The organism is Clostridium sp. MCC328 (genome assembly GCF_018785465.1).
In the GTDB taxonomy this organism is placed as follows: Bacteria; Bacillota; Clostridia; order Lachnospirales; family Lachnospiraceae; genus Pilosibacter; species Pilosibacter fragilis.
On the sequence record NZ_WQPW01000037.1, the window covers coordinates 57672 to 115342 of the forward strand.

The following is a 57671-nucleotide window of genomic DNA, read 5'->3' on the forward strand; positions in this document are numbered from 1 at the left end:
GAAGATCTTCGCCAAACGGATCGCCGAGGTTCAGAAGAGGACGGACCACTTTCTGGAGCAGGACACGGCTGTCTATGAACGGCTTAGCCGCAGGAGCCGGAGAAATGCGAATCTCAGCCTTTATATGAAGAAAAGCGGCGGCTATCCTACCTGGGACCGCACGAACTTCAAATATTTTCCACTGGGAGATGAGTTCTATACGGATGTCCTTCAGGAGCTCCAAAAGGCCAGAAGATATATTTTTGTCGAATATTTCATTATTTCAAAAGGGATCCTGTGGGATTCGATCCTGAAGATCCTTGAGCAGAAGGCGAAAGAGGGCGTGGAGGTAAGAATCCTCTATGATGGCATGAACTCCTTTTCCAACCTGCCCCACGACTATTCGAAGGAGCTGGAGGCAAAGGGAATCCGCTGCCGGATCTTCAATCCGATCCGCCCGGCGATCTCTACAAGCCAGAATAACCGTGATCACAGAAAGATCCTTGTGATCGATGGTCATACCGCCTACACCGGCGGCGTGAACCTCGCGGATGAGTATATCAACCGGAAAGTCCGGTTTGGCCACTGGAAAGACAATGCGATCCGCCTGAAGGGAGAAGCCGTGAAGAACTTTACGGTGATGTTCCTCCAGATGTGGGATGTCTGCTCAAAAAAGCCGGATTCGGATTTTGATTACAGCCCGTATCTTGACACCGGGGACTATTTCCATTCTCCGGAGCTTGACATGGACGGATTTTCGATCCCGTTTTCTGACAGCCCGATCGACGGGGAACCGGTGGGACACCAGCTTTATCTGGATATTATCTATCAGGCAAAGAAATATGTGTACATTATGACCCCTTATCTGGTGCTCGATGATGATATGATCACAGCCCTGACCTATGCGGCAAAGCGCGGGGTGGACACGGTCATCATCATGCCTCATATTCCCGATAAAAAGTCAGCGTTCATGCTGGCCCACTCCTACTATACGGAGCTTATAGAGGCGGGGGTAAAAATTTACGAGTACCTGCCGGGGTTTGTCCACTCAAAGACGTTTGTCAGCGATGGGGAGAAAGCTGTGGTTGGATCCGTCAATATGGATTTCAGAAGCCAGTATCTGAATTTTGAGTGCGGCGTTTATATTTATGAGAATCCGGTGGTGGAGCAGATCAAAAAAGATTTTGATGAGACGCTGCCGAAATGCGTGCGTATGACAGAAGAGAGCGTTGAGGCGCTTCCGGCACTGCATAAGTTCTGTGGAAAGGCGATGCGTCTGATCGCACCGTTGATGTAGGGAGAATGCAGGAGAAGGACAGCCGTGCCGGGAGAAAATTCCCGGATGGCATCATACAGAAAAAGAAAAGGAAGCGGGAAGAGGATGATCCTCTACTCGCTTCCTTCTTTCTCGTTTAGCGGGTCGGCAGCGGCCGTGTTGACAGATGATTCTGCGCGTTCCCGTAAAGAGGTTGCGCCAATCTCCTTTTTGTAGGCTGCGATCGCGTCCGCGATCCGTTCTTTGATGTACTGGTCTTTTTCTAATTTTCTTTCCTGCTCATCCGGATTATCCAGAATGGGTACGAAGAGAAACCTGCGGACAGCGAAGAGGATCGCAACGGCAACACAGCCGATAAGAGCTTCTTTGATGGCAAGGTGGTCGATGACCATCTGTCTTGCCACGGAGAAGAGAAGGACTTCGACGATGGAGTCGATGTCATGGCGGCAGAACATTTTTAAAAGCTCTACGCCAATGACGAGATCGAAGCTTTTCTTCATGAAATCGGAAAGATCGAAGCCATTGTCGAGATACAGGCTGTACAGGTTTTGGGGAACCGGTATAAATGCGATACAGATCGCGACGATCAGGACCAGGGCACAGGCGATCTCCAGATAGGAGGAGACTTTCATAAGGAATAGCTGCGCTCTCTGGATGCGGGGACTTGTGTAGTGCTTCATGAGCTGGTACCTCCCGGGGTATAGAGAAGTCTTGATGACTTATGCAGAGGTGGACGGGTTGCTGCTTTGTCTTGAAACGTGCTGCAGGTGGTGGAAAACTACAGCAATATGGACAAATATTTAAAAATATTATACAGAAAACCGGCAATATTATCAATTATGAATTGAAATTGTGTTAAATAAAATACAAAATCGCCCCGGCTCTGTTCATACTTTTTTAATAGAAAAAATTTTGATTTTTTATTACAAATATGTTACACTATTGTTCGTATGTATCGTACAGGAAGACGGAAAACAGTAATGGAGATAAACACATGAATGATGATAAAGATACAGTAAACTATATGGATTCTATCAACAAGGCGAGCAGAAAGCGGAGAAGGAAACCGTCTTTCTGGGAACAGTACGGAATCCTTGTGATCGGAGCGGCTGTTCTTGCAGTGATCGTTGTGGCGGTGGTATTTGGCGGAAAGGCCGTGAACGCCGTCAAAGGAAAAATGGCGGCGGCGCAGGCTGCATCTGAGTCCGCCTCGGAGAGCGAGAGTGCGGAGGAAGCTTCCCTTCAGGCAGAGGAGGAGAGCCGTGCAGAGATCGAATCCGAGTCGGCGGAAACGGATGCAAAGATTAAAGAAGTGATCGATTCCTACTCGAATCTTGGTATCGCGAAGGTCACAGGCTACTTAAATATCCGGAAAGACCCGAATGAGGCAGCGAATGTGATCGGAACACTTTCCGATGGAAGTGCCTGCGAGATTCTGGAGACTCTGGAGGGCTGGTATAAGATCAGCTCCGGCGAGGTCGAGGGATATGCCAGCGCGGAATATATCCTGACCGGGGATGAAGCAAAGACCGCGGCGAAAGACCTTGTAAAGGAACGTGTATATATTACCGCAGACAATTTAAATATCCGTGAGACACCTTCTATGGACGGAAACATCGTTGGTAAATGCCTTCAGGGTGAACTTCATGAACTTCTCGGGGAGACAGATGGCTGGTATCAGATCTCCGGCGGCTATATCTCTGCGGATTACGCGGAAAAACGGTTTTGTATGAACGAGGCAAACAAGCTGGATATGAAGGAGATGGTCTTAAACTTCTATGACCATCCGGGCGTATCCAACGTTTCCAATTACTTAAATATCCGTGCGGGCGCAGGTGAGAGCGAAAAGATCATCGGAAAGCTCCCGAGCTATGCTGGATGTGAGATCTTAGAGGATGCCAACGGCTGGTATAAGATCAGTTCCGGTGGAATTACCGGATATGTAAAGAGCGAGTATATTCTTACCGGTGACGCTGCGAAAGAGGCGGCGATGAGTCATGCGGAGCTTATGGCGATCGTCCATGCGGACCGCTTAAACGCGAGAACAGAGCCGTCCACCGACGCGAAGATCTGGACCCAGATCTCCGAGAATGAGCGGTATCATGTCGCGGAGCAGCTCGACGGCTGGGTAAAGATCGAATTTGATGAAGGCGGAGAAGGCGATGGAAACGATGAAATTTCTTCCGCTTATGTCTCCTCAGAATTTGTGGAAGTACGATATGCCCTGTCTGAGGCGATCAAATTCTCACCGACGGAAGAAAGTGCTTCCTTAAGAAGCCGGATCGTAAACTACGCGATGAAGTTCCTGGGCAATCCATATGTCTGGGGTGGTACGAGCCTTACAAGAGGCGCTGACTGTTCCGGATTTACCATGTCGGTTATGAAAAACTTCGGAATTTCCCTTCCACATTACTCCGGTTCCCAGGCGAACAGCGGAAAACGGATCAAGTCGAGTCAGATGAAGCCGGGCGATCTGATCTTCTACGGAAGCAGCCGGGGAAGGATCAACCATGTTGCCATGTACATCGGCAATGGACAGATCATCCACGCAGCGAGCCGAAGAAGCGGAATCAAGATCTCTACCTGGAACTACAGAACTCCGGTGTGCATCGTGGATGTAATTGGAAACAGGTCCTGATCGGGTAAATTGTGATAAAAATGGATATGAGAACTCCTTTCTGGACATACTGGGTGTACCTGGCATGTCAGAAAGGAGTTTTTTTGTTATGAATGAAAAGGAACAGAAGGAGACAAAGGCGGAGGAGGAGCGGATCCGGGAGAACGGACAGGTGACGCTGGAAGAGAACGGTAAGAGGATCCATCTCTTATCTATCATCGGGGAGATTGAAGGGCATGACAATCTATCCGGGAGTACGAAGACTACAAAGTATGAACATATTCTGCCGGAACTTGCGAAGGTGGAGAGCGATGAGAAGATCGGAGGGGTCCTGATCCTTGTGAATACCATCGGAGGGGATGTGAGCTGCGGGCTTGCACTGGCGGAGATGATCGCCTCCCTCAGCAAGCCGACGGTTTCCTTAGTCATCGGGGACAGCCACTCCATCGGTGTGCCATTGGCGGTGGCGTCAGATTATTCCTTTATCGTGCCGACCGGGACCATGCTGGTGCACCCGGTGCGCATGAGCGGGATGGTGATCGGGACGGCACAGACCTACGAATATTTTGAAATGATCGAGGAACGGATCATAAGCTTTGTATCAGAGCACAGCAGGATCGATCGGGAAAAAATGAAACGGCTCATGCACAATACGAAGATGCTGACGAAGGATCTCGGGACGGTTCTGGTCGGAAAAGAGGCGGTGGAGTGCGGACTGATCGACGGAGAAGGCGGAATCAGGGACGCCATCGAAAAGCTGAATGTGCTGATAAAAAACGACTGACCGAAAATATGTTCGATTTATAATTTCTTACGGTTGCATTTTGGCATTTTTTTTTGTATACTATATTTTGGGGTACTTGCCCCGTAAAGTTAAATGTGCTGATCAGTTGAAAAATGTCGCTGTTGTCATAAAAAGTGTCAAAGATTCTAAGGAAACTTAGGGTCTTTTTTTATTATAAACTGCTGCTGCCACTGATCTGCCCATGAAAAGCCTCTGAAAGAGATTTGCGAGGATTTAGATTAAGAAATACAGAAACGGCCGCAGAGGCATTAAAACTCTTATAAAACGGAAAGCAGAAGCTGAAATAGCCAGAGAAGCTAAAGCAATGAAGATCAAAATAAGAATAGCTGCATGTCGCAGACATAACAGATGACAGAGCAAGCAGCAGAAGCAGAAGAGAGCATTCTGTAATTAATATCGGGATTGCATATGATATACATCAAAATTGCAAAAATGATTTTATTGAAAACCAGTTAATTATGGGTGAAATGAATTGATTTTCTATCTATAACTCATTAGAAAACCAAATCTATAACTGAATTTTTATAAAAATCCGTTTTATAGTTTTAGGATTGTAATGAAATATTTTTTCTTTATGATATAATCAGAAGCAGAAGTAAAATTATAGGTGCAAAGGAGATTATCTATGAAAAAAACATATTTCGTTACAGTTGAAGAAATTACAGATACTGTTAAAGACAAATCATATACTACAAAAGAAAGAATTGTAACAAAGATTATCTTGTGTATTTATTTGACAGCTTTAACAGTGGGTATACTTTTTTCAATAAAACAAGTTATATTAATAGCATCATTTGTTTCGTTCATTGCATCTATCGCTTTTGGGCCATTAAGCAGCATAGCATCAAGATCTGATTTGACTAAGATAATAACATGGTTTATTTCATTTGCTGGTGGATGTGCATTAACCGTTATGACTTACGAAAATTCATATTTAGAAAGAATAACCCAGCTTAATAATGAAAATATTGGAAATACGTTGACTCTCAGTGCCATAGGAATAACTCTTCTATACGATTTGTTGAAGGTAAAGTAAACGTTTAATTAGGTTTGGTTAGCGAGAGACCCAATGAGTAAATTAGAAATGGATCTATTATCAAGAACAATACTATCCATAGAGCTTTATTGGGAAAATAGGGATATATAAAAACAAACATGGGATTTATTATTAAAAATAAACCTAAAATTGAATAAAAAAGGACATTAGATGAATCTAAAATTTTTTTATATTTAATATTGAATTTATGAATAAAACTTTTCATGCAAAAACTCCTTTTTATTTATTATGTGAGTTTTACGAAAAATAGAGATGGAGATTAGAGATTTTTCTGCATCTGCCTCTGAATGCCACGGCCACTGATGGCAGTAGGACTAAAATCATGATTAAGAGCTGATCGGCAGCTCAGAAGAAGTGACAGCCGCAGAAGCAGCAGGAATGCCTACGATTTGACCAGACAGTTGCCTATTTCCGTTGAAATGTCTCTGCATATGAACTCTATGATTTAAAGCAATTGCAGTTAAAATCCAGCCGCATTCGCATCCTTAAATATTAAAATACTTGAAATAAGAGAGAAATACTGCTATGATTACCTATAAAACATGAAAATAGAAAAAGTTAAACATGCCAGAATACTAAATATAGTATATAAATAGATTTTATAGAAAAACAGGTTAAACAAGGAAACGAAAATGAATAAGAATACATAAATATGAATATTATACACAAATAATCGAGTTAAATATAGAAAAAATAGCTTAGAATCTTTTTTTTATTATAAACTGCTGCTGCACTGATCTGTCACTGAACTGCATCTGAAAGAGATAAAAAAAGGCAAATAAAAGCCGAAAAGAGAACGATAAAGTAGATTATGATGCAATATTGGGATTCGTGTATGTTTAAAATTAGATGCAGTTAATGACTGCGACAGTCGCAGAGGTTTATTGAAAGAGTAAATCTGCTTCTGGAACTGTCTCTGCTTCGCGACTGCTTTGACATTTTTTCAGATACATTGACATTTTTCGACAGATGCAGACATTAAAGGGGGAAAAGCACTTGGCTGGAACCAGAAAACAAAAAGAAACGACAAAACAATCACAGGTGTCTGCAAGAACAAAAACCACATCAAAGACAACGCAGAAATCTGCACAGACGCCTAAGAATAAGACAACAAGGACAGGGGCGAGAGCTTCCGAAAAGAGAAGAGAAACGAAACCGCAGTATGAGGAAGATACCGGATTCTTACAGTCTGAGGCAGTGATCCTCGGCACCTTCGCGGTATGTGTGCTGTTATTCTTGAGCAACTTCCATATCTGCGGATTCCTCGGTGACTTTTTCAGCCGGATCATGCTGGGCGTGTTCGGCTGTATCGGTTATCTGGCTCCGTTATTGTTGTTCGCAGAACTGTTATTCTACGCTTCGAATAAGGGAAATATCCGGGCAGTCTACAAGATGATCGCGGTGGAAGTCCTTCTGATCGTGCTCTGTGGTCTTGCGCAGCTTGTGTTCGGCGGCGGATACCGGGAAGGTCAGACGATCCTTGATATCTATAAGTCCGCCGGAGTAAGTGGACTTGGCGGCGGCGTGATCGGCGGTGTTCTTGTTATGGTTCTCCACACAGCGGTGGGAACCATCGGGGCCTATGTGGTCCTTCTCGTATTTATGATCATCTCACTGGTGTGCATCACGGAAAAATCCTTCGTGTCCGCGGTTAAGAGCGGAAGTGGAAAGGCATATCGGTATGCAAAGGAAGATTACAGCAGAAGAAAAGAACTCCACGAGGAACGTCAGGAGGAAAAACGCAGACTCCGGGAAGAGCAGCGCGTTCAGGGCGTGGATCTTGCTGCGACAGATCTCTCGAGAACTCCGGATTTCGGTGGAATTGCCGGTGGCTATATGGGCGTTGTGGATGCTGAGGCTGTGTCCGAGGCAGATGAGACGAAACAGGAAATAGATGTTTCCGATACATATAAAGAAGAAACGGCGGATCCGAAGGCGGAGACAGGAAGTATGCAGCCGGATCCTGCAGATATCTTTAAAGGAAAGATCACGATGGGAGGCAGGCCGGTAGAAAATCCGGAGTCTTCCAGTGAGGATCAGAGTAAGGAAGGCCGATCCGGAGAAGACGCGATGAAGGATGTGGAACGCGTTCCGTTTGAGGAAGATGCTGTCCCGGCCGGAATCCATGAGGATGAGGACGTGTTTATCAGTCATGGGGAAAGTGCCTTTGATGATGAGGATATGTTCCCGGACGAAAAGAAAAGGGAGACAAAGGCCTGGGAGAAAAAACCGAAGGTGTCCGTCTTATCCAATCTCCCGGATATCCCGTTAGATGAGCCCGCGGCGGACGATGACGAGATCTTTGCGTCCATGAGAAGGGACACGGAGAGAAGAGCGGACGGACTCCGTGCAGAGAATGCCAAACCAGACGAAATTGCAGAGACTTCGAAGACGGCAGAGGAGGAAAAAAACGAGTTCCCGGAGACGGAAGAAAATGAAAAGACGGCCGGAATTCCTGACTCCGGAGAAGAATCCATGAGCGTTCTTTCAGATGACGAATTTCTCGACACAGAGCCTTATGTGGAAAATGAGGACTACTGGATTCAGGCAGCAGAGCCGGGAAGCCGTGCATATGTGGCAGCACACGGCAGCAGCGAGAAATCCCCTGAACGCCCGGCCGCTAAGGAACCGTCCGAAGAACACCGTCAGGTCGTGACCGCGTCCGGAAAAGTCATTGAAACGGATACAGAAGAGATCATAAAGAAAAAGGCGGAAGTAAGAAAGCGGGAAGCAGCCGAGAGGGAAGAGGCAGGAAACGAGGTATTAAAGGAGATCCGGCAGACGGAAGAAAAACCAAAGAAACCTTATATGATCCCACCGCTTGACCTCTTAAAGAAAGGCGCTCCCGTGACGGGGCAGTCGGAACAGGAATTTAAGGATACGGCAATCAAGCTCCAGCAGACATTAAGAAACTTTGGTGTCGGAGTCACCGTGACGAATATCAGCTGTGGGCCGACCGTTACCCGGTACGAACTTCACCCGGAGCAGGGTGTAAAAGTGAGCCGGATCCTGTCGCTGGCGGACGATATCAAGTTAAACCTTGCGGCGGCAGATATCCGTATTGAGGCGCCGATCCCCGGAAAAGCAGCCGTGGGAATCGAGGTGCCGAACAAGGTCAACAGCATGGTCTATCTGCGTGACCTTTTAGAGAGCCCGGAATTTAAAAATCATAAATCGACACTGGCTTTTGCGGTGGGTAAGGACATCGGCGGACAGGTAGTCATTGCAGACCTCGCAAAGATGCCGCACCTTCTGATCGCTGGGCAGACTGGTTCCGGTAAATCAGTAGGAATCAACACGATGATCATGAGCCTGATCTACCGCTCATCCCCGGATGATGTGAAGCTCATTATGATCGATCCGAAGGTGGTTGAACTTTCCGTCTATAACGGAATCCCACATCTGCTGATCCCGGTAGTCACCGACCCGAAGAAGGCGGCCGGTGCCCTCAACTGGGCAGTTGCGGAGATGATGGAACGATACAATAAGTTCGCTTCCTCGAATGTCCGAGACCTGAAAGGGTATAACGCGAAGGTACAGACTCTGGCGGAGAGCGGGGATATCCCTGCAGACCAGATTCCGAAGAAACTGCCGCAGCTCGTGATCATTATCGACGAGCTGGCGGATCTCATGATGGTTGCCTCAAACGAGGTGGAGGACGCGATCTGCCGTCTGGCACAGCTTGCCCGGGCAGCGGGAATTCATCTTGTTATCGCGACCCAGCGTCCGTCCGTCAATGTCATCACAGGTGTGATCAAAGCGAACGTGCCGTCACGGATCGCGTTCTCTGTTGCGTCCGGCGTGGATTCGAGAACGATCCTCGACATGAACGGCGCAGAGAAACTGTTAGGAAACGGCGATATGCTGTTTTACCCGTCCGGTTATCCGAAGCCGCTCCGCGTGCAGGGCGCTTTTGTATCGGACGGCGAGGTGTCAAATGTAACCGAGTTCTTAAAAGAACAGAACGAGGATACAGGATATAACACGGAAATCGAGAAAAAACTGACCCAGTCCTCCTTAGCCGGAGGAGCGGGCGGACAGAATGAGCGGGACGCATTGTTTACCGATGCGGGCAAGTTCATTATCGAGAAGGATAAAGCGTCGATCGGCATGCTTCAGAGAATGTTCAAGATCGGCTTTAACCGTGCTGCCCGGATCATGGATCAGCTTGCCGAGGCCGGTGTTGTAGGGGAAGAGGAAGGAACGAAGCCAAGGAAGATCCTGATGTCCATGGAAGAGTTCGAAGAATTCCTGGAAGCGGGGTACTAAAGCCTGCGGCTGTTGAAATTGAAATGGCTGCCTGCTGCGGAAGCCGCAGATCCACAGAAATGATATGCTACTACAAAAGGAGGATACCGATTATGAAGACCGATATCGAGATTGCACAGGAGACGAAGATGCTCCCGATTACCACCGTTGCGTCCCAGTATGGAATTACTGAGGACGATCTGGAACTTTACGGAAAGTACAAGGCAAAGATCTCCAATGAGCTCTGGCAGGAGATCAAGGACAGACCGGATGGAAAACTCGTTCTGGTGACAGCGATCAACCCGACTCCGGCAGGAGAGGGAAAGACCACAACCAGTATCGGACTTGCACAGGCGATGACAAAGTGCGGAAAGAAAGCGATGCTTGCTCTCCGTGAGCCATCCCTCGGGCCGTGCTTTGGAATCAAGGGCGGAGCAGCCGGCGGCGGATATGCCCAGGTCGTTCCGATGGAGGACTTAAACCTTCATTTTACCGGTGATTTCCATGCGATCACGACAGCGAACAACCTGTTGGCAGCACTTCTTGACAACCATATTCAGCAGGGAAATACTCTTGGAATCGACCCGAGACAGATCCTCTGGAAGAGATGTCTTGACATGAACGACCGTGTGCTGAGAAACATTGTAGTGGGACTCGGCGCAAAGGCAGACGGTTTCGTCCGCGAAGACCATTTTGTGATCACGGTTGCCTCCGAGATCATGGCGATCCTCTGTCTGGCAACGGATATGAAAGACTTGAAGGAGCGCCTCGGAAGGATCATTGTAGCATATAATTTTGCGGGTGAGCCGGTGACAGCGAAGGATCTCAACGCGGTCGGTTCCATGGCAGCTCTCTTAAAGGATGCCATCAAACCGAATCTGGTACAGACCTTAGAGCACACGGGAGCTCTTGTACATGGCGGACCGTTTGCGAATATCGCCCACGGCTGCAACAGCGTTATGGCGACAAGAACCGCATTAAAGCTTGCGGATGTGGCGATCACAGAGGCAGGATTCGGCGCAGATCTCGGCGCAGAGAAATTCTTTGATATTAAGTGCCGCAAGGCGGGGATCCATCCGGATGCCGTTGTTCTCGTGGCTACTGTCCGCGCGTTAAAGTACAACGGCGGTGTTCCGAAGGACCAGCTCTCCGAGGAGAATCTTGAGGCATTGAAGAAAGGTATCGTAAACCTTGAGAAACACATCGAAAACATCCAGAAATACCATGTGCCGGTTGTCGTTACTTTAAACTCCTTCCTCACGGACACAGAGGCAGAGTATGAATTTATCCGGAACTTCTGCGAGGAGAGAGGCTGTGAGTTTGCGCTGTCCGAGGTATGGGCAAAAGGCGGAGACGGCGGAATTGAACTCGCAGAGAAGGTAATAAACACCCTGGAGAAAAAGACGAGTGATTTCGCTCCGTTATATCCGGATGAGATGGGAATCTCCGATAAGATCGAGACCATTGCGAAGGAGATCTACGGCGCGGGCAGCGTAAGCTACTCACCGGCGGCAAAAAAGGCGATCGCGAAGATCACAGAGATGGGCTTTGGCGATCTTCCGGTCTGCATGGCGAAGACCCAGTATTCCTTATCCGATGACCAGAAGAAGCTTGGCCGTCCGGAAGGATTTGACCTGACTGTGCGCGATGCGTATGTGTGCGCGGGCGCAGGCTTTGTGGTTGCGCTTACCGGTTCCATCATGACTATGCCGGGACTTCCGAAGAAACCGGCAGCGGACAATATTGACGTGGACGAGAACGGAAAGATCATAGGATTATTCTAAAAAAGCAGTAAGAAAACTCACAGGCGGGCGCATATGTTCCCGCCTGTGTGGGTTATGAGAAAGGATGACGACAGTGGTAATTGGAGATTGGTTAAAACGCATGAAATACGATCTGGTTTGCGGCAGTCTGGACCAGAACGTAGATGAAGTGATCTATGATTCGAGAAAGGCAAGACCGGATTCCGTATTCGTGTGCATTCAGGGCAGCACCAGGGATTCCCACGAGTTTATTCCGGACGTATTAAGGGCTGGCTGTAAAGTTCTTGTGGTAGAAAAAGAAGTGGAAGTACCGGCGGATGTGACTGTGATCCGGGTCGAGAGCGGACGACTCGCGCTGGCGGAGCTTTCTGCGGCGAGATTCGGTTATCCGGCAGAGAAACTGATCACCATCGGGATCACCGGCACGAAGGGAAAGACCACGACGAGCTATATGATCAAGGCGGTCCTTGAGGCAGCCGGAAAGAAGACAGGTCTCATCGGAACGAATGGCGCAGTCATCGGGGATGTGAAATTCCCGACCTCCAATACGACACCGGAATCCTATGTGGTGCAGGATTATTTCCATAAAATGGTGGAAGCTGGCTGTGAGTGCTGTGTGATGGAGGTCTCCTCTCAGGCCTTAATGCTTCACAGGGTCGGCGGGATCATGTTTGACTACGGTCTGTTCACAAATATTTCTCCGGACCATATCGGGCCGAAGGAACACAAGAGCTTTGAAGAGTATCTTTTTTATAAGTCAAGGCTTCTTACTGTCTGCAAAACGGGGATCGTGAATCGTCTGACAGACCACTACGATGAGGTCGTAAAGGATGCGACCTGCAGACTTCTTACATATGCCCTGAACGGAAACGCGGATTTCATGGGTGATGACATTCACTATGCATCAAATCACGATTTTGTGGGAATTGAATTCTCAATCCACGGCATGCTTGACGGAAGAGTCCGCGTAGGGATGCCGGGAAAATTCAACGCGGATAATGCTCTGGCGGCGTTGGCGGTCTGCACTCTGGCGCTTTCCGGTGGAAGCGGGGTGCTTGATGATCATACAAAACAGGCAATCCTTGGATCCCTCGTGAAGGTCCGCGTGGATGGTCGCATGGAGATCGCGCACGTATCGAAAAAGTGCAGTGTGATCGTGGATTATGCCCACAATGCGGTCAGCATGGAAAGTCTTCTGACAACACTCCGGGATTATCATCCGAAGCGTCTCGTATGTGTATTCGGCTGTGGTGGAAACCGCGCCAGAGATCGCAGATATTCAATGGGGGAGATCGGTGGAAAGATGGCGGATCTCTGCATCATTACGGCCGACAATCCGCGTTTTGAGAAAAACGAGGACATCATCAAGGACATCGAGGTGGGCCTTGCGAAGACGGACGGAACATATCTTGTGATCCCGGACAGACGGGAAGCAATCTTTTACGCGATCAGGAACGCCGAGGAGGGTGACATGATCGCCATTATCGGAAAAGGCCATGAGGATTATCAGGAGATCGAAGGTGTGAAACATCATTTCCTGGATCGGGAAGTCGTGGAAGAGGCGGTAAAAGGATAATGTATGATCGTCCGCAGAGGGACGCAGACTGCAGCAGTAAAGGAGATTGGAAAGGAATGGAGAACGTAAGCGTTCAGGATATCGTCCTTGCCACCGGAGGCGTACTGCTCTCCGGAGATGACGGTGTCATGTTAAACAAGATCCGCCTGGATTCCAGACAGGTTGAGACCGGAGATCTTTTCGTGCCGATCATCGGCGAGAAAGTAGATGCACATAAATTTCTGGAACAGGTTGCTGAAAAAGGAGCCGGTGCGGTGCTTACAAGTGAGCATAAGGAAAAAACGGAAGAAATGGCGGAGACCTCCTGTGCCTGGATCGCTGTGGATGACACGAAAAAGGCACTTCAGGCCGTAGGCCGTTACCTCAGAAAACGTCTGACACTGCCCATTGTCGGTGTCACAGGGAGCGTCGGAAAGACCACAACGCGGGAAATGATCGCGGCGGCACTCTCCGCGCGGTTTCATGTATACAAGACTCCGGGCAACAGCAATAGTCAGGTAGGAGTTCCGATTACCGTGTCCGAGATCACAAAAGAAGATGAAGTGGGTGTTCTGGAGCTTGGAATGAGCGAGCCGGGTGAACTTACCGTGATCGCACGGATCGCGAAGCCGGATGTGGCAGTGATCACAAACATCGGGATCACCCACATCGAGCAGCTTGGATCCCGCGAGAATATTTACAGAGAGAAGCTGACGATCCAGGACGGACTTTCCGATGGCGGCATCCTCATCTTAAACGGCGACGATGATATGCTTTGCAGGACCAGAGGAAAGGCCGGTGTGAAGACAGTCTACTATGGCGCCGGGGAAACCTGTGATTACCGCGCGGTGGACATCGTCCTCATGGACGGAAAGACGGAGTTTACGGCTGTTCATGCGGGAAAAACCCAGAAAGTCCTCTTGAACGTCATGGGCACACACAATGTGATGAACGCTCTGGCAGCTATTGCGGTCTGCTGTGAACGCGGTATGACGATGGAAGAAGCCGCGGAGGGTCTTCTGACTTTCCACGGGTTCAAACACCGCCAGCAGGTCTATGCCGACGGAAGATTTACGGTGATGGATGACTCTTACAACGCGAGTCCGGCATCCATGAAGGCGGCTCTCGATGTGTTTCAGGGACTCACGGGAAAACGCCATATTGCTGTCCTTGCGGATATGAAGGAGCTTGGCGGGAATTATCTGGCCTACCACAGGGAGGTGGGCGAGTACGCGGCAAATTCCGGCGTGGATCTTGTTGTTACATTGGGCGAGGCATGCAGGAGTCTGGCAGAAGGCGTTCGTGCGGTGAAGGAGATTCCGGTGGTGGAATTTTCAGACTGCGGGGAGATGGTGAAATATCTGGAAGCGGAGATCCGGGACGGAGACTGCGTTCTCTTTAAGGGATCCAACTCCATGGGACTGTCTGCTGTGGCAGATCAATTCGTGGAGATGGCCGGAAGGTAGGAATGGCCGGAAGTTTTGAGAAGGGAGGGATCCGAAATGGAACCGTATGCGGATGTCATCATTGATCTTTCCGTAAAAAATGTGGACCGGATCTTCCAATACCGGATCCCTGACCATCTGAAAGAGCTTGTAAAGCCCGGAGTTCAGGTGAACATCCCTTTCGGAAAGGGAAATACCGAACGGAAAGGGATCGTGGTAGGTCTCTCAAAAGAGACAGATTATGACCCTGAAAAAATGAAAGAGCTCCTGGATGTGGAGACAGGCGCTGTCCCGATCCGTACTCAGATGATCTGCCTCGCCTTCTGGATGAAGGACCGCTATTCCACCACGATGAATCAGGCACTGAAGACGGTTCTTCCCGTAAAGGCGAAGGTGATGCCGAGGGAAGAACGTGTGATCGTTTCCTTAAAACCGAAGAATGAGATCGAAACGCTGCTTATAGAAGCGGAAAAGAAGAAATACCGGGCACGGATAAGGCTTTACCGGGCACTTCTTGAAAACGGGGAGCTGCCTTTGAAGCTGACTTCCGAAAAGCTCGGCATCACGGCTGCGATGCTGAAACCGTTAGTAGAAAAAGAGATCGTGGACCTGAAAACAGTCAAAAAAGAACCGGGAGCAGGAAACAGATTTCCAGAGACCGGACCTGTTGCCCTGAATCAGGAACAGAAGAACGCGGCGGAGACCGTGATCCGGGACTATGATTCCGGACAGCGTAATACCTATCTGCTCTACGGAATCACGGGAAGCGGTAAGACGGAGGTCTACATGGAGCTCATCGACTACGTCCTTCGGAAAGGCCGACAGGCCATCGTCCTGATCCCGGAGATCTCCCTGACTTACCAGACCGTGATGCGTTTTTACCGGCGATTTGGAAACCGGGTTGGTATCATGAATTCCAGACTTTCGGCGGGGGAGCGCTATGAGCAGTCGGAGAGGGCGGCAAACGGGGAGATCGATATTATGATCGGTCCGCGTTCCGCTCTTTTCACACCGTTTCCGGATCTGGGGCTTATCATCATCGACGAGGAACATGAGGGAGCTTACAAGAGTGAGACAGCACCGCGGTACGATGCCAGGGAGGTTGCAAAGGTCCGGGCAGATATGAGCCGGGCAGCCGTAGTCTTAGGCTCTGCGACACCGTCCGTGGAGAGCTATTATCTGGCAGAACAGGGCGAGTATAAGCTTTTGACCCTCACAAAGAGGGCAAAGGAGAACAGCCGTCTGGCGGGGGTCCATATTGTGGATCTTAGAGAAGAACTCGCAGAGGGAAACCGCTCGATCTTCAGCCGGAGATTAAAATGGCTGATCGAGGACCGGCTGGCGAACAGGCAGCAGGTGATGCTGTTCATGAACCGGCGGGGATATGCGGGCTTTGTGTCCTGCCGCTCCTGCGGAAAGGCTATGAAATGCCCACACTGTGATGTGAGTCTTACATACCACAAAAACGGACGGTTAAAATGCCACTACTGCGGATTTGAACGGCCGCTGCCGGATCGATGTCCGGCCTGCGGTTCCCCGTTTATCGCGCCCTTTGGGACGGGGACCCAGAAACTGGAAGAATTTACAAAGAGGGAATTTCCAAAGGCCCGGATCTTAAGGATGGATGCGGACACCACGGCAAAAAAAGGAGCTCATGAAGAGATCCTCGCCACCTTCGCAGAGGGCGGGGCGGATATTCTCATTGGGACCCAGATGATCGTAAAGGGTCATGACTTCGCGAATGTGACCCTTGTGGGTGTCATGGCAGCGGATCTCTCCCTCTATGCACCGGACTATAAGAGCGCAGAGCGTACCTTTGAGCTCCTGACTCAGGCATCCGGGCGGGCCGGGCGCGGGGAGCTTCAGGGAGATGTGGTGATCCAGACATATGCGCCGGACCATTATGCGGTATCCTCCGCGGCAGAGCAGGACTATCTGCAGTTTTACCGGCAGGAGCTTCTGTACCGGAAGATGATGGGATATCCGCCCCTTGTAAGACTTTTGACCATCGGACTTTCCTCAAAGAGGGAGGCGGATGTGATCCGTGCGTCAGAGGATATGAAACGGGTCATTCTGAGGGAATATGCACTGGATGGACTGAAGGTCATCGGTCCGGTGGAGGATTCCCCCTACAAACTTAATGATAATTACAGAAAAATTTTATATATGAAACATGAAAGTTATGATATACTATTAAAAGTCAGAAATTGCGCCCGGAAGCGGGAGAACATCCCGGATCTTTTCCGGAATGTGTTCGTCCAGTACGATCTGACTTAGTAGTTTTCGATAAAAAATTGAGAGGAAATAAGATAAAATGGCAATCAGACAGATCAGAACCATCGGAGATGAGATCCTTACAAAAGAGTGTAAGCCGGTAAAGGAAATGAATGAGAGGACCCTTGAGCTCATCGAAGATATGTTTGAGACAATGTATGAGAATAACGGCGTCGGCCTTGCCGCACCGCAGGTGGGTGTCCGCAAGCGCGTCGTGGTTATCGATGTGGAGGACGGAAACCAGTATGTGCTGATCAATCCGGAGATCCTCGAGACGAGCGGAAGTCAGACCGGTCAGGAAGGCTGCTTAAGTGTTCCGGGAAAATGCGGACAGGTGACCCGCGCGGATCATGTAAAGGCAAAAGCTCTCAATGAGAATATGGAAGAGTATGTGATCGAGGCAGACGGACTTCTCGCGAGATGCATTCTCCACGAGTGCGACCATCTGGATGGAAAACTTTACGTCGATCTCGTAGAGGGCGAACTTCAGGATACAGCCGGAGAGGATGAGGAATAGTATGCGTATTGTTTTTATGGGAACGCCGGACTTTGCGGTTCCGACGCTGACTGCTCTCATTGAGGGCGGACATGAAGTTGTGGCTGTGGTGACACAGCCGGATAAGCCGAAGGGGCGCGGAAAAGCCGTCCTTATGACTCCTGTAAAGGAAAAAGCGATCGAGTATGAAATCCCGGTATACCAGCCGGTAAAGGTGCGGGATCCGGAATTTGTGGAGCTTTTAAAAACGATGGCACTGGATGCCATCGTTGTCGTCGCATTTGGCCAGATCCTCCCGAAGTCCATTCTGGATCTTCCGAAATACGGCTGCGTGAATGTACACGCGTCCCTGCTTCCGAAATACCGCGGGGCTGCCCCGATCCAGTGGGCGGTCATTGACGGTGAGAAGGAGAGCGGAGTGACGACCATGATGATGGATGTGGGGCTGGATACCGGCGATATGCTGGAACAGAAAGCGATCCCGTTAGATGAGAAAGAGACTGGCGGAAGCCTGTTTGACAAGCTCTCTGCCCTCGGTGGATCCATGATCTTATCCACTTTAAAGGGACTGGAAAACGGAACGATCACGAGAACTCCACAGGGAGAGTCCGGTACTTCCTACGCGAAGATGCTCACGAAAGAAATGGGACATATCGACTGGACGAAGGACGCGGTGTCCATTGAGCGTCTTGTCCGCGGTTTAAATCCGTGGCCAAGCGCATATACATTATATGCCGGAAAGACGATGAAAATCTGGTCAGCAGAGGTTACGGATCTTCCGGGAGAAAGAACTCCGGGAAAGATTCATGTGACAAAGGACCGGCTTTTTTTGGAGACCGGAGAGGGTGTCCTTGATGTAAAGGAACTTCAGCTTGAGGGAAAGAAGCGGATGGATACAGCTTCCTTCCTGCGCGGTTTCCAGATGGAAGACGGAAGTTTCTGCGGGTAAGCTTCGCGGGTGATGCCGCGGGCGGTCCTGAAAATTCCGGCTGAAAAGCCGGCTGCCGGGACGACAGAAACGAGATCGAAAGGAGAGATGTTTTATGTACGGAATGTATGGTTACGGTTATGGTTATGGCCTTGATCCGACGATCATCCTTGTATTGATCGGAGTTGCCCTTTCTCTCTGGGCTCAGGGACGTGTAAATTCCACGTTCTCGAGATATTCCAGAGTCCGCAGCATGACTGGCATGACAGGGGCAGAGGCGGCGAGACGCCTTTTAAATGCGCAGGGAATTTACGATGTGACGGTCCAGCAGATCGCCGGTGAACTTACCGACCACTATGATCCGCGGACGAAGACCGTAAACCTGTCCCAGTCCGTATACGGAGCGACTTCCGTTGCGGCTATCGGTGTTGCTGCCCACGAATGTGGCCACGCGATGCAGGACAATGAGGGATATGCACCGTTACGGTTCAGAAGCGCTCTCGTTCCTGTGGCAAACTTCGGATCGAGACTTTCCTGGCCGCTGATCCTTTTGGGACTTGTGTTCGGCGGACTTGGTTCTCCGTTAGTGGAGATCGGAATCTTAATGTTCTCTCTGGCGGTGCTGTTCCAGCTTGTGACACTTCCGGTAGAGTATAATGCGTCTGCCCGTGCAGTAAGACTTCTGGATGCTCAGGGCATTCTCGCAGGAGAGGAAGTAAACGGGACGAGAAAAGTACTGAACGCGGCGGCACTGACCTATGTGGCGGCAGCAGCGACTTCGATCCTGCAGCTTCTCCGTCTCATAATTCTCTTTGGAGGAAGAAACAGACGTGACAGATAATACGACAAATATCCGGGAGGTCGTCCTTGACGTCCTTCTGGAAGTCCTTGAAAACCATAATTTGAGCCATATTGTTTTAAAACAGTCACTGGAAAAGTACCTGTTTCTGGAGCGTCAGGACCGCGCGTTTATCACAAGATGCGTGGAGGGAACTCTGGAGTACCGGATCCAGATCGATGCGGTGCTTGACCGTTTTTCGAAGGTGAAGACCGCGAAAATGAAACCGGTGATCCGGGAGATCCTCAGAATGTCGGTCTACCAGATTCTGTATATGGAGCGTGTGCCGGATTCTGCAGTCTGCAATGAGGCGGTAAAGCTCGCAAAGAAACGAAAATTCCAGAGGCTTTCCGGCTTTGTGAACGGTGTCCTGCGGACGGTCTCCAGAGAAAAAGGGAAACTCGTCTGGAAGGACGCTTCGGAGCGCTATTCGATCCCCCGGTGGATGTTATCCATGTGGGAGGAAATGTATGGAAAAGAGACTTCTGAAGCCATTGCCGCGTCATTTTTAGAGGAACGCCCCCTTACGGTGCGCTTTAACGAGAGCATTTCCCCGGCGGAGAAAACGATCGGAGAGTTGAGAGATCAGGGCATTACGGTGGAGGAGTCCGGGATATTTCCGGGGATCGCTTCGATCCGTGGTTTCGATTACTTAGACCGGGTGCGCGCGTTCTCGGAGGGAAAGATCACAGTTCAGGATCCAAGTTCCTCCCTTGCGGCACAGACGGCATCCATTGCCCCGGGAGATTTCGTTCTTGACGTGTGCGGCGCTCCGGGAGGAAAGGCCATGCATGCGGCAGATCTTTTAAAAGGTACCGGCATGGTGGAAGCGAGAGATGTGAGCGGGAGAAAGACGGATCTTATTGAGGAGAATATCATGCGCTGCGGCTTCCGGAACATTCGCACGAACGTCTGGGACGCAACAGTTCTGGATCCGTCTATGGTGGAGCAGGCAGATGTGGTTCTGGCGGATCTCCCATGTTCCGGTCTTGGAATTATCGGAAAGAAGCCGGATATCAAAGAGCGGATGACGAGAGATGAAATCAAAAATCTCGCGAAGCTGCAGAGAGAGATCCTTTCTGTGGTGAACCAGTATGTAAAACCTGGCGGAACGCTTGTTTACAGTACCTGTACGATCACAGAGGAAGAGAATAATGAGAACGCGGACTGGATCGAGAAGCATCTGCCGTTTGAAAAGAAGAGGATCGCGGATCTCCTGCCGGAGGCTCTTAAGAGTTCCTGCAGGGAGAACAGGATCCAGCTTCTTCCGGGACTCCATCCCTGCGACGGCTTCTTTATCTCTGTGTTCAAAAAGAAGAAATAATACTGCGCAGGTTCTGAATCCGCGGACATGACTGCCTGCGGATCCGTTAAAAACGGATTTATGTGGAAACATGACAGAACCGGGGCTTTTGGAGAATCGAGAATGGAAAAGAAAGACCTGAAATCAATGACACTGGAGGAACTGACAGAGTTCGTGAAGGAGATTGGTGAAAAACCGTTCCGGGCAAAACAGTTATACCAGTGGATGCATGTAAAATTAGCCGAGTCTTTAGACGAATGCACGAACCTCCCGAAGGCACTTAGGGAAAAGCTTTCGGAATACAGTACATACACGTCCCTTAAGACCGTGAAAATGCTGGAATCGGGAATCGACGGGACAAGAAAGTATCTGTTCGGTCTCGATGACGGAAACGTGATCGAGAGCGTCCTGATGAAATACCACCACGGGAATTCTGTGTGTATTTCCTCTCAGGTTGGCTGCCGCATGGGCTGCCGGTTCTGTGCGTCCACTCTGGACGGACTCACAAGAAATTTACGTCCTTCGGAGATGCTGGATCAGATATACCGGATCCAGAGATCCATGGGAGAGCGTGTCTCCAACGTGGTGGTCATGGGAAGTGGTGAGCCGATGGATAACTACGACAACCTGATCCGGTTTATCAGGCTCCTTTCCGATGAAAACGGTCTGAATATCAGCCAGAGAAACATCACAGTATCCACCTGCGGGATCGTACCAAAGATCTTAAAGCTTGCGGAGGAAGGTCTTTCCATTACTCTGGCACTCTCCCTTCATGCGCCGGATGATGAGACGAGAAAGACTCTGATGCCCATCGCCAACAGCTACTCCTTATCGGAGGTGCTTCCGGCATGTAAGGAATATTATAAAAAGACAGGAAGACGCCTGACCTTTGAGTACAGTCTGGTACAGGGCGTCAACGATAACCTTGATGAGGCAAAGCGTCTGACTGCACTTTTAAAGGATATGCAGGGACATGTGAACCTGATCCCGGTAAACCCAATCAAGGAACGTGACTTCAAACAGTCCAATCGGGATGCCATTGATGCGTTCAGGGGTTATCTTGAAAAACACGGGATCAATGTTACGATCCGCAGGGAGATGGGCCGCGATATCGGCGGTGCCTGCGGACAGCTTAGAAAGAGCTACCTGAGTGAGGAGGAACTGTCATGATCTCTTACGCGAAGACAGACACCGGTCTTGTGAGAAGATCCAATCAGGATTTCCTGTTTGCAGCGGATCAGCCGGTGGGACCGCTTCCGAACCTGTTCATCGTGGCAGACGGAATGGGCGGACATAAGGCAGGGGATTTCGCATCCCGGTATGTCGTGGAACATATGAAAGAATATATTGAAAATTCTGATCCGGCCAGTCCTGTGATGATCCTCAGAAAAGCTCTGGAGAAGACGAATCAGGGGCTTTTTGAGGAGGCTCAGGGAAACCCGGACCGGGAAGGGATGGGGTCCACTCTGGTTGCCGCTACGATCGAGGACGATATGATGTACGTGGCAAATGTGGGAGACAGCAGACTTTATCTTCTGCGGGACAGTCTGGCGCAGATCACGAGAGATCATTCCCTTGTGGAAGAGATGGTCGCGAGAGGAAAAATGGAGCGGGACAGCGAATCCTACCGGAGTCAGAAGAACATCATTACCCGCGCCATGGGAATCGGGAACCGGGTGGAAGCGGATTTCTTTGAAGTGCCGCTTCTCGAGTGTGACTGTGTCCTGCTCTGCTCTGACGGCTTGACGAACATGGTGGATGATGCCGAGATCAGCCGGGTCTTAAAGACAACGGACACGCTGAAGGAGAAGACGGAAGCGCTGGTTGATGAGGCAAACCGGAACGGAGGAAAGGACAACATTGCGATTGTCCTTGTAGAACCTCAGATAAGTGAGGTGAAGCTATGATTTTATACCCTGGAACGATGCTGCAGGACCGATATGAGATTCTGGAAAAGATAGGTTCCGGCGGAATGTCAGAGGTCTATAAAGCAAAATGCCATAAATTAAACCGTCTGGTCGCGATCAAGGTACTGAAATCGGAGTTTACTTCCGACGCGACCTTTGTCAGTAAATTTAAGATGGAAGCTCAGGCAGCGGCCGGACTTTCACACCCGAATATTGTCAATATATATGATGTCGTGGATGAGGGAGATATCCACTTTATCGTTATGGAGCTCGTAGAGGGAATCACCTTAAAGAGCTATATCACGAAAAAAGGTCATCTGGATGTAAAGGAAGCCATCGGGATCGCGATCCAGGTAGCGTCCGGAATTGAAGCAGCCCATGAACAGCATATCATTCACCGGGATATCAAGCCCCAGAATATGCTGATCTCCATGGACGGAAAGGTGAAGGTGGCGGACTTCGGGATCGCGAGAGCCGTGTCTTCCCAGACCATGAATGCGGCAACAGTTGTGGGATCTGTCCACTATATCTCCCCCGAACAGGCGAGAGGCGGATACAGCGATGAGCGGAGCGATCTCTATTCCTTAGGTATCACCATGTTTGAGATGGTCACCGGCCATGTTCCGTTTGAGGGGGACAACACGGTGACGGTCGCGCTGGCACATCTGGAAGAACCGATGCCGGATCCCAGAACGTTGAATCCGGATGTGTCCCCGAGTCTTGCGAGGATCATCTTAAAATGTACGGAAAAGAGACCGGAGCGCCGATACCCGAACGCGGCGGCCGTGATCAGTGACCTGAGAAGAGCACTCTTAAATGATGATGACCCGGCTATCGGCGCCGTTAAAGAGGAAGACCACAGCTCCGATACCATCGTCATCAGCCCAAAAGAACTGAATCTGATCAAGACGAGAAGTGGGGAACGGATCCGGGAGTCAAAGCCGGTAAAAGAGATCCGTGAGCGCAGGGAACGGCGGGATCTGGAAAAGCGGTATGATCAGACGGACAACGCGAAGAAGGAACCGAAAAAGAATAAAGTGGATGATGAAGCCACAGGACTGGAAAAGATCCTGACAGGCCTGGGCGTGGCGGCAGCCATCGTCATTGTCGCGGTTGTGATCGTGTTTGTCCTGAAGCTTGGCGGTCTGTTCAGAAGCAGCACTCCGGAGGATCCGACAAAAACCGTTTCTGAGGAAGCTATGACGGAAGAAGCGAAGACAACTGCGGCATCGGAGACTGTTATCAGCCAGAAGGAAGTCTATATGCCGAAGCTTGTGGGCCACTCCGAGGAGGAAGCCGAGAAGATCTTACAGGGACTCGATCTCACCATGCAGGTAGAGCAGAAAAACTCGGATGAAGTGGAAAAAGGCATAGTCATCTCACAGAAGGAAGAGCCCGATACCGTGATTCCGCGTTTCTCCAAGGTAACTGTTGTCATCAGCGCGGGTTCTGATAAGGTTGATCTCTCAGAACTTGGCCTTTCCGGAATGACACTGGAAACGGCGGTCCGCCTGTTGGAGGGAAAGAATTTAAAAGCAGATGTTCGGGAGGAAGCCAGCGAGGAGGTGACTTCCGGAACGATCATCCGCTATGAACCGGAAGAAAAAGTGGCCCTCGGAAGTACCGTAACTTTATATGTGAGTACGGGACCGGAGGAGGAATTCGTTCCTGTACCGAATCTTTATGGAAAGACGGACGCAGAGGCGGCAGCGCTTCTTTCCGCGGCAGGTCTTGTGACCGGAGAGGTCTCAAAGGAGTACGACAGTACGATCTCGGCCGGTCACGTCATCAGCCAGGGCGTTGAGGCAGGAACTCAGGTAGCACCCGGAGACACCGTGGATTACACCCTGAGTCTTGGGCCGGAAGCTCCGAAAAAACAGTTTATTGCGTCTCTGGATGCAAGCTACCCGCTTCAGGTCTCCTATGGACCGGGGGCAGCGTCCTCCGAGATCCAGATTCTGATCCGGTTAAAACAGACGGTGAACGGCAAAGTGACCTACACGAAGCTTGCGGAGCCGAAGTCTTACAGCGCGGACACAACCCTGAATATCAAGTTAGACAGGATTCGCGGCGCGGACGGCGTGCAGACCGGTGAGGTGGAGATCGTGGATCTCACGAACAACGTGGTACTGACATCCTACAATGTGACATTTACGGAGGTTGACGGTTGACTGGAAAGATCATAAAGGGAATTGCCGGATTCTATTACGTGCATGACGGCGTTTCCAAAGTATACGAGTGTAAGGCAAAGGGCGTATTCCGGAATCGGAAGATCAAGCCCCTTGTGGGCGACAATGTGGAGTTCGACGTGCTTTCTGAGGAGGAGAGCCTCGGAAATATCGTGGAGATCCTTCCGAGGGAGAATTCCCTGATCCGTCCGGCGGTGGCGAACATCGATCAGGCAATGATCGTGTTTGCCGTTGCTGACCCGGAACCGAATTTGAACCTTCTGGACCGCTTTCTGGTCACGATGGAAGCCCAGAATGTTCCGGTGGTGATCTGCTTTAATAAGACAGACCTCGGAAAAGAGGGTGAGGCAGAACGGCTTGCGGGAATCTATCGGGACGCCGGATATGAAGTCCATCTGTCCTGTGCCCTGGCGGGGGAAGGGATCGAGGCGATCCATGACCTCTTAAGGGGAAAGACAACGGCACTTGCCGGGCCGTCCGGTGTCGGGAAATCATCTCTGACGAACCGGATCCAGCCGGAGGCGGAGATGGAGACGGGGGCTGTCAGCGAGAAGATCCGCAGGGGACGCCATACCACAAGACATTCGGAGCTGTTCTTCGTTGAGAAGGAGACCTTCGTGATGGACACGCCGGGCTTCAGCTCCATCTTTGTCGACAATATGAAGCCGGAAGAGTTAAAGGATTTCTTTCCGGAATTTGAAACCTACGAGCCGGAATGCCGGTTTTTGGGCTGTGTCCATGTGGGAGAACGGGAGTGCGGCGTCAAGGAGGCCGTAAAAGCAGGAAAGATCGCGGATTCCCGGTATGAAAACTACCGGTTGATCTATGAAGAACTGAAGAGTAAAAGGAGATATTAAGATCATGTATATGTTAGCGCCATCGATTCTTTCAGCAGACTTTTCAAAACTTGGTGAAGATGTAAAGACAGTTTCTGACGCGGGAGCGCAGTACATCCATCTCGATGTGATGGACGGAGCGTTTGTCCCGAGCATTTCCTTCGGTATGCCGGTGATCTCATCCCTCAGAAAGACAACAGACCGAGTGTTTGATGTCCATATGATGGTGGAGGAGCCGGGAAGATATGTAAATGATGTCAGAAAGGCCGGCGCGGATATCATCTGTGTCCATCAGGAAGCCTGTCTCCATCTGGATCGCACCATCAACCAGATCAAGGAGACCGGTGCCAGAGCAGCTGTCGCGTTAAACCCGGCAACTCCGGTGGAGACACTTTCCTGCATCTTAAAAGAGGCAGATATGTTTCTGATCATGTCCGTAAATCCGGGATTCGGAGGACAGAAGTTTATCCCGTATACCTTAGAGAAGATCAAAAAGCTCCGTGGCATGTTGAATGAGGCCGGACTCAGCACAGATATCGAGGTGGACGGCGGCGTGAATGCGGCAAATGTCAGAGAGGTTCTCGATGCAGGCGCGAACGTGATCGTTGCGGGTTCCGCGGTGTTTAAGAACGATGCGGCAGCGAATACGAAGGAGTTCCTGAAGATCTTTGATGAGTTTGGTATCAAATAGAAAGAATATGCTTATAGCAGAGGGACGAAGGGAAATTTCGTTTTCGAGACCAGTAATTTCTGCGTTCCAGGTTATTAAAAATGAAAGTAAATAGAGTAGATAATTTTTTAATGATATAATAAGTTGATATATTATAATGCAACATATAGATTGTGTACATAAAGAGTTGTACTCTCAGAATTATGTGTTTAGGCTTTATTAAAATTATTGTGCGGAATATAAAAACAGATAGATATTGAGTATTCCAACGAAAGGAGAGCAGAATGATGGCTCGAAAGTACGTTGATCTTTCTGATGCTCCTTGGACAATGCATGAATTTTTTGCAGGGAGCGGTCTTGTAGGATACGGATTGAAAGGTATGTTTGCTCCTATTTGGGCTAATGACATTAGCGTGCAAAAAGCGGCCGTGTATATTGCCAATTTTGGAAAAGAACATTTCTTGCTTAATGATATTAGAAATATACATGGTGCAGAGCTCCCCTATGCCAATATGTCTTGGGCAAGCTTTCCATGTCAGGACTTGTCGTTAGCGGGTCCTTTAGGTGGAATTCATGCCTCACGCAGTGGACTTGTGTGGGAATGGCTTCGCGTTTTAGATGAAATGGTTGAGAAACCTAAAATACTTGTACTAGAAAATGTTACGGGGTTGTTATCTACGAATAATGGAGAAAATTATAAGGTACTTCATTATTCTTTAGTAGAGCGCAATTATAGATGTGGAGCAATTGTAATTAATGCTTCACATTTTGTTCCACAATCTCGACCTAGAGTGTTTATAATAGCAGTAAAAAATGACTGTGTAATACCGAATTCGTTGATTGGTCTCGGTCCATGTTGGCTTCATAATAAAGCGGCTACTGAGTTGGGCAGGCAGTTACCTGATTGGATTTGGTGGAATACGGATAAGCCGCCCCATTGCCGTCAAACAATAAAAGATATTGTTGAGAAAAATGTCCCATTTGATAAAGACGATATTTTGAGGCTTGTACCGGAGCGACATAAGGAAAAGCTTAACACTCATGAAACAGTTTATGCTACAGGTTATCGCCGAACAAGACATGGAGAGCAGCGGTTAGAACTACGTTGTGATGGCATTGCTGGATGTTTAAGGACGCCAGAAGGCGGTAGCAGTAAACAGTATTTAGTTATTAAGGAAGCTGGGGCAACTCATGCAAGACTTTTAACAGTACGAGAAGCCGCAAGATTGATGGGAGCACCGGATACATTCAAGTTGCCTGGAAGCTATAATGATGGATATAAAGCGATGGGTGATGCTGTAGCAATGCCAGTAGCTCAATTTATAGGCGAACGGTTTTTAACGAAAATTGCGGAGGCGATTTATAATGGATAATTCAGAAGCTCGCTTGAAAGTTTTTCAAGCTGAGAACAATATTTATACAAAGGGACCACTTTCACTTGTAATTCAAGTTACTCGATTGGTACGGAATAAAACTTTCCCACTCAATCCGAATGATCTTCAGACTAGCGGAAAGGGGCAAGTTATCGGACTGGGTGGAGGAAATTTAAAAAAAATTTTGAAGGAACATGGTATTACCCAGCAGCTTTCTGCCGAAGGTGGACGTACTAGCCGTGGCAGTATGGGATTGATGATAAAGTATGTTGAGTTTTTGAACGTGTGGAACACCGAAGAAAGTTTCGATTTAATAGTAGTAGAAGACTTTTGGGCAGAGCAAGTTCGCGAATATTTTAGAAATCAACCTTTTGTTCTTACTGCAGATACATCTAAGACAATTGGTGCAAATTTGAATGAACTTTTTGAGCAGGCAAAAAAACGCCAAAAGCAAAATCCTGGAACGCAGTATTTAGGGATAGTTTTACAACATCTTGTTGCTGCTAAATTGTGCATGATTATGCCTCATAATTCATTTGAAATTCATGGAGCCTCAGTTGCTGATGCTCCTACGGATCGTAATGGTGATTTTGTTATAAATAACATGATCATTCATTGTACTACCATGCCAGGTGCGCTATTAATTGAAAAATGCAAAGCTAACTTACGCAATGGAACATACCCAGTAATTATTACAATTTATGATCGAGTACACACTGCACTCAACTTAGCTGAAGATGCTGGACTTGCTGGACGTGTTGAGGTTTGGGATATTCAACAATTTCTCTCAGCGAATGTATATGAGCATAGTCTGTTTGATGAGACAAAACGTAATGCTACACTGTCAGACATCATCAGCAGATACAATGATATTGTGCTGCGTACTGAAACCGATCCTAGCCTACGAATAGAATTTGAGGCGAAATAAAGGATTGTAACTAACATTTTTAATATAAAAAATGCAATAGAGGTTGATAGTGGAATTATACTGTAAGATGAGTTCAACTGTGTATTTTCGAAAAATAGTCTGTATTTGCTACCGAATGTTCATGATATGAATGTAGGTCTCTCGTATGTACGATTAGATAATTGAATAAATGCGAACGCAGTATTAAACACACCCATAGAGAAAAGCAGATCTCCTAACCGACTGGATGATTTATACAACGAATATGGGAGTGTAAACTAGAAATGTAGTATGCCATTGAGAGAATCCTAAATGATACTAAATAATAAACGGCTTTCGAAAACAAACTTATAGCAGTTTGGGAGAGCTTAACAAGGAGGTTAATAGCATGCCCTATGCTGCTATAGATTTATTTTGTGGTGTTGGTGGACTAACCAAAGGGCTTGAACAAGCAGGGATTAATGTTGTTGCGGGACTTGATTTTGAGCCAAGTTGCCAATATGCATATGAAAAAAATAATAACGCAAAGTTTATTCAGCGTGACATAACGACTGTAACACCTGAAGAACTAAGTGCATTATATCCTGATAATCTTGATATACATATTTTAGCTGGTTGTGCGCCATGCCAACCATTTTCTAAATATACCCAAAGATATCGCAAAGCTGGATATAAAGATGAAAAATGGCGTTTGTTATACTCGTTTGGAGGACTTGCACAAGCGATACATCCTGAAATAATTGCGATGGAGAATGTTCCTGAACTTGAAAAAACAGCGGTTTTTAGCGATTTTGAAAATGGACTAAAAGACCATGGATACCATATTTTCCATAAAATAGTATACTGTCCAGACTATGGTATCCCCCAGAGCAGAAAACGGTTGGTGTTGTTGGCATCGTCGTTAGATGAAATTAGCCTACTTCCAGCCACACATTCGCATAGCAATTATGTTACAGTAAAAGATGCTATTGGAAATTTACCACCATTAATTGCTGGATCGACTGATCCTGATGATTTAATGCATTCAGCAACAGCTTTGTCAGAAAAAAATCTGAAACGTATTCGACAGTCTGTGCCAGGCGGGACATGGCGCGATTGGGATAAAGAACTTCAATTAAAATGTCATAAAAAGAGTTCTGGAAAAACATACCCATCTGTTTATGGACGGATGTTATGGGATGCACCATCACCTACTATTACAACGCAATTTTATGGTTATGGAAATGGTCGCTTTGGTCATCCTAGTCAGGATCGAGCGTTATCTCTTCGGGAAGGAGCCATTCTTCAATCATTTCCTAGAGATTATAAATTTATTAGCTCGACGGATATTCTTAACAAACATAAATTAGGTCTACAAATAGGGAATGCAGTTCCTGTTCGTCTAGGAGAAGTAATAGGGTTAAGTATTTTAGAACATATCCGGAGGTATAATGATGGCAAAGAAAAAAGTAACGCCTGAGCGAATTGAGGCGGCGGAACGTCAACTAAAGGACTTACAACGTCAAGTAGAATATGATACGAAAGATTATACCCTTGAATTGTTATTAGACAAGTTTGAAAAGGGAGATTTTTATATTCCGGATTATCAGCGCCAGTTTGTCTGGAAAGCTAACAACCGTTCTTTATTTATAGAGTCGGTATTACTTGGCTTACCGATTCCGTTTATGTTTTTTGCAGGGTGTGAAGATGGACGTCTTGAAATTATAGATGGTGCACAAAGAATGCAAACCTTGCGTGAATTTGTTAAATACAAAATGAAACTTAATAAGCTTGCAAAGCTTACTGAATTGGATGGATTCAGCTTTGATGATTTATCTACGGCTACGCGAAGAAAATTTCTTAATAGAACTTTTAGAGTAGTTGTGTTGGATGAAAAAACTACAACAGATATTCGCCAGGATCTCTTCAATCGTATTAATACATCTGGTGTTAAAGCATCCGATTCTGAAGTGCGTAGAGGTTCATATCCAGGAAAGTTAACAGACTATATTGAAAAATGTTGTAAAAACGAATTGTTTATTTCGCTTTGTCCAATTTCAAAGAGTAAAGCTGTGCGTCAAGAAAGATTTGAACTTGTGCTTAGATTTTTTGCTTACTTAAATGATTACAAGCATTTCGGACATGAAGTTAATCCATTTTTAAATGATTTTTTAGCGAAAAATATAGACAGTTTTGATGAGCAACAATATGAAGTTGATTTTGAAGGAATGCTTAATTTTGTTAAGAAACATTTTCAATTTGGATTCGCTAAAACTCAAAATGCCACAACTACACCGAGGGTACGTTTTGAGGCGATTTCTGTGGGAGTAGCTTTAGCATTACGTGAATACCCGGATTTAGAGGTGGAAAATGTTGATTGGCTTAATTCGAATGATTTTAAAGTATTGACAACATCTGATGCTAGTAACAATGAGGGAAAACTTGTTGCACGAGTTGAATATGTTAGGGATAAACTTATTGGGGCGAAAGTAAATGATTGCGATACATGATGTTCTTGATGACAGAAAAAGTGAAATAGAATTCTATTATTCGGTTATGGTAGATTTTGATAACAATACTAACGTTCTGCAAACGGTTGACAATCAGCGCTTTTTTCGTATTATGAAGTCTAATTTTTTGTTGATGCTCTATAATCTTGTTGAAGCAACCTTTACGACAGGAATGCTAGAAATATATGACCAACTAAAATCTGATGAATGCTCCTATGCTAATGTTATTGATGAGATTCAAAACATTTGGAGAGATTATAAGATTAAAGAAGTGTACAAGGCAGAGTCAGGTTTATCGACATACACAAATCGTGTTCACAAGGTTGTGCTTGATATTACGCAAAATACGCCATTAGTTCTTTCTAAAAGTATGATGGGAATTAATGGCAATCTTAACGCGAAGCAAATTAAGGCTATCTGTGATAAACATAGAATTCGTTACTGTGTATCGGATGATAGTTTAGTTTTGGAGAAAGTTAAGAAAAAGCGTAATTCTTTAGCACATGGAGATGAAAGCTTTAGTGTGTGTGCACGGGATTTGACTATTTCAGATTTGGAAACTATCAAAGATACAGTTATACAGTTTATTTCGGAGATTGTGGTAGGAATGGAAACGTATTGTGATGAAAAGCAATACTTAAGAATACAATAAGTATGTTGGTCATAATATCTACCGCCTTTATTGGATAGGGGGAAATGATGGACATAAATTGTTGTGGGATGGACATTATTTTTGATATATTATTATAGTTAGAATGAATGATATTTGTGAGAATACATGCTAGCTTGAAAGGCTCACAAAAGTTACATTATATAGTTGAACAACAGCCATATAATCCCTACCTATTATCTGGAAATGTAAAGAACATGTAGCTAGTATTCCATAGCAGAGGATGAAAAACCAATATGAGTTCAGATGAAAGAGAAATGGCAGATACCTGCCTGATCATATCGGGTGGACCGACGGACAGGAATTTTGCGTCGGAATTCGTGAAAGAACGGAAGTATCCCTATGTGGTCGCTGTGGACGCGGGTCTCGCCGTCTGCGAGGACCTGGGGCTCGTGCCGGACCTTGCGGTGGGAGATTTCGATACCTTTGGACTGGAGCGGATGGAAGAACTCCGAAAGAAAGAGGGCTGGGCGACGGATGTCCACAAGCCGGAAAAGGACGAAACTGACACGGATCTTGCGGTCCGCTCGGCGCTCCGTGCCGGTTTTCATACCGCCCATGTGCTGGGAGCCACCGGGGGGAGACTGGATCATGAGCTTTCCAATATCCACCTGATGCGGGCGGCGAAGAACGCCGGACTTTTTATGGAGATCTATGATGCGAAGAACAGAATATTCCTTCTGACGCCGGGTGATAGGGAACATTCCGTCTTTTTGAAGGATCATATCTACGGAAAATATGTTTCTTTTCTTCCACTGACGGAGAAGGTTCTTGGAATCACGCTGGATGGATTTAAGTATCCGCTGCATAATAAGGATATCTCGATTTTAGAGAACCCGAGCCTCTGCGTCAGCAATGAGGTTCCGGGGGAACGGGCAAAGATCTCGTTCCGGGAAGGAATTTTAATCTGCGTGGAGTCGAGAGATTAAAGGGGACGCTGTAGGAAAATGTTAACGTGAAAAAGCAAAAAGAGGGCTAAAATACGGTACAGTCTGCAATTCCACGGCAAGAAAACTAACTGGACTGTATAAAAAAAACAAAACTGGACATTTCATGCAATCCACATGCGTGTTACCATGGATGACAAGACAGAGGAGGCAATTTCTTGATGATGAGTCAGATACTTTCTGATGCGTCATGAAAAGCTCCAACTGTCAGTAACACATGAGGGGAGATCTTACTTATGAGAGAAAAGAATGGACAGTTAATGAAAATTGCGCAGGCTGGCCTGATGGCGGCACTCTGCTATATCGGATATGCCGTGTTCCCGGCAATCTCAGCCAGCGGAACGAAGATCCATATCGGAAACGCATTTGTTGTGCTTTCCGCATATCTTCTTGGCGGCGTTTACGGTGGACTTTCCGGAGCTGTCGGCTTATCCATCGCTGATATTGTCGGCGGCTATGCGGCATCCGCACCGAGAACCTTTATCACGAAGCTTGTGATCGGTCTTATCGCCGGTTTTGTTGCACATAAGATCGCAAAGCTTTCCGATGAGCATGACCACGCCTATGTGATCCGCTGGTCCGCGATCGCGGCTGTCTGCGGTCTCGGTTTCAACTGCTTCTTTGAGCCGGCATTAAAGTATGTATGGTATACCTTATTATTCCCGAATGCTGATAAGGCAGCATCCGCGATCAAAGCGCTGTTAGCGATCACAACCTACACCACGATCATCAACGCGGTGATCAACTCCGTGATTGCAGTCGTTCTTTATGCGGCGCTTCGTCCGGCGTTAAAAAAGGCAGGTTTTATCACTGCGGAGAGAGCTTAATTAAAAAGATTGGAAGATAAATTTATGCAGAAGAAAATTGCTGTGATCAATGATCTTTCAGGTTATGGCCGCTGTTCATTAACAGTGGCTATTCCTGTTTTATCCGCGATGGGTCATCAGTGCTGTCCGATACCGACGGCGATCCTTTCAAACCATACGGAATTTCCGGTTTACTTTTTCGATGACTATACGGAAAAAATGACCACATATACGGACAAATGGAAAGAACTTGGACTTTCCTTTGACGCGATCGCAACGGGATTTCTTGGGTCGGAGGCCCAGATCGGGATCGTCATGGAGATCGTTCAGAAATTAAAGGCAGAGAAAACGTTTGTTGTTGTGGATCCGGTGATGGGAGACCATGGACATGCCTATGAGACTTATACACCGGAGATGTGCGAGCAGATGAAGGAGCTTGTCTGCATGGCGGACGTTGTTCTCCCAAACGTGACGGAGTGCTGTATCCTCACAGATACACCGTATAAAGAAGAAAACTGGACGCGAAAAGAACTCCTGAATATGGCGATGATGCTGCGGCTCATGGGCGCAAAGTCCGTTGTCATCACAGGAGTGCGGGAGGGAAGCTGCTACACCAATGTGGTTCTGGAGCAGGGACAGTACGATGCAAAATTTATCCGGACAAGGTCCTCCGGTGTAGAGCGTCCGGGAACCGGAGATGTATTTTCCTCTGTTGTGGCGGGCGCGTTATTAAACGGGAAGTCCCTCCCGGAGGCGGTGAGCCAGGCAGCAGGATTCGTAAAAGAGTGCATAAAAGTCTCCGATGAGGAGCAGATCCCTCACGCGAACGGTGTTTGTTTTGAGAAGATTCTTGGTAAACTGATAAAAAAGTAGGAGAAATACCCTTCCTTTTCTCAGCAAAATATGATATATTTTTACCAAAGCGTGTTTTTACACGGCAATAAGGAGAAAAGCTCATGTTAGATTTAAGATTTGTAAGAGAAAATCCGGAAATCGTAAAGCAGAATATCCGGAATAAATTTCAGGACGCAAAGCTTCCGTTAGTAGACGAAGTGATCGAACTGGACGAGGAGAACAGAAAAGTAAAGAAGGAGGCTGATGACCTCCGCGCAAGCAGAAATAAGATCTCCAAGCAGATCGGCGCATTGATGGGACAGGGCAAGAAGGAAGAAGCTGAGGAAGTTAAGAAGCAGGTTACAGCAGCTTCCGACCACCTTGCTGAGCTGGAGGAGAAAGAAAAAGATCTCGAGGAGCGCATCAAGAAGATCATGATGACGATCCCGAATATCATCGACCCGTCCGTACCGATCGGTAAAGATGACAGCGAGAACGTAGAAGTTCAGAAGTACGGTGATCCGGTCGTTCCGGATTTTGAGATCCCGTACCACACAGAGATCATGGAGAAATTTAACGGCATCGATCTTGATTCCGCAAGAAGAGTTGCCGGCAATGGTTTCTACTATTTAATGGGTGATATCGCGAGACTTCACTCCGCAGTGATCGCATACGCGAGAGATTTCATGATCGAGCGTGGATTCACGTACTGTGTACCGCCGTTTATGATCCGCAGCGACGTTGTCACAGGCGTTATGAGCTTCGCTGAGATGGACGCTATGATGTACAAGATTGAGGGCGAGGATCTCTACCTCATCGGTACAAGTGAGCATTCCATGATCGGCAAATTCATCGACCAGATCATTCCGGAAGAGGAGCTTCCGAAGACCTTAACAAGCTATTCTCCGTGCTTCCGTAAGGAGAAAGGCGCACACGGCATCGAGGAGCGCGGCGTATACCGTATCCATCAGTTCGAGAAGCAGGAGATGATCGTTGTCTGCAAGCCGGAAGAATCCAAGATGTGGTTCGACAAGTTATGGCAGAACACGGTAGATCTGTTCCGTTCCATGGATATCCCGGTTCGTACCTTAGAGTGCTGCTCCGGTGACCTTGCTGACCTGAAGGTAAAATCTGTTGACGTTGAGGCCTGGTCTCCGAGACAGAAAAAATACTTTGAGGTAGGAAGCTGCTCCAACCTTGGTGACGCTCAGGCAAGACGTTTAAGAATCCGTGTAAACGGACCGGATGGAAAGAAATATTTCGCACATACCTTAAATAACACAGTTGTAGCCCCGCCGAGAATGTTAATCGCTTTCCTTGAGAACAACTTACAGGCAGACGGTTCTGTAAGAATTCCGGAAGTATTAAGACCGTATATGGGCGGAAAGACAGAGATCAAATAAATAAGGATTTGTAAAGCTGTGGCGATTCATTTTGTCACAGCTTTTTCAGTTGCAGGACAGATCCGGAAACTGACAGAATAACCGGGATTTTTGTCACGCAGAGCATATTACGAAGGAGATGAGATCCATGCCGGCAGCATTTGCGCATGATCTATACGGGAGAAAAGTATATATGGAGGCCGATCCGGTCGTCAAACGGATCATAAAGAAGGAACGGTACTGTTTCCTTTTAGGAGTCCACGGGCCGGATATCCTGTTTTTTTACAAAGCACTTGGAAAAAACAAGGTGAACCAGAAAGGCGTGCGGATGCACGGCGAACCCGCTGCAAAGCTCATGGAACGTGGCCGGATGCTGGTACGTGAGGCTGAGACAAGGGACGAGAGGGATGAGATGATCGCGTACCTCATGGGGGTCGCCTGCCATTTCAGCCTCGACAACCGCGTCCACGCTTACGTGAATGCAGAGGAGAAACGGACCGGGATCACCCACGCGGAGATCGAGACGGAACTGGAACGAAGACTTTTGGAGCGGGAACATATGCGCCCGCTGCACTCGAACCTCACCTGTCATTTAAAGATCACAGCCCAGACCGTGCGGGCATCATCGAGGCTTTTCGATGAAGATCCCATCAAGGTGGCAAAGGCGATCATGAGTTTTCGGACCATGAACCGTCTGTTTATCAACTCGAGTGAGAGGACGAAAAGGCTCTGCTGCTTCCTGCTGCGTTTTACAGGAAGCTATGGGGTCATTCACGGCATGTTTATGAGGAAACAGCCAACGCCGGGCTGTGAGGCCATCACAGACCACCTGGAGCGTGAATTTAATGAGGCAGTCCCTAAAGGAGCAGAACTTTTAAGCGATCTGCTTACATACCTGAGAGGAAAAGGACCGATGCCGGAAATCTTTCAGGGGAATTTTAACGGAGAATAGAGATGTGGCAGAAATTGAAGGCAGATTGCATGTCAGCCGGAAAGACTGTAAAGGTTGCACAAAATTGAAGAAATAAAACATAAAGGAGAAGAACATGCAGGGAATGATCTATGGGATCGGAGTGGGACCGGGGGACCCGGAGCTCATGACATTAAAGGCGGTGCGTCTGCTCCGGGAGGCGGACGTGATCGCGATTCCGGGGAAAGAAAAAGAGACATGTACCGCGTATCAGATCGCTCTGGGGGCGGTCCCTGAGATCGATGAAAAGGAGATCATCCCTGTGGTATTCCCGATGACGAAGAACGAGTCGGTGCTGAAGGAGAGCCATGAGGCGGCGGTGAAGAGCCTGTCAGCCCTCATGGATCAGGGAAAGACCGTGGCGTTTTTGACACTGGGGGATGTGACGGTCTATTCCACATATGGCTATGTCCATAAAAAGCTTCTGGCTCTGGGATACGAGTCTGTCCTGATTAACGGAGTCCCGTCTTTCTGCGCGGCGGCGGCAAAGCTCGGGATCTCCCTGGGGGAGAAGGCGGAGTCCATCCATATCCTGCCGGGCTCCTATCCGGTGAAGGATGGGCTGAAGCTTTCAGGGACAAAGATCTTGATGAAATCCGGGAAAAAGATCGCGGATGTGAAGCGGGAGCTTCTTCTCACGGAGTGTCCTGCCTGGATGGTGGAAAACTGCGGGATGGAGGGTGAGCGGCTGATACGAAGTGCAGCCGACATCCCGGAAGACGCGGGATATTATTCCCTTATTATCGCAAAAGACAGGGAGGAACAGTAAAGGATGGGAGCAATAAAACGCCGGACGGTCCGGATCGGAACGCGAAAGAGCAGGCTGGCGCTTGTGCAGACAAACATGGTGGCGGAGGCAATCGAGGCCGCATGCCCGGAGGTAAAATGTGAGTTGGTTCCCCTGATGACAAAGGGCGATAAGATCTTAAAGACCTCTCTTGTTGCTTTTGGAGGAAAAGGGGCCTTTGTGGAGGAGTTTGAGCAGTCCATTTTAAACGGGGATATTGATCTTGCGGTCCACAGCGCGAAGGACATGCCGATGGATCTGAGCGACGGGCTCTGTATCGGTGCCGTCTTAAAGCGGGAAGATCCGAGGGATGTCTTTGTGACGGTAAAGGGTCGTACTCCGGAGCGGAGTCCCAGGATCATCGGAACGGGAAGTCCGAGACGTCAGGTGCAGATCATGGAGCACGGGGATGTGGAATGCCGCCTGCTCCGCGGAAACGTTGATACGAGACTGGAAAAGCTGTATCAGGGAGAGTACGACGGGATCATTCTGGCTGCGGCGGGACTTTCAAGGCTGGGACTTTTTGAGGATCCGAGATTTTCCTTTGAGTTTCTTGAAACGGAGAACTTTATTCCAGCGGGAGGACAGGGAATCATCGCCGTGGAGACGAAAAAGGGAAGCGACGTCTTAAAAATCCTGGAAAAATTAAATGACAAAAAGGCAGAACGGGCACTGTTTGCGGAAAGAAAAGTACTGCGCCTTTTAGGTGCCGGCTGTACCGCGGCGGTGGGCGTTTACGCGAAGGAAGAGAACGGGACGTTCCGGATGGACCTTATGCGGGAGACAAAGGGCGGAGTGATCCGCACAAAGGTCTCTGGAGCGTCGGAGAATTCCATGAAGCTTGCGGAACTTCTGGTGAAACAGGGAACCGCGGGGGATATTCCTGCTGGAAAAGCATACCTTGTGGGAGCCGGTCCTGGAAACGGCGGTCTCATCACGGTGAAGGGACAGCAGACATTAAAGGCTGCGGAGGTCCTTGTCTACGACCGTCTTGGCTCCGAGGAACTGCTGACTCTGGTGCCGGAGGACTGTGAGCGGATCTATGTTGGAAAAGAGGCCGGGCACCACATCAAAAAGCAGTCGGAGATCAACCGGATCCTGGTGGAGAAGGCACTGGAAGGAAAGCGCGTCATCCGGTTAAAGGGTGGAGATCCCTTTGTGTTCGGGCGCGGCGGAGAGGAGATCCAGGCGCTCACAGAAGCAGGAATCCCCTATGAAGTGATCCCCGGCGTTACCTCAGCCATCGGGGCACTGGAGGCGGCTGGAATCCCTGTCACCCACCGGAATATCGCGAGAGATTTCCATGTCTTTACGGGACATATCTCCCACGAAGGCGGTGAGGGACTCTCCGGGGATTACAGCCTGTACGCGAAGCTTCCGGGAACCCTGATCTTCCTTATGGGACTCTCGAACCTTGAGGAGATCGTGAAACGTCTTATAGATGGCGGAAAAGACGGGGAGACGCCTGCAGCCGTTGTGACGGACGGAACACTGTCCCGAATGCGCGTTGTCCGGGCATCCTTAAAGGATCTGCCTGAGGCTGTAAGAAAAGCGGGACTTACGCCTCCCGGAATCATCGCTGTGGGTGAGGTCTGTGCCTTCCACTTTACATCCATGGTGCCGGGCGTGCTTACCGGAATCACGGTGGGAGTCACCGGAACAGAGGCCGTTAGAGGACGGATCATAAGCCGCCTGTCCGATGAGGGTGCGAAGACGGTCCGCGCGGGGGAATCCCTTGTGGTACGGGAGTCCATGGAACGGCTGGATCAGGCGTTTGCGGACCTTTCCCGTTACAGATGGGTGATTTTTACGAGCCGGAATGCAGTCCGGATCTTCTTTGACCGGATGCGGGAGAAACATATAGATATCAGAAAACTTGGCGGATTAAAATTTGCGGTTGTTGGGCGCGGAACAGGGGAGTATCTGGAGAGCGTCGGAATCACGCCGGACTTTATCCCGGAGGAATATACAACGAAGGCGCTGGCAGATGGACTTGTCAAATACCTGAAGGAGAATGGAGAGACTTCTGGGGCAAAAACTGCTGCCGCCAATATAGCCTACAGCATTTCCAGTTCAGAAAATGTCTGTCCGTGTGCTGAGTCAGAAAAATTTCTGATCCCGCGGGCAAAGCAGGGCTCGAAGGTCCTCACGGAGACACTGGCGGAACAGGGATATGCGTTTGATGATATTCCAATCTATGATATCCTGGTGGAGCAGACGGAGCTTGCGAGACTTAAAACTGCCGACTATATCACGTTTGAGAGCGGCTCCGGCGTCCGAGGATTCTTCGCGGGACGTGAGGCGGAAGCGGCATCTCTGTTTGAGACGGTGAGACCAGTCTGCATCGGAAAGGTGACAGCGGCAGTCCTTGCGGAATACGGAGTGAAGAATGCCCTGACAGCTTCCGACTATACAGCGGACGGAATTTTAGAGGTGCTGCTGACGGACAGAAACGAGATCACGAGGTAAACATGGATACCTTTGTATACAAAGACCATAAAAAGTTAAGATGCGGATACACCACAGGGACCTGTGCGGCCATAGCGGCCCAGGGGGCGGTGCGATTTCTGCTCACAGGGTCCTGGAAAGAGACGGAGGAGATCATGACCCCGAAGGGGATTCTGGTGTGTGTTCCTTTGGAAGAGAAAACATCAGGGGCAGACTGGGCGGAGTGCGCGGTCAGGAAGGACGCAGGGGACGATTATGATGTGACGAACGGGATCCTGGTGTATGCGCGGGCGGAGTTTGTGAAAGATAAAAGTTTTTGTGAAAAAGCTCATATGCCGCGCCCGGAAAATTCTGTTTCCGGGTCTGTTCGAGAAAGATCAGAAAACTGTTTGAAGTTGAATGTGGGAAAGAGGCAGGAAACAGAACGGCCTGTTCAGCGCAACGTGGAATCCCGGGAAGATCTCATCAGAATCGACGGCGGTATCGGTATTGGCCGCGTCACAAAACCCGGTCTCGACCAGCCGGTAGGCGCGGCAGCGATCAACTCTGTGCCGAGAAAGATGATCCGGGATGCCGTCTACGCCCTTTTGGAGGAAGCCGGGGAGCTTTTTCCGGTATCGATCACCATATCGATCCCTGCAGGCGTGGAAGCTGCAAAGAAGACCTTCAATCCTGTTCTCGGCATCGAGGGCGGGATCTCCGTTCTCGGGACCAGCGGGATTGTGGAGCCCATGAGTGAGGAAGCGCTTGTCGAGACGATCCGTACCCATCTAAATGTCTTAAAGGCAGAGGGCAGAAAATGGGTGATCGCAGTGCCTGGAAATATGGGCGCGGGATTTTTAGAGAGGTATCTCGTAGAACATGGTAAATTCTGTACCGATGCTCATCAAGGGAGTAACGCGGCGGACACGGATGCTGCTGTTGAAGCAGAACAGATGGCTTATGGAGAATTATCAACGGGAACAGAACCATCACTTCTGGAAGGATTTATGAATTCCCTCGTCACCATGAGCAACTTCGTCGGCAAGACCATTGACCTTGCCGCGGAACTGGGCTTTTCAGGTATCCTGATCGCCGGTCACATGGGAAAACTCGTGAAGATCGGAAACGGGATCATGAACACCCACTCCAGGGAGGCGGATGGTCGCATGGACACGATGCTGTCCTGCGCGTTATCTGCCGGAACCGAGGACCTGGAACTCCTTAGAAAGATCCAGAGATCCAACACGACGGATGAGGCGATGGATCACTTAAAACAGGCGGGAATCATAGAGGACACGATAAACGTATTCTTAAAGCGTGCCGATTGGCACCTTACCCATCGATCCAGGGACGAGGTGAGGACGGGAATGATCGTCTTCGGGACAAAGGGGGAGTATCTGGGAGAGACGGAAGGCGCGGACGCGATTCTGCGGTCAGCGTTGAAAGAGCTGGATCAATAAGCTTCCACTTAGCGCTGAAAGAACTGAAACAATAAGTTTTGGAACAACGCATGAAAGTCACGGTCTCTGATCATTCATCGAAATTAAAGGAAACACTATGGAAAACAGGCAGAAAAATTACGGGAGCGTCCATGACACAAAGGCATCCATGATGTATAACCGCTTCCTGAAACAATACAACGAGTGGCTTTCCGGCGGACCGATCCCGGATACCGGAAATCAGGATATAAAGTATTTTCTGGGCCAACAGCGGAAGCGGTTGGAAAAACGCGGACTTCACAGAGATTCATCCATAGAACTCCGGGGTCTTCTGGCCTCAGCCGGCGCGATCCCGCCGAAGGTCGGAAAGAAATATACGAATGTGACAGAATTCCGCACGGCGCAGAGAAATACGACATATTCCAGGGGTGGACGGATCATCGGAAAATTCCGGAAGAAAGAGATCTTATACCAGACGATCACCTTCGCGAATGAGGCGACGGTAGACGGAACGGAGCCATGTACCTGCCCGTCCTGCGGAGCGGTGAGCCAGATCAAGGCGCTGTTTGAAGGCTGCCCATACTGCCACACAAGATTTCTGATGCAGGAGCTGTATCCGAAGGTCGCGAATTTTTATTCCATTGAAGACCTCAGCTATTCCAAGGAAGAGATCAAAAGAACATTAACTCCCTGGTGCGGCGGAGGGGCAGTCATCTTCACGGTGTTCATGCTGGCATACCTGGCATGGGAGAGGGCAAAGACCGGTGATCCTCTGACACTATATTCCATGATCTGCCCGCTGATCGGGTATCCAGTAATCGGAGCCTTCGGCGGATATATGCTGTTTGCCTTAAAAACACTTGGGTATATTTTCTGGCGGGCGATGCAGAGCCTTGGACTTCTGTTTGCCACTTCTGGCAGCAAAAACAGGCTGATCCGGTTCATGAAGAATTACGAGCCGGATTTTGGCTATGAAAACTTTGCAAACCAGGTCATTGCTCTGGCAAAAAATATTATCTTTTCCGAGCCGGGAGAGGACCTTTCTATTATCCGCGGTCCCTGGGATGGGGAAAGTTTCCAGAACATCACGGACATTGTATACAGGGGAGCTATGTCGGTGGGGAACTGCTGGCAGGAAGGCCCGTATGTGTATGTGGATATCGATCTGTACTTCTGCGATACATATGACAGGGGAAGTTCGATGAAGGAGAAAAACGACAGGATCCGGATGATCGTCGGAAAGAATATCCAGATCCCGCAGGACCCGGGATACTCGATCCATCAGGTCTCCTGTGAAAGCTGCGGGGCAAGCTTTGACGCGATGAAGATCCGTCACTGCCCGTACTGCAAGCGGGAGTGTGACATGAGAGACCATGCATGGACGGTCATGAAGATTCGAAAAACAGGAGGAAAACCATCATGATACATTTTGTGGGAGCCGGAAGCGGAGCGCCGGACTTGATCACGGTCCGGGGACAGAAATTCCTTCGGGAGGCGGACGTGGTGATCTATGCGGGATCCCTTGTGAATCCGGAGCTTTTAAAGGAGACGAAGTCGGGGTGTGAGATCTTAAACAGTGCCTACATGACTCTTGACGAGGTGATCCGTGCCATGGAGAAAGCGGAGCGTGAGGGAAAAATGACGGTGCGGCTTCATACCGGTGATCCGGCGATCTACGGCGCGATCCGGGAGCAGATGGACCAGCTGGATGAGAAAAAGATTGCTTACGATGTATGCCCGGGGGTCAGCTCCTTCTGCGGCGCTGCATCGAGTCTCCATGCGGAACTCACGCTGCCTGGCGTGTCCCAGTCCGTGATCATCACGAGAATGGCGGGGCGGACCGGAGTCCCGGAGCGGGAGAGTTTCCGTTCCCTGGCGGCTCACCATGCGACCATGGCGGTGTTCTTAAGCACGGGACTGTTGTCACAGATGGAAAAGGAACTTGCGGAAGCCGGATATGAGTCGGACACTCCGGCGGTGATCATCTACAAGGCGACATGGCCGGAGGAGAAGATTGTCCGCTGCACCGTCTCTACGCTGGCGAAGTCCGCAGAGGAGAACGGAATTAAGAAGACGGCAATGATCTTTATCGGTGACGTATTCGGCACGAGAGAGGCAAACGGCTACGAGGAGTCAAGACTCTATGCGCCGGACTTCTCCACGGAATTCAGAAAGGGGACGGACACATGAAGAAACTGACAGTGGTCGGCATGGGACCTGGAGAGTATGAATCCATGACGCTCCGCGCCGTAAAGGCGCTTAATACCTGCGATGTGATCGTGGGATACACGGTCTATGTGGATCTCGCGAAGCCGTACTTTCCAGATAAGGAATTTCTGACGACCCCCATGAAACGGGAGATCGAGCGCTGCGAGATGGCTTTTGCGGAGGCGGAAAAAGGAAGATCTGTCGTGATGATCTGCAGCGGGGACGCAGGAATCTACGGAATGGCGGGACCGATCCTGGAACTCGGGGAGAAGCACCCGGAGGTGGAGATCGAGGTGATCCCGGGGATCACGGCGGCTCTCTCCGGCGGCGCTGTCCTCGGGGCACCGCTGATGCATGATTTTGCGGTGATCAGTTTAAGTGATCTTTTAACACCCTGGGAAACCATTGAGAATCGCCTGGACGCGGCGGCGAAGACTGATTTTTCCATCTGCCTCTATAATCCGTCCAGCAGGAAGCGGGCGGACTATTTAAAGCGTGCGTGTGAGATCTTTTTACGGTACAAGAGCGCGGATACCGTCTGCGGCATTGTAAAGAACATCGGAAGAGATGGGGAGACGAAGAAGGTCATGACGTTAGCGGAATTAAAAGATTACGAGGCGGACATGTTCACCACCGTGTTTATTGGAAACAGCCGGACCGAAAAGTCCGTCCTTGGCGGACAGAACTGGATGGTCACACCGAGAGGATACCGGATATGAAGATAGCGGAAGGGAAAATTGCGGTTTTTGCGGGGACAACGGAAGGACGGGTTCTGGCATCCCGCCTCGCCGGGAGTCGGGTAGCGGTCGATGTGTTTGTTGCGACGGAATATGGAAAAGAGGAGATCCCGAAGGCTGAGAATCTTCAGGTTCATGACGGGCGTGTCGATGAGATCCAGATGGAGAAACTGTTTCAGGAAAAGAAGTATGACTTGATCCTTGATGCAACCCATCCTTTTGCGGTGGTGGTCACGGCAAATATCAGGGAGGCGGCAGAAAAGACAGGAACCCCGATTTTAAGGATCCTGCGGGATAAAAACGGTGAGAGAACAAATGTTTTCACTGCTGAAAACGGACCCCGGACTTTTGAAGATGACAACCAGAAAAAAAAGATCACAGAAGCAGATATGGAAATGCCCGGAGAAAGTGCTTGGACAGAAACGGAAGGCATTTCAGACGGTTCAGACTGCCGGATCATCACGGTGGAGAATATTCAGTCGGCAGTGGACTTTTTAAAGACCACGGAAGGTCCGGTATTCGTCACGACGGGAAGTAAGGAGCTCTCCGCATTTTTAGCTCTCCCGGACTGGGAGACGAGAATCTACGCGAGAGTCCTTTCCATGCCGGAGGTGGTAAAGACCTGCGCCGATATGGGTTTTTACGGCAGCCATCTGATCGCAATGCAGGGACCCTTTGCGGAAGACTTAAATGTGGCGATGATGAAAGCGGTCCATGCGAAGTGGATGGTGACGAAGGAGTCCGGGAAGGCGGGCGGATTCGAGGAAAAGGTCAGTGCGGCGAAAAAAGCAGGTGTCGGTCTTGTCGTGATCGGCAGACCGGTGGAAGAGGGGATTTCGCTGGCGGAGGGAATCGCTTATCTGGAGGAGCATTTTGCTCTGGGAAGGTCTGCTGAAAATTCTGGGAAACGCCAGGTATTCCTTATCGGCACAGGACCCGGAAGCGAATCCTATCTCACCGGTGAGGCAAAAAAACGCCTCGACAAATGTGATCTGATCGTCGGCGCAAGCCGCTGTGTGAGACAGCTGGAAAGTTTCCACAAACCTGTTTTTGAGGCATACCAGCCGGAAAAAATTGCGGACTATCTGGATGCCCACCCGGAGGTACAGGTGATCTGTGGAGCCATGTCCGGTGATACCGGATTTTACAGCGCAGCGGAAAAACTCGGTGCAGTGCTGGAACGCCGCGGAAACTATACCGTGGAAGTAATTCCGGGGATATCCTCGGTTGGATACTTTTTTGCAAAGATCAGACGCCCTTGGGATCACGCGAGACTTTTCAGCATGCACGGGCAGGCGGCAAACTTCGCTTTGGAATTAAAGCGCTCCGGCAGCGCCTTTATCCTCGGCGGCGGCGCGGATTTCTATGAAACGATCTGCGGGCAGCTCATCGATCTTGGGATGCAGGAGACAAAGCTCTTTGCAGGGGAAAATCTGACTCTCAAGGACGAACAAATTTTCGAGGCGACCCCAGAAAGCCTGACAGACCGAAAGGCCCCGTCTTTAGCAGTCCTCTATGCGGAATGGACCGGGCCCCGAAGACCTTTATCCCACGGTATTTCCGATGAGGCGTTCACCCGCGGGAAGGTTCCGATGACGAAGATGGAAGTCCGCACCGTGTCCGTGGCAAAGCTGGAACTCACGGAACACTCAGTCCTCTACGATGTCGGAGCCGGAACAGGATCCGTCTCTGTGGAGTGCGCAGGTCTTTCCGATTCCGTGAAGGTCTACGCTATCGAAAAGAACCCGGAGGCCGTGGAACTTCTCTATGAAAACTGCAAAAAATTCGCCCTCACAAATGTGAAGATCATAGCGGGAACAGCCCCGGAGGCGTTAGAAGATCTTCCGTCTCCAACCCATGTCTTCATCGGAGGAAGCAGCGGAAAGATGGAGGAGGTCATTGCGCTATGCCTTAAGAAAAATCCTGAAACACGGTTTGTTGTAAACCTCATCACTCCCGAGTCTTTGGCGGCGGTCCTTGAAGCCGTGAAAACGCTTCCGGTGACAGAACCGGATCTTCTTACGCTGACTGCCGCAAGGTCTAAAAAAGTCGGCTCCAGTCACCTCATGATGGGGCAGAATCCGGTATGGATCGTGACGTTTGAAGGAAATAACCAGGGAAAAAAATAAATGCAGACGGATAATATCATGTATGATGCGATGGAAAAATATTATAACCAGACAGATAAAAATGCGTCATCCGGAAGCTGAGAGATCAGTTTAAAAATTTGAGAATACAGAGAAACAGTCATCTAATAGCGGATGGCTGTTTTTGTTTTCTACAGCAGCCGAAACAGCTCATCAATCATTGTAACTCTATTTTAGTATAAAAAGTATTGATAGCAGTATAATGGATTAGCATTGTACATTCTGAGCAAAACAATGTAAAATCCTATCTTGAAAAGAGAGATGGCTTTATTGATTTCATCAAAGCAAATTATAGCATAAACAATAATTTGTTTTATTGAACATGTTGATCATGCATTTGTAAAGTTTATCCTTAATTATTAATAAAAGACGGAGGTAAGCAGATATGAGAAAAGATTTAGGTGTACAGCCGGCCATTTTTCCAATGCCGGTATTGATGGTAGCAGCATATGATGAGAATGGAACTGTCAATGTTATGAATGCGGCATGGGGCATGATTTGCGGTCATGACAAGATTGCGCTGTTTATCGATGAAAGACATAAAACCACGAAAAACATCCGGACGTCAAAGGCTTTTACTATAAGTCTCGCGGATAAAGACCATATGGATGCTGCAGATTTCTATGGCATTGCGACCGGAAATAAAATGCCGGACAAGTTTGTGAAGTCTGGTTATCATGCAGAAAAGAGTGCACATGTCAATGCTCCGATTATCACTGAATTTCCGGTTGCGTTAGAGTGTGAACTTGCAGAAGTCGTAGAAAATGAGAACCTGCACGCAGTCGTGGGAAAGATCGTGAATGTCAGTGCGGATGAAAAAGTAATCTCCGACAATGGCAAGATTGATCCGATGAAATTAAACGCACTGATTTTTGACCAGTTTCAGGCAGGATATTACGTGGCAACCGAAAAGGTAGGTCAGGCATGGAGTGCTGGAAAAACACTGATGGAGACTGCAGAGGCAGAAAAGTAGATTCCTGCTGCATGACATGTGGGCAGAACTCACACCTTTGGGTTAGGATTATCATAGCTTATTTGTCGTTCCATCGGTGAAAATGCAGTTGTAATTTCACCATTCAGGAGGTGCCGGTTGCATCATCCCGTTACTGGAATATGGTGTATGGTGCGGTGCCGGAGCGTGAACCGGCTATTTTTACGAATTTTGTGAGATAAAAACGATAGAGTACTGGGCAACAACGTAGAGAAGGAGAAACTTCGATGATGCGACGGCTGTGGAAAATAATGGTGTCAGTTTTTGTGTTATCTGTCCTGATGGGCATGACTGCTTTCGCGGCAGGCTGGACGACCGGACAGGGAAGAAACAGTTCCAGATGGTGGTATGATCTTGGAAACGGACAGTATTACGGAAATCCAGAAGAAATTGTAGAATGGCAGTGGCTGGATGGAAACGGAGATGGCGTTGCAGAATATTATGCCTTTGACCAGGCTGGCTGGATGTACGCCGGAACCCTGACACCAGATGGCTACCGCGTAAATTTCGATGGCGCATGGGTTGTGGATGGAAAGATCCAGACCAGAAATGTAGAAGCAGGATATGCAGGAACCAGAGCGCAGACTAGTCAGAACGATGCTGCCGGTAAAAGAATTCTGATTGCGTATTTCTCCCATACCGGCACGACTCAGAATGTAGCCAGACGAATTCAGGATATCACCGGAGCGGATATGTTTGAAATTACGGTGGCATCTCCGTATCCAGACAGTTATCAGAGTACGGTAGACAGGGCCAGACGGGAACTGGATCAGAATGCCAGACCGGAACTTGCCTCCAGCATCAGCAATATGAGTGACTACGATGTGATCCTGGTAGGCTATCCGATCTGGTGGCATACCGCTCCAATGGCTATTGATACCTTCCTGGAGTCCTATGACCTGACCGGAAAGAAGGTCATCCCGTTCTGCACCAGCGCAGAAAGTACGATAGAAGAAAGCATGCCGGACATCCGCAGACTGGGAGCCAGCCGTGGAGCAGAAGTCGGCAGTGGACTGACTGTAAACTCCAGCAGTAGGAGCGAGATCGAGAACTGGTTACAGCAAAATGGAGTTTTATAGAAAAATATAAAGCATCACTGGCCGTCGGAATTCTTCCGGCGGCTGAGTAATCTCCATTTTCTACAGCAGTCGAAACAGCTCATCAAACTCCTTTTCCCGGTTTTTTTTGCACACCAGATAGTAACTTACGGTTGCCTCTGCGTCTGAGATAGGAATGTAGATTCGACTAGGCGGCATACCCCTGTATTTCCCGGACAGATTTGTGATAAAGGAGGGCAGAGATGAGGCCTGGACCAGTTCATCAAAGCTGAATCGGTCGCTTTGGGTCAGAAAGTGGGAATTCGGCATTTTATCCATAACAAAAGCCCAGAAGCCTATATCCGGCATGAGGAGCATATTTTCCCCATTCATTTCCGCGAAGGTCAGGCTTTTCCGTTTTGCGTATTTGTGATCTTTCGGAAGGGCAAACATCAGGCTTTCTGTCCCACATTTTTTACAGAAAAATTCAGCGCCATCAGGCGATTCGTGGAGAGCGATCAATTGGTAGGAATCATCCATGAGATGTTTCAGAAGCAGTTCTTCGCTCTCTAATTCTGTCTGCAGGGGCAGGTACGGATATACCTGAGAAATAAATGGTGTGACAGTCCAAAGAAGTGCAGGAGCACAGATCCCCAGTCGAATCGTCCGGTTTTTCCGGTCAAAATCCTGTGCCTTTTTTGCTAGGGCGTCTGCGTTTTCCAGGAGAGTCCTGGTCAGATCCAGAACATAAAATCCATTCTGATTCAGTTCTAATTTATTCTTTTTTCGTTCGAAAAGAATTACACCCAGATCTTCCTCCAGCTTTTTCATATTCCGGCTTAAGGCCGGCTGGGATAAATGCAGAACCTCAGCGGCTTCCGACAGGGTCCCGGCCTCCGCGAATGCTGCAAATTGCCTCAACACATATAATTCGATCATTGCGAGCTCCTTTTAGTATAAAAAATAATAATAGCAGTATGATTGATTGGCATTGTACATTTAAAGAAATACACCGTAAAATCCATATTGAAAAGAGAAACAGGTTAATTAATTTCATCAAAACAAATTATAGCATAAATGATGATTTTTTCAATCTGCCAGTAAGGAGGTGAATGACACATGGTATTTTATTTCACAGCGACAGGAAACAGCCTGTATGCAGCAAAGCAGCTGGAGAAAGCACCGGTAAGTATCGCGCAGGCGGTTCATGACCTGGAAAATGTGTATGAGGCGGAGAAGATCGGCATCGTCTGCCCAGTATATGGTCATGAGGTTCCGGCTCTGGTGAGGGAGTTTCTGGAGAGATCGGTATTTAAAACACCGTATTTCTACATGATCCTAACATACGGAAAAAGGCACGGAGGCGCTGCGGAGCTGGCAGAACAGATGTTAACTCAGATCGGGATCCAGCCTTCTTACTTGAATGTCCTTTTGATGGTGGACAATTTTCTTCCGGGATTTGACATGGACAAAGAGCGAATGATCGATAAAAAAGTTGACGAACATTTAAAAATGATCCTGGAAGACATCGAAAGCGAAAAGAAATTCATCGTGCCGGTGACAAATGCCGACCGGGCAGATCATCAGGTATATCTGACCAAAATAGCCAGGGAACTGGAGCAAGCGTATTCAAATCTGTATCGGATCACGGAAAAGTGTATCGGATGCGAGATCTGTACGAAGGTATGTCCAAAAAACTGCTTTACCGTGAACGAGCAAAAGAGTACCTGGCATCCGGAGGGCTGTATTACCTGTATGGCATGCATCCACGCCTGTCCGATGATGGCGATCCAGATGAACATGCCGGAGCCGAATCCGAAGGCGAGATACAGGAATGAACATATCAGTATCTGCGAGATTGTCGAAGCGAACAACCAGGTAAAAAAGTGATCTGCCCGCCTGATCTGCGCAGTTCTGTGCAGAGTACAAAAATAAGAGGCAGCAGAGAAATCATTAAATCAAGGAGGAAATCATTATGGAATTCATTACATTAAACACAGGAGCAAAAATGCCGTTAGAGGGATTCGGCGTATTCCAGATCCCGGATACCGTAGAGTGCGAGAGAGTCGTATACGATGCGATCAAGACAGGATACCGCCTGATCGACACAGCAACCGCTTATGGAAATGAGGCAGCTGTCGGAAAGGCTGTCGCAAGAGCCATCGCCGATGGAATCACCACAAGAGAAGAATTATTTATCACAACAAAGATCTGGGTCACAGACATGAAAACGGAAGAAACTGCCTATGAGGCAGTTAAAGCTTCCCTCAAGAGACTGAACATGGACTACGCGGACCTGATCCTCTTACATCAGCCAATGAGCGATTATTTTGCTGCGTACCGTGGACTCACAAAAGCTTGCAAAGAGGGACTCACAAAGGCTATCGGCGTAGCAAACTTTTACCCGGCGATCCTCACAAACCTCTGCGAGACCGTGGACGTCATCCCGGCTGTCAACCAGGTAGAACTTCACCCGTTTTTCGTACAGCAGGGTGCCATTGAGAATATGAAGTTCTACGGTGTCGTTCCGCAGGCATGGGGACCGTTAGCGGAAGGAAAACACGGCATCTTCACAGATCCGGAACTCACCGCCATCGGCAAAAAGTACGGAAAGACAGCAGCCCAGGTGGCTCTCAGATGGAATGCTGAGCGCGGCGTTTCCATCATCCCGAAATCCGTCCATATAGAGAGAATGGAACAGAATCTCGACATCTGGGATTTCAAGCTCACAGAGGATGAGATGAAGACCATCGCAACGAAGGACCTTGGACACAGCGGGATCGTAAACCACGATGATCCGGCGTTTGTTAAATACATTTATAAACTTCATTAACTACAGAGGAAGATGATGACAGGAATGCAAAAGATACGATATTGCGCGCTGGGTGCAGTATTGCTGCTGTCTGTGAGCTCCGTTTCTGTTCTGGCTGCCTGCGGAAGAAGAAGCTTCGCGGCGGTCACATCGGAGACGGCCACTCATCCGTTTGCGGAGACAGAAAGGGAAACGGTGCAGACTGAGGCAGCGCGAGAGAAAAAGAACGATGAGCGCATGGAAGAAGGAAACGAAGGCTACAGAGGATTCACGCTGGATGATGTACTCCACTCAGAGGAAGGTGATGTCCATTTTAACCTGTATATTCCGGAAAGTTATGATGGGAATACCCCATATGCGTTGTACCTGACACTTCCGGGCTATGAAGGACTTTATTTTCAGGGAGTCGGAATCAACATCCAAAGCGAGGACTTTGCCTTTGAAGCGCAGAAATATAATGAAAAGATGATCATAGCAGCCCCGCAGCTGGAAGACTGGGGCGAGATATCTGCGCGAAAGACGGTCTCTCTTACAGAGTATCTGCTGGATCATTACAGCATCGACCGGACGAAGGTTTATATCAACGGATATTCCGGCGGCGGAGAAACACTTTCCATGGTACTCGACATGCATCCGGAGCTCTATACGGCTGCCCTTATGTGCAGTTCCAGATGGGACGGCGGATACGATACGGTGACTGCAGCGAAAATATCGGTCTATTTTGTGATCGGCGATTCAGACGAATACTACAGCGCGGATCCATTTCGTAAAGCTTATCAGGAGATCCGAAAGCGTTACGAAGCCGAAGGACTGACGGAGGATGAGATCTCGGAACTTGTCCAGTTAGATGTAAAACCGGAGTCTTATTTCCGGGCAGGAGGCGTAAACAACCAGCACGGAGGCGGAGGAATGCTTTTCCCCAGGGATGAGTCGGTCATGGGATGGCTGTTTGGAGAGCATTAAAACAATACAATGATAAAAAAGAAAATTTTCACAAGTTTACTGGTGACCGTTATGTTTTTTTCACTTATGTCCTGCGGAAGGAAAGCTTCCGCGGTTTCAGAAAATAAAAATCCCGCAGAGAGCGCCGTAGCGGCAGCGAAAGCAGACTCGTTTACCGATGTGACGAGAAAGACCCAGGTGTGGGATGTGATAAATGATCCGGTCTTTGGCGATTATGGAAGACTGATCTTTCCGGTGGACCGGCCGTTGAGAGAAGATCTGACACTGGAAGACATGGACGAAGTCCTGATGTGGTACAACGATATCAAACCGGATAAAACGGTGGAGATCGTCAATTATCTCGGGCAGCAGGCGGCAGCCGGGACCCAGGTGTTTTATGACATTTATACAGAAGAAGAAAAGTCGGAAGATCCCTGGAAAGAGGACACTGGCCTGTTCTTCTTCCACGGCGGGCCAGGCGCAAAAACAGCAATCTGCAACGCAGGCGGCGGCATGGTGTATGTCGGTGCCATGCAGGACAGTTTTCCGCATGCGCTGGAGCTGTCAAAGAAAGGTTACAACGCCTTTGCCCTGATCTACCGCCCTGGTGCCCAGACCGCCTGTGAGGATCTTGCGAGAGCAATCGCGTTCCTTCATGAACATACGGATGAACTGCAGATCGACATGTCGGATTATTCCCTGTGGGGCGGTTCTGCCGGGGCAAGAATGGTGGCATGGCTCGGCTCCTACGGGACGGCGGCTTTTGGCGAAAAGCAATACCCGCAGTCCGCGGCGGTGATCATGCAGTACACCGGGCTTTCCGATGTGACGGGAAATGAGCCTCCGACCTACAATTGTGTCGGAACGGCGGACGGCATCGCCAGCTATAGGACCATGGCAAGCCGAATTCAAAAAATCAGGAGAAACGGCACGGACGCCGAGATCGATGTGTTTGAGGGGCTTCCCCATGGATTTGGACTTGGGGAAGGAACCGCTGCCGAGGGATGGATCGACCATGCAGTCTCATTCTGGGAACGTCAGATGAAATAAGATCAATGAAGGAGAAAACATGATGAACAGACCATATATGATCTGCCATATTTTAAGCGCGCTGAACGGAAAGATCAGCGGATCGTTCATGGGAACGGAGAGTAGTCGTTTCATGGGCGGTGAGTACGCGAGGATCCGAACAGCGTACCATGCGGACGCGTGGTTATATGGAACGACGACCACAAAGGAGTTTACAGGTTTCCAAAGACCGGTATTGGATGGCAGTGTGACATCGGTTCCGGAAGGAGACTTTGTTGCCAGAAGGAATGCTGCATTTTACTATGTGTCCGTTGATACGGAAGGAGAGATCGGATGGGAATCTGCGACATTCAAACGTGCCGGATGTCCGGGCGCACATATCATTGAGGTCGTGACAGGTGCGACATCGGTATCATATCTGGCATACCTTAGGGAACATCGTATTTCGTATATTGTGGCGGGAGAAGCCGCACTGGACTGCCGGATCGCAGCGGAAAAGCTAAAGGAACTATTTGGAATCAGGACATTGCTGATCTGCGGAGGAGGCCTGATCAACGGCACATTTTTACAGCAGGGGATGCTGGACGAATTAAGTCTGCTGCTCAGTCCTGCCGTAGACGGAGAAGTCGGATCACCAAGTGTGTTTGAATGCAGTGCCGGACTTTGGGCATCCGCACCTAAGGAATTCCAGCTTGCGGAAGTCCAGAGACTTGGCGAAAGCGGACTTCGTCTTGTGTACCGCAGCTGGTAAGACAGACTTCATGCCCACACCTTTTGGTTGGAACAGGACGAGCTTATTTATCGTTCCATCCAGGAAAGGCTAATTGTACAATGTGGGTATAAAACAACAAAGGTTATCAATGGAAACGGAGGAATGATCCTCCTCGTAACAGGCGGCATCGGCTACTATCAGGAGGAAGGAAAACCGGCCCAGATCCTAAGAAAAGGCGATGTGGTAAACATCAAGCCGGGTGTCTGTCACTGGCATGGAGCGGCGCCGGACAGTTGGTTCTCCCAGATCGTGATTTTTGATTCCAACTACACCCCGGATGCGGACGCGCCGGAGGAGACACCGGTCACAGATGAGGAATATGAGAATCTTGAGACAGAAGAATATACCGGTCGTACCATAACACCAGACAATGAGTTCATGTTTGAGCGGGCACCGGAAGCCATGACAGCGGACACCTTCAGCGGTCCGGCTTATGTCTCTTCCCTGATCGGCGCGGACAATGCGGCGGGAGCACCGGACCTTCACTATGTGGTATTTGATCCGGGAGTTATCAACAACTGGCATATCCACGAGGGCGGCCAGATCCTGATCGCGACAGACGGAATCGGCTACTATCAGATCGAAGGTGAGCCCGTCCAGATCATGTATCCAGGCGATGTGGCATTCTGCCCGCCGGGAGTCAAACACTGGCATGGCGGCAGCAAAGATACAAAATTCGCACATATCGCTGTCAACACAAACCCGGAGTTAAAAGGCTTGGAGTGGTATGACAGGATCTCAGATGAGGAGTATGCGGCACTTACGACAGAAAAGCCCGCGGAGGCGGAAACAGAAACTTCTGGCAAATAAAAAAGAAAAAGGAGATATCAGATCATGAAAGATTTTACTTATTCTTATCCAGTAAACGTTTACTTTGGAACAGACGCGGCAAAGAAGGCGATCAGCCAGGAAATTGGTAAGTACGGAAAGAACGTGATGCTTGCCTATGGCGGCGGCTCTGTGAAAAAGAGTGGTATCTATGACGCGGTCGTATCCATGTTAAAAGAGGCGGGAAAGGATGTCACCGATTTTCCGGGCATCATGCCAAACCCGACATACGCAAAAGTACAGGAAGGCGCAGCGTTAGCGAAAGAAAAAAATGTTGATTTCATTCTCGCTGTCGGCGGCGGTTCCGTCATCGACTGCTGCAAGATCATCTCCGCACAGGCAAAGACAGACAAGGATATCTGGGAGATGGAATTTACCGACCATGTATTCCCGACAGAATTCGTTCCGATGGGCGCTGTTGTGACGGCGACAGGAACCGGTGCGGAGATGAATAACGGAGCCGTTATCACTCATGAAGAAAAGAAAATTAAGACGGGTGTATTCGGGGCATTCGCGAACTTTGCGGTTCTTGACTACGAGTACATGAAGTCTCTCCCGGCAAAACAGGTGATTTCTGGTGCGTTTGATACCTTAAGTCACTGCATGGAAACATATTTCGGCAGCCCACGCACCGCGAATATTTCTGATGAGATCAATGAAGCCGTCATGAGAAACGTCATCCGGAATCTCAAAATCGTGTCCAAAAATGTATTTGATGAGGACGCAAGAAGAGAACTCATGTGGGATTCTGCAATGGCAGAGAACGGTATTCTGAAGCTTGGTAAGGTGACTGACTTCCAGGCTCATATGATCGAGCACCAGCTTGGTGCCTACACAGACTGCAACCACGGCTGCGGACTGGCAGTGATCCATCCGGTATTATACCGCCATATCTATAAAGACGCAGCAGAGCGCTTCGCACATTTCGCAGAAACTGTATGGGATATATCCGCAGAAGGAAAGACGGCAGATGAGACAGCGTTAGCAGGCATCCAGGCGCTGGCGGATTTCATCCGTGAGATCGGGCTTCCGATAAACTTTAAGGAGCTTGGAATCCAGGCAGACGATGCGATGCTCCGCGCAGTTGCCGACAGCACAAATATCATGGCTGGATGCTGTAAGAAACTCAATGCGGATGAGATCTTTGAGATCCTTAAAGAATGCAGATAGAAAATATAGTCTGAAAGGTACTGGATAGCTACGCAGACAGAAAGGACTGAAATGTTATGAGAAAGAAATTTACGCCAGGAAAACGCTATGCAATTCTGGCACTCAGTGCCGTAATGCTTGCAGGATGCGCGAATTCTTCAGGAACAAAGACGACTCAGGCAGAAACAACTGTGTCAGAGACAACAGAATCCCAGACAGAAGCTTCAGAAGTACAGGCTGATGGTATTGTAAAAACAACAGCAGGTCTTATTCAGGGAACGAAAGAGGACGGAATCTACTGCTACCTCGGAGTTCCGTACGCGGAGGCGAAGGAGCGCTTCGTGCCGGCAGAGGAGGTGACACCGTGGGAAGGTGTCCGCGTGGCAGACACATACGGCCCCATGTCTCCTCAGGCACAGATCTCCGGTGTCGATGGGGAGTCTTCCCAGAATGGAACAGACAATAACAGCCAGAACTTAAATATCTGGACCCCCGGCGTCAACGACGGAAAGAAACGTCCTGTCATGGTATGGCTGCACGGAGGCGGATTCTCCACCGGATCTGCCAATGAAGAGGGATATGACGGTCAGGCCCTCAGCAGCAGCGGAGATGTGGTCATTGTTTCAGTCAATCACAGACTGAATGTGTTTGGATATCTCGATCTTTCCGCTTACGGTGATAAATATAAATACTCTGCGAATGTTGGTCTGATGGATATCGTGGATTCCCTGAAATGGATCCAGGACAACATTGAAGCGTTCGGCGGAGATCCGGAAAATGTGACCTTATTCGGACAGTCCGGCGGCGGCGCGAAAGTCCTGGCGATGATGACATCTCCGTATGCGAAAGGTTTATTCCAGAAGGGAATCGTCCAGAGCGGCGCGACAGAGACCATGGGAGTAAAATTCAACACCCAGGAGTTCAGCACGGCTCTTGCGGAGAACATCTTAAAGAATCTAAATATCACACCGGACAATATCGAGGATATCCAGTACGTGTCCGCGGATGATCTTGAGAAAGCTGCGGCAGAGGGACTGACCCAGACAGGTGAACAGTTACAGATCCCGACATGGACGGGCGATTCCTATGCTATGGACTGGGAGCCTGTCGTGGACGGAGATTTCCTTCCGACAGATCCGGTCACAGATGATTCCTTTGCGGAAGCAGGAAAGGACATCCCGCTCCTGATCGGCAGCAACTTAAATGAGTGGACCGGATATTTTGAATCCGATCCGGTAGAACCGACCGATGAACTTACTGCTGCCTTAAAAGAAGCTTACCCGGATAAGACAGACCTGACGGCAGAGCATGTGGATACGACATTGATCCGTCTGCCGATCTTAAAGATCATGGCACACAAAGCCGACCAGAACGGCGCCCCGGTCTATGGATACGTATTCACGTATGGAAATTCTCACCACGGCGCGGAGATCCCGTACGTGTTTGACCATGCTGATGAGAACGATGAGGAGAAGGAACTTGCGTCTCAGATCAGCCAGGCATGGATCAACTTCGCAAAGACCGGAGTACCGGGGACAGATGAGATGCCGGAGTGGGAGCCGTACACGAGAGACGGCGGAGCGACCATGATCCTGGATGCAGAATCGAAACTTGTCCACAATCATGATCAGAACCTTTTAAAGATCCTTGCATCGGATTATGTTTACTAGATCACAGGTCCCGGGCAGAACAAAGGGAAAGATGGCAGTTGATATTTTAATGACAGCTGTTCTGCTCGGACTTATGACATACTCCTTTATAGGAGAGAAAGCTCACGAAAGGCTGGGAATGGCGATGTT

Annotated in this window: 48 protein-coding genes and 1 pseudogene (2 of these 49 cut by a window edge); 47 read left to right on the forward strand and 2 right to left on the reverse strand. The window is 48.9% G+C overall.

Features of this window, described 5'->3' with window-relative positions; genetic code table 11:
* A protein-coding gene (gene cls, locus GPK83_RS06895; protein WP_215704352.1) for a cardiolipin synthase crosses the window boundary here: on the forward strand, positions 1–1276 show its 3' portion. 311 nt of this gene lie to the left of the window's left edge; only the last 1276 of its 1587 coding nucleotides appear in the window; its start codon lies beyond the left edge, outside the window; its stop codon occupies positions 1274–1276.
* Between the two features lie 92 nt (positions 1277–1368).
* On the opposite strand, the gene GPK83_RS06900 is transcribed toward cls, so the two are convergent.
* Positions 1369–1935 carry a hypothetical protein gene (locus GPK83_RS06900; RefSeq protein WP_015554630.1) on the reverse strand — a complete coding sequence of 189 codons (567 nt, stop codon included), beginning with the start codon at positions 1933–1935 and terminating at the stop codon, positions 1369–1371.
* 314 nt (positions 1936–2249) lie between these two features.
* On the opposite strand from GPK83_RS06900, the gene GPK83_RS06905 reads away from it, so the two are divergent.
* The 36 genes from GPK83_RS06905 to GPK83_RS07080 all read left to right on the forward strand — a co-directional run bounded on the left by GPK83_RS06905 (position 2250) and on the right by GPK83_RS07080 (position 48382).
* Positions 2250–3893: an SH3 domain-containing protein gene (locus tag GPK83_RS06905; RefSeq protein ID WP_215704353.1), complete on the forward strand. Its 1644-nt coding sequence runs from the start codon at positions 2250–2252 to the stop codon at positions 3891–3893.
* 88 nt (positions 3894–3981) lie between these two features.
* Positions 3982–4656: an ATP-dependent Clp protease proteolytic subunit gene (locus tag GPK83_RS06910; protein WP_117566566.1), complete on the forward strand. Its 675-nt coding sequence runs from the start codon at positions 3982–3984 to the stop codon at positions 4654–4656.
* 646 nt (positions 4657–5302) lie between these two features.
* The gene (locus tag GPK83_RS06915; RefSeq protein ID WP_215704355.1) at positions 5303–5713 is read left to right on the forward strand and encodes a hypothetical protein; all 411 of its coding nucleotides are present in this window, start codon (positions 5303–5305) and stop codon (positions 5711–5713) included.
* Between the two features lie 1017 nt (positions 5714–6730).
* Complete coding sequence (locus GPK83_RS06920; protein ID WP_252196253.1) at positions 6731–10003, forward strand: DNA translocase FtsK 4TM domain-containing protein; 3273 nt, start codon at positions 6731–6733, stop codon at positions 10001–10003.
* Positions 10004–10095: 92 nt separating this feature from the next.
* Complete coding sequence (locus GPK83_RS06925) at positions 10096–11766, forward strand: formate--tetrahydrofolate ligase (protein WP_117483685.1); 1671 nt, start codon at positions 10096–10098, stop codon at positions 11764–11766.
* Positions 11767–11839: 73 nt separating this feature from the next.
* A complete protein-coding gene (locus tag GPK83_RS06930; RefSeq protein ID WP_118598136.1) occupies positions 11840–13321 on the forward strand; it encodes a UDP-N-acetylmuramoyl-L-alanyl-D-glutamate--2,6-diaminopimelate ligase in 1482 nt (493 codons plus the stop codon).
* A gap of 56 nt (positions 13322–13377) precedes the next feature.
* Positions 13378–14766 carry a UDP-N-acetylmuramoyl-tripeptide--D-alanyl-D-alanine ligase gene (gene murF / locus GPK83_RS06935; protein WP_215704357.1) on the forward strand — a complete coding sequence of 463 codons (1389 nt, stop codon included), beginning with the start codon at positions 13378–13380 and terminating at the stop codon, positions 14764–14766.
* A 36-nt stretch (positions 14767–14802) separates the two neighbouring features.
* Positions 14803–17022 carry a primosomal protein N' gene (priA, locus tag GPK83_RS06940; RefSeq protein WP_215704358.1) on the forward strand — a complete coding sequence of 740 codons (2220 nt, stop codon included), beginning with the start codon at positions 14803–14805 and terminating at the stop codon, positions 17020–17022.
* A gap of 37 nt (positions 17023–17059) precedes the next feature.
* The gene (def, locus tag GPK83_RS06945; RefSeq protein ID WP_117469670.1) at positions 17060–17536 is read left to right on the forward strand and encodes a peptide deformylase; all 477 of its coding nucleotides are present in this window, start codon (positions 17060–17062) and stop codon (positions 17534–17536) included.
* Between the two features lies 1 nt (position 17537).
* On the forward strand, positions 17538–18464 hold the full coding sequence (gene fmt / locus GPK83_RS06950; protein ID WP_215704359.1) for a methionyl-tRNA formyltransferase: 927 nt from the start codon (positions 17538–17540) through the stop codon (positions 18462–18464).
* Positions 18465–18558: 94 nt separating this feature from the next.
* Positions 18559–19284 carry a zinc metallopeptidase gene (locus GPK83_RS06955; RefSeq protein WP_215704360.1) on the forward strand — a complete coding sequence of 242 codons (726 nt, stop codon included), beginning with the start codon at positions 18559–18561 and terminating at the stop codon, positions 19282–19284.
* Positions 19274–20605 carry a 16S rRNA (cytosine(967)-C(5))-methyltransferase RsmB gene (rsmB, locus tag GPK83_RS06960; protein WP_215704361.1) on the forward strand — a complete coding sequence of 444 codons (1332 nt, stop codon included), beginning with the start codon at positions 19274–19276 and terminating at the stop codon, positions 20603–20605. The genes GPK83_RS06955 and rsmB overlap by 11 nt, the downstream gene beginning before the upstream one ends.
* A 102-nt stretch (positions 20606–20707) precedes the next feature.
* Positions 20708–21754 (forward strand): 23S rRNA (adenine(2503)-C(2))-methyltransferase RlmN, encoded by a 1047-nt coding sequence (gene rlmN / locus GPK83_RS06965; protein WP_215704362.1) that lies wholly within the window; start codon positions 20708–20710, stop codon positions 21752–21754.
* Positions 21751–22491 carry a Stp1/IreP family PP2C-type Ser/Thr phosphatase gene (locus tag GPK83_RS06970; protein ID WP_215704363.1) on the forward strand — a complete coding sequence of 247 codons (741 nt, stop codon included), beginning with the start codon at positions 21751–21753 and terminating at the stop codon, positions 22489–22491. Before rlmN ends, GPK83_RS06970 begins: the two co-directional genes overlap by 4 nt.
* Positions 22488–24662 (forward strand): Stk1 family PASTA domain-containing Ser/Thr kinase, encoded by a 2175-nt coding sequence (gene pknB / locus GPK83_RS06975; RefSeq protein ID WP_215704364.1) that lies wholly within the window; start codon positions 22488–22490, stop codon positions 24660–24662. The genes GPK83_RS06970 and pknB overlap by 4 nt, the downstream gene beginning before the upstream one ends.
* The gene (gene rsgA, locus GPK83_RS06980) at positions 24659–25537 is read left to right on the forward strand and encodes a ribosome small subunit-dependent GTPase A (RefSeq protein WP_215704365.1); all 879 of its coding nucleotides are present in this window, start codon (positions 24659–24661) and stop codon (positions 25535–25537) included. Before pknB ends, rsgA begins: the two co-directional genes overlap by 4 nt.
* A 4-nt stretch (positions 25538–25541) precedes the next feature.
* Positions 25542–26207: a ribulose-phosphate 3-epimerase gene (rpe, locus tag GPK83_RS06985; protein ID WP_252196254.1), complete on the forward strand. Its 666-nt coding sequence runs from the start codon at positions 25542–25544 to the stop codon at positions 26205–26207.
* A 266-nt stretch (positions 26208–26473) separates the two neighbouring features.
* Positions 26474–27559 carry a DNA (cytosine-5-)-methyltransferase gene (dcm, locus tag GPK83_RS06990; RefSeq protein WP_252196255.1) on the forward strand — a complete coding sequence of 362 codons (1086 nt, stop codon included), beginning with the start codon at positions 26474–26476 and terminating at the stop codon, positions 27557–27559.
* Positions 27552–28487: a DUF4928 family protein gene (locus tag GPK83_RS06995; RefSeq protein ID WP_215704367.1), complete on the forward strand. Its 936-nt coding sequence runs from the start codon at positions 27552–27554 to the stop codon at positions 28485–28487. The genes dcm and GPK83_RS06995 overlap by 8 nt, the downstream gene beginning before the upstream one ends.
* Positions 28488–28854: 367 nt before the next feature.
* On the forward strand, positions 28855–29925 hold the full coding sequence (locus GPK83_RS07000; protein WP_215704368.1) for a DNA cytosine methyltransferase: 1071 nt from the start codon (positions 28855–28857) through the stop codon (positions 29923–29925).
* Positions 29900–30955: a DUF262 domain-containing protein gene (locus GPK83_RS07005; protein WP_215704369.1), complete on the forward strand. Its 1056-nt coding sequence runs from the start codon at positions 29900–29902 to the stop codon at positions 30953–30955. The genes GPK83_RS07000 and GPK83_RS07005 overlap by 26 nt, the downstream gene beginning before the upstream one ends.
* Positions 30939–31607 carry an MAE_28990/MAE_18760 family HEPN-like nuclease gene (locus GPK83_RS07010; protein ID WP_215704370.1) on the forward strand — a complete coding sequence of 223 codons (669 nt, stop codon included), beginning with the start codon at positions 30939–30941 and terminating at the stop codon, positions 31605–31607. Before GPK83_RS07005 ends, GPK83_RS07010 begins: the two co-directional genes overlap by 17 nt.
* Positions 31608–31861: 254 nt before the next feature.
* Positions 31862–32554: a thiamine diphosphokinase gene (locus tag GPK83_RS07015; RefSeq protein WP_252196256.1), complete on the forward strand. Its 693-nt coding sequence runs from the start codon at positions 31862–31864 to the stop codon at positions 32552–32554.
* Between the two features lie 254 nt (positions 32555–32808).
* A complete protein-coding gene (locus GPK83_RS07020) occupies positions 32809–33399 on the forward strand; it encodes an ECF transporter S component (RefSeq protein ID WP_215704371.1) in 591 nt (196 codons plus the stop codon).
* Between the two features lie 24 nt (positions 33400–33423).
* Positions 33424–34251, forward strand: coding sequence for a pyridoxamine kinase (locus GPK83_RS07025; protein ID WP_215704372.1), 828 nt, complete (start codon positions 33424–33426; stop codon positions 34249–34251).
* 83 nt (positions 34252–34334) lie between these two features.
* Positions 34335–35615, forward strand: a complete 1281-nt coding sequence (gene serS, locus GPK83_RS07030; RefSeq protein ID WP_215704373.1) for a serine--tRNA ligase — start codon at positions 34335–34337, stop codon at positions 35613–35615.
* A 127-nt stretch (positions 35616–35742) separates the two neighbouring features.
* Complete coding sequence (locus GPK83_RS07035) at positions 35743–36546, forward strand: zinc dependent phospholipase C family protein (RefSeq protein WP_215704374.1); 804 nt, start codon at positions 35743–35745, stop codon at positions 36544–36546.
* Between the two features lie 94 nt (positions 36547–36640).
* Positions 36641–37333: a precorrin-2 C(20)-methyltransferase gene (cobI, locus tag GPK83_RS07040; protein ID WP_215704375.1), complete on the forward strand. Its 693-nt coding sequence runs from the start codon at positions 36641–36643 to the stop codon at positions 37331–37333.
* Between the two features lie 3 nt (positions 37334–37336).
* Positions 37337–39820, forward strand: coding sequence for a uroporphyrinogen-III C-methyltransferase (cobA, locus tag GPK83_RS07045; protein WP_215704376.1), 2484 nt, complete (start codon positions 37337–37339; stop codon positions 39818–39820).
* A 2-nt stretch (positions 39821–39822) separates the two neighbouring features.
* The gene (cbiD, locus tag GPK83_RS07050; protein ID WP_215704377.1) at positions 39823–41241 is read left to right on the forward strand and encodes a cobalt-precorrin-5B (C(1))-methyltransferase CbiD; all 1419 of its coding nucleotides are present in this window, start codon (positions 39823–39825) and stop codon (positions 41239–41241) included.
* A gap of 97 nt (positions 41242–41338) precedes the next feature.
* The gene (locus GPK83_RS07055; protein WP_215704378.1) at positions 41339–42643 is read left to right on the forward strand and encodes a hypothetical protein; all 1305 of its coding nucleotides are present in this window, start codon (positions 41339–41341) and stop codon (positions 42641–42643) included.
* The gene (cobM, locus tag GPK83_RS07060) at positions 42640–43410 is read left to right on the forward strand and encodes a precorrin-4 C(11)-methyltransferase (protein ID WP_215704379.1); all 771 of its coding nucleotides are present in this window, start codon (positions 42640–42642) and stop codon (positions 43408–43410) included. Before GPK83_RS07055 ends, cobM begins: the two co-directional genes overlap by 4 nt.
* Complete coding sequence (cobJ, locus tag GPK83_RS07065; RefSeq protein ID WP_118650140.1) at positions 43407–44147, forward strand: precorrin-3B C(17)-methyltransferase; 741 nt, start codon at positions 43407–43409, stop codon at positions 44145–44147. The genes cobM and cobJ overlap by 4 nt, the downstream gene beginning before the upstream one ends.
* Positions 44144–46294, forward strand: a complete 2151-nt coding sequence (gene cbiT / locus GPK83_RS07070) for a precorrin-6Y C5,15-methyltransferase (decarboxylating) subunit CbiT (protein ID WP_215704380.1) — start codon at positions 44144–44146, stop codon at positions 46292–46294. Before cobJ ends, cbiT begins: the two co-directional genes overlap by 4 nt.
* A 403-nt stretch (positions 46295–46697) precedes the next feature.
* Positions 46698–47285: a flavin reductase family protein gene (locus tag GPK83_RS07075; RefSeq protein WP_215704381.1), complete on the forward strand. Its 588-nt coding sequence runs from the start codon at positions 46698–46700 to the stop codon at positions 47283–47285.
* Between the two features lie 245 nt (positions 47286–47530).
* Positions 47531–48382, forward strand: a complete 852-nt coding sequence (locus GPK83_RS07080) for a flavodoxin (protein WP_252196257.1) — start codon at positions 47531–47533, stop codon at positions 48380–48382.
* Between the two features lie 60 nt (positions 48383–48442).
* On the opposite strand, the gene GPK83_RS07085 is transcribed toward GPK83_RS07080, so the two are convergent.
* Positions 48443–49279 (reverse strand): LysR family transcriptional regulator, encoded by an 837-nt coding sequence (locus GPK83_RS07085; RefSeq protein ID WP_215704382.1) that lies wholly within the window; start codon positions 49277–49279, stop codon positions 48443–48445.
* Between the two features lie 180 nt (positions 49280–49459).
* Here GPK83_RS07085 and GPK83_RS07090 point away from each other — a divergent pair, with 180 nt between their 5' ends.
* The 10 genes and pseudogenes from GPK83_RS07090 to GPK83_RS07130 all read left to right on the forward strand — a co-directional run.
* On the forward strand, positions 49460–50230 hold the full coding sequence (locus GPK83_RS07090) for an EFR1 family ferrodoxin (RefSeq protein WP_215704383.1): 771 nt from the start codon (positions 49460–49462) through the stop codon (positions 50228–50230).
* Between the two features lie 85 nt (positions 50231–50315).
* Positions 50316–51173 carry an aldo/keto reductase gene (locus GPK83_RS07095; protein WP_215704384.1) on the forward strand — a complete coding sequence of 286 codons (858 nt, stop codon included), beginning with the start codon at positions 50316–50318 and terminating at the stop codon, positions 51171–51173.
* 24 nt (positions 51174–51197) lie between these two features.
* Positions 51198–52115, forward strand: a complete 918-nt coding sequence (locus tag GPK83_RS07100; RefSeq protein ID WP_215704385.1) for a prolyl oligopeptidase family serine peptidase — start codon at positions 51198–51200, stop codon at positions 52113–52115.
* A 51-nt stretch (positions 52116–52166) separates the two neighbouring features.
* The gene (locus GPK83_RS07105) at positions 52167–53144 is read left to right on the forward strand and encodes an alpha/beta hydrolase (protein WP_252196258.1); all 978 of its coding nucleotides are present in this window, start codon (positions 52167–52169) and stop codon (positions 53142–53144) included.
* 22 nt (positions 53145–53166) lie between these two features.
* Positions 53167–53874: a RibD family protein gene (locus tag GPK83_RS07110; RefSeq protein ID WP_215704387.1), complete on the forward strand. Its 708-nt coding sequence runs from the start codon at positions 53167–53169 to the stop codon at positions 53872–53874.
* A 117-nt stretch (positions 53875–53991) separates the two neighbouring features.
* Positions 53992–54150: pseudogene (locus GPK83_RS16840) on the forward strand (cupin domain-containing protein); the annotation flags it as partial.
* Positions 54151–54297: 147 nt separating this feature from the next.
* On the forward strand, positions 54298–54705 hold the full coding sequence (locus GPK83_RS16845) for a cupin domain-containing protein (RefSeq protein ID WP_252196266.1): 408 nt from the start codon (positions 54298–54300) through the stop codon (positions 54703–54705).
* Between the two features lie 24 nt (positions 54706–54729).
* Positions 54730–55893, forward strand: coding sequence for an iron-containing alcohol dehydrogenase (locus GPK83_RS07120; protein WP_215704389.1), 1164 nt, complete (start codon positions 54730–54732; stop codon positions 55891–55893).
* A 56-nt stretch (positions 55894–55949) separates the two neighbouring features.
* Positions 55950–57542: a carboxylesterase family protein gene (locus GPK83_RS07125; RefSeq protein ID WP_252196259.1), complete on the forward strand. Its 1593-nt coding sequence runs from the start codon at positions 55950–55952 to the stop codon at positions 57540–57542.
* 31 nt (positions 57543–57573) lie between these two features.
* Positions 57574–57671, forward strand: partial view of a DUF4405 domain-containing protein gene (locus tag GPK83_RS07130; RefSeq protein WP_215704390.1) — the 5' portion only. It continues 565 nt past the right edge of the window; the window shows 98 of its 663 coding nt (coding positions 1–98); its start codon is at positions 57574–57576; its stop codon lies off the right edge, out of view.

Coding starts and splice junctions, on each gene's coding strand:
- GPK83_RS06900 (WP_015554630.1), bottom strand. CDS start 1,935: ATGAAGCACTACACAAGTCCCCGCATCCAGAGAGCGCAGCTATTCCTT.
- GPK83_RS06905 (WP_215704353.1), top strand. CDS start 2,250: ATGAATGATGATAAAGATACAGTAAACTATATGGATTCTATCAACAAG.
- GPK83_RS06910 (WP_117566566.1), top strand. CDS start 3,982: ATGAATGAAAAGGAACAGAAGGAGACAAAGGCGGAGGAGGAGCGGATC.
- GPK83_RS06915 (WP_215704355.1), top strand. CDS start 5,303: ATGAAAAAAACATATTTCGTTACAGTTGAAGAAATTACAGATACTGTT.
- GPK83_RS06925 (WP_117483685.1), top strand. CDS start 10,096: ATGAAGACCGATATCGAGATTGCACAGGAGACGAAGATGCTCCCGATT.
- murF (WP_215704357.1), top strand. CDS start 13,378: ATGGAGAACGTAAGCGTTCAGGATATCGTCCTTGCCACCGGAGGCGTA.
- priA (WP_215704358.1), top strand. CDS start 14,803: ATGGAACCGTATGCGGATGTCATCATTGATCTTTCCGTAAAAAATGTG.
- def (WP_117469670.1), top strand. CDS start 17,060: ATGGCAATCAGACAGATCAGAACCATCGGAGATGAGATCCTTACAAAA.
- fmt (WP_215704359.1), top strand. CDS start 17,538: ATGCGTATTGTTTTTATGGGAACGCCGGACTTTGCGGTTCCGACGCTG.
- GPK83_RS06955 (WP_215704360.1), top strand. CDS start 18,559: ATGTACGGAATGTATGGTTACGGTTATGGTTATGGCCTTGATCCGACG.
- rlmN (WP_215704362.1), top strand. CDS start 20,708: ATGGAAAAGAAAGACCTGAAATCAATGACACTGGAGGAACTGACAGAG.
- GPK83_RS06970 (WP_215704363.1), top strand. CDS start 21,751: ATGATCTCTTACGCGAAGACAGACACCGGTCTTGTGAGAAGATCCAAT.
- pknB (WP_215704364.1), top strand. CDS start 22,488: ATGATTTTATACCCTGGAACGATGCTGCAGGACCGATATGAGATTCTG.
- rpe (WP_252196254.1), top strand. CDS start 25,542: ATGTATATGTTAGCGCCATCGATTCTTTCAGCAGACTTTTCAAAACTT.
- dcm (WP_252196255.1), top strand. CDS start 26,474: ATGGCTCGAAAGTACGTTGATCTTTCTGATGCTCCTTGGACAATGCAT.
- GPK83_RS06995 (WP_215704367.1), top strand. CDS start 27,552: ATGGATAATTCAGAAGCTCGCTTGAAAGTTTTTCAAGCTGAGAACAAT.
- GPK83_RS07000 (WP_215704368.1), top strand. CDS start 28,855: ATGCCCTATGCTGCTATAGATTTATTTTGTGGTGTTGGTGGACTAACC.
- GPK83_RS07005 (WP_215704369.1), top strand. CDS start 29,900: ATGGCAAAGAAAAAAGTAACGCCTGAGCGAATTGAGGCGGCGGAACGT.
- GPK83_RS07010 (WP_215704370.1), top strand. CDS start 30,939: ATGATTGCGATACATGATGTTCTTGATGACAGAAAAAGTGAAATAGAA.
- GPK83_RS07015 (WP_252196256.1), top strand. CDS start 31,862: ATGAGTTCAGATGAAAGAGAAATGGCAGATACCTGCCTGATCATATCG.
- GPK83_RS07020 (WP_215704371.1), top strand. CDS start 32,809: ATGAGAGAAAAGAATGGACAGTTAATGAAAATTGCGCAGGCTGGCCTG.
- GPK83_RS07025 (WP_215704372.1), top strand. CDS start 33,424: ATGCAGAAGAAAATTGCTGTGATCAATGATCTTTCAGGTTATGGCCGC.
- serS (WP_215704373.1), top strand. CDS start 34,335: ATGTTAGATTTAAGATTTGTAAGAGAAAATCCGGAAATCGTAAAGCAG.
- GPK83_RS07035 (WP_215704374.1), top strand. CDS start 35,743: ATGCCGGCAGCATTTGCGCATGATCTATACGGGAGAAAAGTATATATG.
- cobI (WP_215704375.1), top strand. CDS start 36,641: ATGCAGGGAATGATCTATGGGATCGGAGTGGGACCGGGGGACCCGGAG.
- cobA (WP_215704376.1), top strand. CDS start 37,337: ATGGGAGCAATAAAACGCCGGACGGTCCGGATCGGAACGCGAAAGAGC.
- cbiD (WP_215704377.1), top strand. CDS start 39,823: ATGGATACCTTTGTATACAAAGACCATAAAAAGTTAAGATGCGGATAC.
- GPK83_RS07055 (WP_215704378.1), top strand. CDS start 41,339: ATGGAAAACAGGCAGAAAAATTACGGGAGCGTCCATGACACAAAGGCA.
- cobM (WP_215704379.1), top strand. CDS start 42,640: ATGATACATTTTGTGGGAGCCGGAAGCGGAGCGCCGGACTTGATCACG.
- cobJ (WP_118650140.1), top strand. CDS start 43,407: ATGAAGAAACTGACAGTGGTCGGCATGGGACCTGGAGAGTATGAATCC.
- cbiT (WP_215704380.1), top strand. CDS start 44,144: ATGAAGATAGCGGAAGGGAAAATTGCGGTTTTTGCGGGGACAACGGAA.
- GPK83_RS07075 (WP_215704381.1), top strand. CDS start 46,698: ATGAGAAAAGATTTAGGTGTACAGCCGGCCATTTTTCCAATGCCGGTA.
- GPK83_RS07080 (WP_252196257.1), top strand. CDS start 47,531: ATGATGCGACGGCTGTGGAAAATAATGGTGTCAGTTTTTGTGTTATCT.
- GPK83_RS07085 (WP_215704382.1), bottom strand. CDS start 49,279: ATGATCGAATTATATGTGTTGAGGCAATTTGCAGCATTCGCGGAGGCC.
- GPK83_RS07090 (WP_215704383.1), top strand. CDS start 49,460: ATGGTATTTTATTTCACAGCGACAGGAAACAGCCTGTATGCAGCAAAG.
- GPK83_RS07095 (WP_215704384.1), top strand. CDS start 50,316: ATGGAATTCATTACATTAAACACAGGAGCAAAAATGCCGTTAGAGGGA.
- GPK83_RS07100 (WP_215704385.1), top strand. CDS start 51,198: ATGCAAAAGATACGATATTGCGCGCTGGGTGCAGTATTGCTGCTGTCT.
- GPK83_RS07105 (WP_252196258.1), top strand. CDS start 52,167: ATGTTTTTTTCACTTATGTCCTGCGGAAGGAAAGCTTCCGCGGTTTCA.
- GPK83_RS07110 (WP_215704387.1), top strand. CDS start 53,167: ATGAACAGACCATATATGATCTGCCATATTTTAAGCGCGCTGAACGGA.
- GPK83_RS16845 (WP_252196266.1), top strand. CDS start 54,298: ATGACAGCGGACACCTTCAGCGGTCCGGCTTATGTCTCTTCCCTGATC.
- GPK83_RS07120 (WP_215704389.1), top strand. CDS start 54,730: ATGAAAGATTTTACTTATTCTTATCCAGTAAACGTTTACTTTGGAACA.
- GPK83_RS07125 (WP_252196259.1), top strand. CDS start 55,950: ATGAGAAAGAAATTTACGCCAGGAAAACGCTATGCAATTCTGGCACTC.